Below are 57,671 nucleotides of genomic sequence, written 5' to 3' on the forward strand. Positions count from 1 at the left end.
ACCCGGAAGCTAAGCTCTCCAGCGCCGATGGTACTGCACTCGAAGGGGTGTGGGAGAGTAGGACGCCGCCGGAATCTACGTGTGAAAGGCCCGCCTCCCTTTTCGGGGGGCGGGCCTTTTGCGTTTTTCGAGTGCGGCGGTATGGTCGTGCGCATGCCTGACAACGAGATGGATCCCGCAGCCAGCACTCAGATGTTCCGGGCTTTCGTCAACGAGGACCGCCCCGCGGCCCCCGGCGAACCGGCCCGACGCAGCACCCCGCCGGTGTTGTTGATCGCCGGTGTCGTGGTCGCGATCATCGTGGTCGCGATTGCCGTGCTCATTGCCGTGAGCTGACATACCGACGGGCGGGCCCCAATTGTTCGGGGTCCCGCCCGAGGTACGCGGTATGCGGTGAATCGATATTCATCGCATTGATGTTCACCGCCCGAAATGGCGCGTCAATGCGTCAAGGGGTCACGCCGAGGGCCAGAGTGCGACGACGCAACCGTCGTCCTCGCGCAGGCGAAGACCCTCGTCCACGTCGCGCAGGTAGTCGAACAGCGATGGCGGAGTACGCCAATCCTCGGCGAGGCGTGGGGCGAGCCCGGCCGTCGGTTGACCGAGAGCTTCGGCGAAGCCGCCGGTCATCATGACCAGGACGTCGGTCGGACGCCAGGTGGTCCGGCAGATGCGCAGCTGATCGTCGCCCGCCTGGTCGGGGATGGCGGCCGGGGCGGTCTCCGCCGTCGTGTCCCGGATTCCCAGCGGCGCGCGCCAGCCCCCCTGGGCCAGGCGGAGCACGGTGCTGTCGCCGAGGACGGCCATGTCGACCCGGTCGTCCTCCAGGGGATCCGCGGCGGTGACCAATATCGCCAGGCGCGTCGCGGGTTCGGAGCGGCCCAGCTCGTGCGCCCGATCCGCAGTGGCGGCGAGTCGGGTGCGCAGGTCGTCCTCGACCTCGGCCTGCACGCCGGCCCAGTCCCAGTTCTCGTGTCGCTCGCGGGCGACCATCCTGGCGACGGTGCGGTAGGCGCTGCGGACCGCGATCTGGGCGGCGAGTTCGGACGCGTGCGCGTTGTCGACCCCGTCGCAGACGATCGCGATGGTCCAGCGCGCGCCGGGGTCCGGGCCGACCGCGAAGCAGTTCTGCCGCGGCAGGCCCTGTTGCTGGTGCAGTTCGCCGCGGACGCCGGCGGCGCGGACGTTCAACCGGCCGAGCCGGCCACCGTCGACGACCATGCCGCCGCCGTCGGCGAGGGCGGGTGGGGGCAACATGCGCAGCATCCTTCGCGGTACTTCGTCCCCGGCACTCTCGGCCGCCGACCCGGGGCGGTAGGGGACGCGGGGGGCATCGGGCACCGGGATGAACGAGGTTCCCGGCTCGGCGTCGTCGTCGTCCGATTCCGGTGCGGTCGCGGAGTCGAGCCGTCGAACATCGTCGGCGTCACCGCGGGGCGGCACCTTGTCGAGGGTGGTCGGCCGGTCGGACTCGGCCGCCGGGGCCGGCCTGTGCTTGGGGATCGGCGGGTAGGCCGGGCGGCGTTCGGACGACGGGCTCGGTCCCGGGTCGAGCGGATCGACCGGGTCCATCGGATCCGCGGGGGCGATGTCGTCTTCGGCGTCGGGCTGCCACCGGGGCGTCGGGTCCTCGCGGCGTCCCGGACGGGTGCTTCCGCGTGACGGCGGGAGTACGCCCTGCGGCCCGCGGTGCAGTCGGTCCGGTGGCATCGTGTCGCCGGGAATGGTGTCCGACATCGGCGTGCCGGGTGACGGCGACGAGCCGAGCATCACGTCTTCCCAGTGCGAGGAGCCGGTCCGCCGCCGAGTGCGTCCCGACGTCGGGGGCGGCGCCGAGTCATAGTCGGTGTCGTAGTCCGGGCCCTGGTCGTACACCCCGGCATCGGCCTCGTACGGATCGCGCCGCCCGAAGCCGGGCCGGCGGTCGTACGGATCCGGCTCGTCCTCCTCGGCCGGTGCGCCGAAGCCGAACCAGTTCGCGACCCGCCGCGCGCGGCCGGATCGGCGGCCGGGCTGATCCGGCGCCGAGTCCGGGTAACCGATCGGGCCCTCGGGCGAGGCCCCGTTGCGGTCGTACTCCGAGTCGGGGCGGCGGTCGTACTCCGAGTCGGGGCGGCGGTCGTAGTCCGGGTCGACCCGGCGGTCGTAGTCCGGATCCGGTCGGCGATCGTAGTCGGGATCGGGACGTTCGCGACCGACCGGTGCGGGACGTCGTGGACCCTGTGCTCGCGGGATGGGCTCGGCCGGCGAACCATCGCCGGGGGTGTGGCGCTTGCTGGTACCGTCCGGCACGGCTTCCTCCTTCGCCTCGGGCCGGCCGGCGAGCCGGTCCCGTCGTGTCGCCGGTGGGCGTGCGTCCTCCCACCCGTGCGACAAGTATCAACAGGTATAGCGTGCACGGCCCGTGCCCGTGTGCCCACGCGCGCGCATTGGTCCCCACTTTGCCCCAGGGTCGTCCCGACCACCGTGCGGACGGCGGGCTCCTACCCGGAATCCCGGTGCTCGGTACCTATTTGACGGCGTATCAGGGAAACTCCCGAGCACCGTGTCGGCGTTCCCCGTCCTGGCCGCGGATGTCCCGGATGCGGCGGTTGCGTCGGCCGCGTCACCAAGTGGGCGGGAAATACGGTCGGTTGGAGATCCCCGTGGCCGCCGGCAGCGACGAGCCGGCGGTGCCGGCGATGATGCGTTCGTCTCTCCATACGCCACCGTCTGGAGTGGGTGACCCGTCCTCACTACAGTGGTGCCCGGCGCGCGGTAGCAACGACCGGTTGTTTTCCAGGTGGTTCCCGCGCGCTTACGAGCACTTCCTCTTCGGGAGCACAACCGCATGCGCATACGCACCACCCGCCTCGCGACCATCGCCGTCACGGCGGCTCTCACGCTCGGCGGCTCCGTCGCGGTCACCTCGGCCCAGGCCTCGGCCGGCACGGGCGACAGCGATGCCAACGTCTCGGCCCGAGGCGGCCTCGGCATCGTCACGAGTGCGTCGGCCACGGCCAACGCGGACGGTACGTACACGGTCACCTGGACCGACCGCCGGCCCGGCCCGATGCACGTGTACGCGTCCACCGACGTGGACCGCTTCACCTCGCTCGTCGGGACCACCAACGGCAACTCGTTGACCGTGTCCGGCCTGGACCCGGCCAAGCGCTGGTACTTCAACATCACCCCGACCGGCCCGTTCGTCGGCATGGTCACCGCACCGCGCTCGCTCGGCCTGCAGAGCGCGCCGAACGCCCGCGACATCGGCGGCTACCGCACGAGCCGGGGCCTGACCGTCAAGTACGGCCAGGTCTTCCGCACCGACGCGCTCGGCAAGGCGACCGACGCGGACGTGGCCCGCCTCGCGAGCCTGGGCCTGGACGTGTCCGCGGACTTCCGTACGGACACCGAGATCGCCGCCAACGGCGTGAACAAGCTGCCCGCAGGCACCGTGGTCGAGAACCTGCCGATCGCCGACGGCAACCTGACCAACATCACCAACGCCGCGGTGGGCAGCCGGGATCCGATCAAGCAGCAGGAACTGTTGGGCAACGGCAAGGCCGCGGCCGCGCTGGAGAACATCTATCGGGGCTTCGTCGACGACCCGGCCCAGCGCGCGCAGTTCGCCACCGTGCTCCGGGACATCGCGGACGGAAAGTCGGTGATTTACAACTGCACGGCGGGCAAGGACCGCACCGGCTGGATGACCGCGGTCGTCCTGAAGGCGCTGGGTGTCGACGACGCCACCGTCTACGGCGACTACCTGGCCAGCAACGACAACCTCCGGGCCCGCAACGAGGGTACGAAGGCAGGTCTGAAGGCCGCCGGTCTGATGCAGGACCCGACCCTGATGGACCCGCTCCTGTACGTGCAGAAGTCGTACCTGGACACGGCATTCGGCCAGGTGCGGAAGAAGTACGGCTCGTTCGACAACTACCTGCGCAAGGGTCTGAACATCGACCCGATCACGGAATACAAGCTCCGGGCCCGGCTCCTCGCCCTCTGAGCGACGCGACGCGACGCCCGGGCGGGTCCGAGCCCCCGGCCTCCGGGCTCGAGCCGGCGCCCGGCAAGGCCGCTGACGGATCGTCAGTGGCCTTGCCGGGCATCGGTCGAGGCGCGGGTCGAGGTCGGGACCGCTCAGGCGGACAGATCGGCGCGCAGGCGCGCCAGCGCGCGGGCCAGCAGGCGGGAGACGTGCATCTGCGAGATGCCGAGCCGCTCGCCGATCTGTGACTGCGTCATGTTGCCGAAGAAGCGCAGCATGATGATCTGCCGGTCGCGCGGACTCATCCGGGCGAGCAGCGGTCGCAGCGCCTCGCGGTACTCGACGCCGTCGAGCGCCTCGTCCTCCTGGCCGAGCCGGGCGATCAGCGCGTTGTCGCGATCGTCGTCGAGGTCGTGTGCGTCCAGCGACGCGGGGGAGTAGGCGTTCGCCGCCTCCATGCCCTCGAGGATCTCCTCGACCGTCAGGTTCAGGTGCTTGGCCAGCTCGACCACCGTCGGGGCACGGTCGTACTTGTGGTTGAACTGCTCGGTGGCCTCGGCCAGGGCCAGGCGCAGCTCCTGGAGCCGGCGGGGCACCCGCACGCTCCACGAGGTGTCCCGGAAGAAGCGCTTGATCTCGCCGATGATGGTCGGCACGGCGTAGGTGGGGAACTCGACGCCGCGATGCGGGTCGAAGCGGTCTATCGCCTTGATCAGCCCGATGGTGCCCACCTGGAGCACGTCCTCGTACTGGTCCGTGCGACTACGGAAGCGGTTGGCCGCGAAGCGCACCAGGGGCAGGTTCAGCTCGACCAGGGTGCTGCGCACGTAGGCGTGCTCGGCCGATCCCTCGACGACATCGGTGAGGCGGAGCAGGAGGGTTCGGGACAGCGTGCGCGTGTCCTGAGGGGTGTCGGTGCCGGAACCCCTGACCGCGCGGGCGCGGGGGATGCCGGTACGGGGAAGGCGCGCGGGCGCGGCGCGGTCGGCGGTCGAGCCGGCCGTGCCCTCGTGGGAAGCATCTCGCAGCAGCACTGGAGAGCCCACCTCCTCGTCGGTCCTGGAGCGGAACCTGGCCGCTGCCGGCCATGGTGGAACGGCAGCCGTCGTTCGGTAGCCCCTTACCGGCGAGGGGAACCGCCCCAAACCCCTTGCGACATCCCCGATTTGTCAGGTGATGCGGGTGTATCTAGCGGCATGTCGACAGTACGAAAGCCGCGAATCACCGCAAAGAAAATTCGAGGTTTTACCAGCCGTTTCGCGTTACTCGCCGGTTCTGCCGATTAGTCGACACCGGGATCGACACCGGGACCGAACAGCTGATCGCACACTTTGAGGTAGACCGCGTCGGGTCGGGGGACGAACCCGACCTCCTTGAGAGGTTGATCCTGCCCGGCCGACTCCATCACGAACGTCCCGTGCCCGAGTATTCGGCCGCCCGGTGTGCGCCGGTAGCTCATGTCGGTCACCTTGGTCAGCGGCATCATGTTGACCTTCTTGGCGATCAGCCCGGTGGTCAGGATGATCCGCTTGTCGGTCACGATGAAGTAGTCGTTGCGCCAGGTGAGCACGTGTACCGAGCACCACAGCAGGAGCCCGGCCCCGATCGGCCACACGCCGTAGTGCACGGCCAGGTTCTCGGCCGGGAAGTACACGAGCAGCGCGATGAGCAGGATCAGTCCGAGCGCGGTGGTCGCCAGCGGGCGCAGGATGATCGCCCAGTGCCGGCGCACGGCTATCGCGCAGATCTCGGTCGGCAGCAGGTAGCGACGTATCGCGTGCGGGTCGATGGTGGAGCCGGTGACCGGCCCCGCCCCCACCTCTCGACGTGCGCGCCTCAGCTCGCCCAGCCGCTGATCGTGTCGCCGCACCACTTGGCGGCGGACGACATCGCCTGGAACCACTGCGCGACGAGGTCGGAGGCCTTTTCCGGCGTGGCGATGATCGTGTAGATGACGAAAACGATCAGGAGCAGCGTCAGGATCCTCTTGGTCTGCGCCTGCATGTCCTCGCCTCCCCGATTGAGGTATCGGGGAGAAACAATAGGGGAGAGGGAGCGGCCGCGGGGGGACCGGCCACTCTCTCTCCCCTGTGGGACCCCCGCCGGAGCAAAGGTGGGTCGTACCTTCGCAGCATCGGCAAACAGTCCCGGGGTGCCTGCGGGGCTCCTGCCCAGCCCCGGGCACACCTCCAGCATGCGCCGAGGCATGCCGCCGCGCATCCGGCGTTCGGCCTGACGGGGAAGGGCCTTGCTCCCGTGCGGGAACCGCGAGCGGGATCGACCTCGGACGGCGGTATGCCGGGCCGGTGCCGCTCTAGCCGGCGGTGCCGTACAGCCGGTCGCCGGCGTCGCCGAGGCCCGGCACGATGTAGCCGTGCTCGTTGAGGCGTTCGTCGATCGAGGCGGTCACGACGGTGACGTTGGCCTGCGTGTCCTGGAACGCCTCCTGCATCACCTTGACCCCCTCGGGGGCGGCGAGCAGGCAGATCGCGGTCACGTCGTGCGCGCCGCGCTCCAGGAGGAGCTTGGTGGCCGCGATCAGCGTGCCGCCGGTGGCCAGCATCGGGTCCAGTACGTACGCCTGCCGGCCGCTGAGGTCGTCGGGCATCCGGGTGGCGTAGGTCGACGGTTCGAGGGTGTCCTCATTGCGGATCATGCCGAGGAAACCGACCTCGGCGGTGGGCAGCAGCCGCACCATGCCGTCGAGCATGCCCAAGCCGGCCCGCAGGATCGGCACCACCAGGGGCCGCGGGTAGGAGAGCTTGACGCCGGTGGTCTCGCTGACCGGCGTGCTGATCGCCACCGGATCGACGCGTACCCCGCGGGTCGCCTCGTAGGCGAGCAGCGTGACCAGTTCGTCGGCGAGCCTCCGGAAGGTCGGCGAGTCGGTGCGCCGGTCGCGCAGGGTGGAGAGCTTGTGGGCCACCAGAGGATGGTCGACGACGTGAATCCGCATGCTGCGACATTAGCCGTTTGGCCTGCCCGGCGGCCCTGCGGGGTTGTCGGATTCGGGCTGTCTTCGGCGGCATTCGTCGGCCGTGCGGACGGTCCGACTCGGGTGCATGCGGGAATGTCGGGCGAATTATGATTGTTACACCCATTTGTGAATGCCCTTCCGGTGTGGTCTGCCGGAGGGATGACTGAGCCGGCGTGTCCCGGGAACTACAGCCACGTCGGTTTCGGCGGCCTTTCGAGTCCTGGGGCGTGGTGATGGAGAGTCGGGAACCTCGAACGACGGCGGCCCAGCGTCGCGAGGAGGAGGCGGCCCGGCGGCGCCGCCGCACGCTTTTCCTGCGCGAACTGGCCGAGGCGCGCGAGTTGCGAGCCCGCATCCAGCCGCGACGCGCGCGCAACGAGCGGCTACGACAGATGATGCGGATGCGTACGTTCCGTTACTGAATGCGAGCGATCCTCGATCGTCTCGGCGACCTTGTTCGGCAACGTGCGCCAATTCCCGTCGTCGTGGTCCGGTATCTGCCACGATGCGAGGGACAACGCCGAAGCGAACGATCTTGGAGAGTCCCGTGGCGTACTTCGCCGCAGTGCTCGTACGTACAGACGAGCAGTGGGAGGCCCGTGAAGCCGACCTCGACGATGTCGAGGACTCGGCGGGGATGACCGCGCTGGCACGGTCGGCGGCGGTGGACGACGAACCGGTGCTTCTGTTCGTCGAACAGGAGGACACCTGGTTCGCGGTCGTCCGAGTGGACGGTGAGGAGGACCCGCGTATCTACGTCTCCGACGTGGCCGCGGTCTCCCGCAGCGCCTACGCGGACGCGTTGCTGACGGCCGATGTGCTGGACGGCCTGGAGGAGGACGACGAGGCCGTGCTGCCGCCCGGCCCCGCGGGCGACGAGACGGTGCTCGTGGACCTGGGGGTGTCGGCCCAGTTGCTGGCCGACCTCGCGGGCGAGGCGGGTCTGCCGGCGGACGCGATCGCGGTGATAGCGGAACGTCTGGGCTGCGCGGACGAGTTGGAGACGGTCCGCTGAGCACGATGCCCCTGCCGGTGCCCGAGCCCCCGTTCGACCCCGCGCTTCGTCGGTACGAGCCCGCCATGCGGCTGGCCCTGGCCGAGGCGGCCCTGGCGATCGACACCGGGGATGTGCCGGTGGGGTGCGTGGTGCTCGGCCCGGACGGCGCGGTGCTCGGCCGCGGCCGCAACGAACGCGAGGCGCACGGCGACCCGACAGCGCACGCGGAGATCCTCGCCCTGCGCGAGGCCGCCAAGGCCGTCGGGGAATGGCGCCTGTCCGGCTGCACCCTGGTGGTCACCCTGGAGCCCTGCACGATGTGCGCGGGCGCGATCGTGCTGGCCCGGGTGGACCGGGTGGTCTTCGGCGCCTGGGACCCCAAGGCCGGCGCCGCGGGCTCGCTGTGGGACGTGCTGCGCGACCGGGGCCTGAACCACCGCCCCGAGGTGGTCGGCGGCGTCGCGGCGGCGGACTGCACCGCCGTCCTGCGCGACTTCTTCACCCACACCCGCTCCCCGGAATCCGGTGACGAAGCACAGCCCGGCATCCGGTAAGCTCTCTCTCGGTAGCGTGTCCGAGTGGCCTAAGGAGCACGCCTCGAAAGCGTGTGATGGTGCAAGCTATCCGTGGGTTCAAATCCCACCGCTACCGCTCTTGAGCAGGACATACGAAGGACCCGACCGCGTGCGGTCGGGTCCTTCGTCGTTCGTGGTCCCGGGTTTGGGCTCGGTTCGTCCTCGTGGGCCTGCGGTCAGGCGGGGACGGACTCCAGGTCGGTGCCGTCGAAGGGTGGGTAGTTCTCGTCGCCCGTTCGCTCGGCCGCGTCGATGTAGGCGGCGAGCGCGTCGCGGGACTGGGCGAGTCGGTCCATCTGATCCTCCAGGCGCCGCAGCCGGGACCGCATCGCGGTCAGCAGTTCCATACACCCGGGCAGCTCCGGGGCCTCGCCGACCGCGCAGGGCAGCAGGTACGCGATGTCCTCGGAGGACAGACCGGCGCCGAGCAGGTGGCGGATCTGCTTCACCCGCAGCAGGGCGTTCTCGTCGTACTCGCGGTAGCCGTTCGCGCGGCGGTCCGCTTCCAGCAGGCCCTGGGCCTCGTAGTAGCGCAACTGATGGGCGTGGACGCCTGTGCGGCGACTCAGTTCTCCGATCCGCATGAACACCTCACTTGACCTTCACACCGGTATCAACGTTGACGATGCTGCCATGAACAACGAAACCGCTGCCCCCGTGACCGTCATCGGACTCGGCCTGATGGGCCGGGCACTCGCCGGCGCGTTCCTGAAGGCCGGCCATCCCACCACCGTGTGGAACCGTACGACCGCCAAGGCCGAGACGTTGGTCGCCGAGGGTGCCCGCCTGGCGCCGACCGTCGGCGACGCGCTCGGGGCGAGCCCCCTGACGATCGTCTGCGTCACCGACTACCCGGCCATGTACGAACTGCTCGGCGCGAACGAGGCCGCGTTGCGCGGCACGATGTTGATCAACCTCACCTCGGGCGACTCGGCCCAGGCCCGGGAGGCCGCCCGGTGGGCCGAGTCGCGTGGCGCCCGATACCTGGACGGCGCCATCATGGCCATCCCGTCGGGGATCGGGACCGCCGAGGCGATGATCTTGCACAGCGGGCCGCAGGCGGACTTCGAGGCGCACGAGACGACGCTCGGGGCGCTCGGCACGGTCACCCACCTGGGCGCGGACCACGGGTTGGCGTCCCTGTACGACGTGGCCGGCCTGGCCATGATGTGGAGTGTCCTGAACGCCTGGCTCCAGGGCACCGCGATGCTCAGGACGGCCGGTGTCGACGCCGCGACGTACGCGCCGTTCGCGCGGCAGATAGCCGCCGGGGTGGCCGAATGGTTGCCCGGGTACGCCGAGCAGATCGACCGCGGCTCCTTCCCGGCCGAGGTGTCGGCCCTGGAGACCGACGCGCGGGCGATGACCCACCTGATCGAGGAGAGCGAGGCGCTGGGCGTCAACGCCGAGCTGCCGAAGTTGTTCAAGGCGATGGCAGACCGCTCGATCGCCGCCGGACACGGCGGGGAGCAGTATCCCGTGCTGATCGAAGAGTTCGGCAAGCCCGGCAACGGCTGACCGACGCCGGCCCCGGCGCGCCGCTGCCGCCCTCGTCGGGTGCGGGGCGGCAGCGGGTGAGGCCCTCGGACGGGGCCTTCGGGTGTCGTCGGGTGGTCAGCAGCCCGGCGGGGCGCTCGCGGGCGGTGGGGGCGGCGGGGCCAGGATCGCGGCGGCCTGCTCCGGGGTGGCCAGGTCGGTCCACCCGTCACCGATCACCAGGTCGACCGAGCCGTCGGTGCGCTGGTCCTCCTTGTCGGTGCTCGCCGCCACCTGGGCCGCGACCACCTTCGCCGGGGTGGCGCCGGGGAAGCCGTGGCGGATCTCGGCGGTCGCGGCGATCGGCTGGTTCAGCGGATCGTTGGTCACCTTGCCGATGGTGAAGCCGCGTACCTTGAGCGCGTCGGAGACGGTCTTGGCCAGGCCCGTGCGCTTGGTCGCGTTGTAGACGTTCACCGTGATCGTCTTGGGCTCGGGCAGCGCCTCGGGCGGGGCGGTCGGCGGGGCCGAAGCCGTCGGGGACGGGCAGGCGGCAGCCTTGGTGTCCTTGTCGTCGGACGTGAAGTGGTACACGCCCCAGCCGGCCGTGGCCAGTACGACCAGCCCGACCACGATCGCGATGACGACGGGCATGCGTCGCCTGCGCCGCGTCATGCGCGGATACAGCTTGCCAGTGATCTTGTACTGGCCTCCCATGCCGCGGGGAGTGAGCATGCTCATCGATGTGCCCCCGTCCTCCTCCTGCACGGCATGGCCGTGATCCCGGTCGCCATGGAGTCGAGGTTAGCGCCGACCTGGCGCCTTGCGTATCGGGGCAGGGCCGTACGCGCGACGACCACCTGATCGGGCCGCCGAGGTTGCGCGCTCAGCCGAGTTCGAGCACGCGCGCGTGCAGCACCTGGCGCTGTTGTAGGGCGGCACGGACCGCGCGATGGAGTCCGTCCTCCAGGTACAGGTCGCCCTCCCATTTCACGACGTGCGCGAAGAGATCGCCGTAGAAGGTCGAGTCCTCGGCGAGCAGCGTGTCGAGGTCGAGTTGCCGCTTCGTCGTGATGAGTTGGTCCAGACGCACGGGCCGCGGGGCGATGTCGGCCCATTGCCGGGCACCCGACCTCCCGTGGTCCGGGTACGGTTTGCCGTCACCGATCCGCTTGAAGATCACAGGCTCAGCCTACCGGGATCGAGGTCCCCGAACCCCCACCCGGCGCCGATGAGAGGGAGGGAGGGTGCGGATCGGGCCGGCTCGGATGGCCGATCGGCAGGGGCAATCGGGATATTTCTTGTCCTATCGGTGTATTCGCCTTCCGCATCTCGGCGAGCGGAGGAGCGGATGAGCGAGCAGGACGACACGATCGCGACCATCGCGGCGGGGTACACCTTCACCGGACCCGCGCTGGAACTGGGCGCGGCCGTCGTCGAGGGCGTCGCGCACGCGCAGGCTCCGGTGCGCGTCCCGCTCGCGGTGCTCAATCGGCACGGCCTGGTCGCGGGCGCGACCGGCACCGGCAAGACCAAGACGCTGCAACTGATCGCGGAGCAACTGTCCGCACAGGGCGTGCCGGTCTTCCTCGCCGACATCAAGGGCGACCTCTCCGGCATCTCCGCGCCGGGCGAGCCGAGCGACCGGACCGCCGCGCGCGCGGCCGAGGTCGGCCAGGACTGGCAACCCGCCGGATGCCCGGCCGAGTTCTACGCGCTCGGCGGGATCGGACCGGGAGTGCCGATCCGGGCCACCATCACCGACTTCGGGCCGACCCTGCTGGCCAAGGTGCTGGACCTGAACGAGACGCAGGAGTCCTCGCTCGGCCTGATCTTCCACTTCGCCGATCAGCGGGGGCTGGAACTGGTCGACCTCAAGGACCTGCGCGCGGTGATCCAGTACCTGACGGACGATCAGGGCAAGGCCGAGCTCAAGGCGATCGGTGGGCTGTCCGCCGCCACCGCCGGGGTGATCCTGCGCGCGCTGATCACGTTGGACAACAACGGCGGCGGGGCGTTCTTCGGCGAACCGGACTTCGACACGGCCGATCTGCTGCGCACCACCCCCGACGGGCGCGGTCTGGTCTCGGTGCTCGAACTCGCCGCGGTGCAGGACAAGCCGCAGTTGTTCTCCACGTTCCTGATGTGGCTGCTCGCCGACTTGTTCCACGATCTGCCGGAGGTCGGCGACCCGGATCGGCCGCGCCTGGTGTTCTTCTTCGACGAGGCGCACCTGCTGTTCACCGGTGCCTCGAAGGCGTTCCTGACCGCGATCACCCAGACCGTACGGCTGATCCGGTCCAAGGGGGTGGGCATCTTCTTCGTCACCCAGACGCCGCGGGACGTGCCCGGCGACGTGTTGTCCCAGTTGGGCAACCGGGTACAACACGCGCTGCGCGCGTTCACTCCCGAGGACGCCAAGGCGCTCAAGGCCACCGTGTCCACGTTCCCGCGCTCGGGCTACGACCTGGACGCGGTGCTGACCCAGGCGGGCACCGGCGAGGCCGTGGTCACCGTGCTCGGCGAGAAGGGCGCGCCGACGCCGGTGGCCTGGACCCGGCTGCGGGCCCCGGTGTCCTTGATGGCCCCGATCCCGGCGGAGGCCCTGCGGGCGGTCGTCGACAAATCGCCGCTGTTCGCCAAGTACGGTACGGCGGTCGATCGGGAGTCGGCGTACGAGAAGTTGACGGCAGCTCAGGCGCCGCCGGCCGAACCGGAGTCGGCGGCGGTGCCCGAACGGGCGGCCGAGTCCGAGCCGGAGGGCCGGCGCGGGCGCGGGGAGAAGCCCAAGTCCGGGATGGTCGAGCAGGTGATGGGCAACTCGGCGGTGAAGTCCGTGCTGCGCTCGATGGGCACGCAGATCGGCCGGGAAATCACCCGCAGCCTGTTCGGCACCGCCCGCCGCAAGCGCTGACGGGCGGGCCGGGGCTCGGCCGATCCCGCTTCTCGGGACCGCTTTTCAGGGACCGGATCTCCGAGACCGCTTTTCCCGGGTCTACTTCCTCGGCATCTTCGCGAACGCCTCGATCCAGAACCGCTGCTTGTCCACGGACTGGCCGACCAGGTAGCTCGAGCGCAGCTTGGGCGGCAGGCCGGCCAGCAACTGCGCCACGGTGTCCAGGTGTTCGCGGAGCTGGCTCAACTCGGCGTTGGCCAGTACCTGGTGCACGATGTCGGTGTCGTCGGTGCCCTCGCCCGACTCCTCGTTGGCCGCCTCCAACCGCCGCACCCACTCGGCCAGATTGGCCGAGATGTCACCCAGGCCGGTGGCCGGGTTCTCCGCGAAGCGGGCCTCCAGGGCGTTCAGCGGCACCGGCGCGTACTCGCCGTCGCCGAGGTAGACCTTGGCCATCTCCAACGGCAGATCGCGCTTGTGCAGCTTGATCAACCGCTCCAGGGTGCGCTTGGTGATCCAGTCCCGGCCCTCGTCGTCGATGTCGTTCTTCCACCACTCCAGGACCGTCTCGGCGACCGGACCGTAGGTGCTGATCAACCACTCGTTGGCCGGGATGTCCTCGGGACGGATGGTCAGCGACGCGGTGAACCGGGTCGCCTGCGCGATGTTGTTGCGCGAGACGAGCATCTTGCGGCCGAGGTGGTACGGCGGGTTCTGCAACGCGATCTGGGCGCGCAGGCCGGGGATCGGGCGGCCCGCGATGGACCACTCCTGGGTCACCTCCATCAGCTTGGCGAAGGTCGACTTGTCCTTGGGCCGGTTGTACTCGTCCCAGACGATCACCTTGGCGCCGGGATCGGTGAACTTGGCCGCGAGCAGGTTCTCCAGCGAGCCGTCCGGGGTGGGCACCGGCGCGCACAGGTCCTCGACGTTGGTCACCGGCAGGGAGAAGTAGAGCGGGTCGTGGCCGAGTTCGGCGCGCACCACGTCGCGCACCACCTCGGTCTTGCCGCACCCGGGCGGGCCCTGGATCAGCACCGACCAGCGGCGGTGGATCGCCTCGCGGACGATCCGGCGCACCGCGTCCGGTGTCTGGTCGGGGTTGCGCACGTTCAGGCCCGCGGCGATCCGGTCGAGCACCTCGTCGGTGCGGTCCGGGCCGGGCGAGCCGTCCTTCTTGGTCTCGGTCAGCGCGAGCCGGTCGCCGTTGACCAACGGCAGCCCCCACACCAGCGGGAAGCCGGCCAGCGCGCAGTCGATCACGTGCTCCAGGGTGCGCGGGGACACCAGTTGGCGCAGTGCCGGGGACAGGCTCGTCCAGACCTGGAACACCGGGGTCAGGTCGGTGCCGGCGAAGCGCTCGGCGAGTTTGAACCGCCACGCGGTGTCGGTCGCGGTGATCTTGACCGTGACCATCCGGTCCAGGATGGCCAGGTCGGTGCGCCGGGTCGCGGTCTCGGCCAGCGACTCGTTGTCGGTGAGGAAGACGCCCACGCAGCCCAGTTCGCGCAGGTCGTGTTCGCCGAGCGTCCAGTTGCAGGCTATTTGCATCAGTTGCGACTGGATCGTCTCGCCCGCCTGCAACGCGTCGTCGATCAGCAGCACGAACCGCTTACCGGGCCGCAGTTGACGCATGATCAACTGACGCAGCACCAGTTCCCCGGTGCGCTCGTCCCGGACGGGCGCGTTGATCAGCAGATCGTCGGGGGTCAGGTTGGCGGCGGGTACGAAGACCAGGACCGTGTCGTCGTGCCGGTCGGGGATGTGGCTGAAGAACGTCGCCGTCTTGCCGATTCCGTGCTCGCCGAAGATCTGGCCGGTCTGGCCGAGGTCGATCATCGCGTCGATGAACTCCTCCAGCTTGGACACGCCCTTCCAGCCCTTGGGGCGTTCGGGGTAGGTGGCGGTGGCCTTCCACTTGGGCTCGGCCGCGGGGCGTCCGGCGCGCGTGGTGTCGGCGGTGATCGTCATGGTTCCTTCCGGGTGCTGCGCACGGCGTGCTGCGGAGGGCTCTTCGGCGAGGCGCGTCGGCATCGACGGACCCCGGATCAGTGGTCGCCGGTGACGACGCGATGACAGTCCATGGGCGGGTGGTGCCGCTCCGGCCAGTCGTCCCCGCCCTCGGTGATCAACCAGATCCATTTGTCCGGGTCGGCGGGGGTGATCGGCGGCGCGTAACCGTCGGTGAGCATCACCACCGCGTCGACCGATTCCTCGAAGCGGCCCGATCCCTCGATCGCCAGTCGGCCCTCGACGTAGTCGGCCACGTTCTGGAAGTTGGTGCCGCCGCCGCCCAGCACCCGCTCGCCCGGCTTGAACGGCATCACCGTGCCGTCGAAGCTGAGCCAGTGCGTCTCGACGCCTTCGGCCTTGCCGACCAGCTCGGTCAGCCAGCTCACCACCTGGTCGGGCATCGAACCCGAGGTGTCGTAGGCGATCACCACGACCTTGGTGCGCTCCAGGCCGCGCCGGGCGAGCATCGGGTCGTGGCCGAGGGCGGCGAGCAGGGCGCCGCGCTTCTTCGGATAGACCAGGCGCTCGCCCTCACGCAGCTTGGACGCCAGTACGTCCACCAGCCACTGCTGCCACCACTCGACCCGGCGGGTGCGCTGGGTCTCGCCGCGCAGGAAGCCCGCGCCCAAATCGCCCCACAGCTTGGAGGCCCGGTCGGTGGCGCCGTCGGTGCGCGCGAGCAGGTCGAGCAACTCCTGTCGGGCCAGCCGCTCGCCTCGACGGGCGGCGAGCAGGACGCTGCGCAGCACCTCCGAGGCCACCCGGCCGACCGTCTCGCCGTCCATGCCGTCGCCGTTTCCGGTGCCCTCGCCCAGGATCACGTGCACACACAGCGGGGGCGGCACCGGCGGGTGCTTCATCCGCTTGAGCTCGGCGTAGACCGTCGCGTCGGTGTCCACGAAGTCGTCGTAGGACAGCGCCTCCAGGCCCTGGTCGGTGAGGTCCTCGACGTACGAGCGGTGGACCTTGCGCGGGTCGACGCCGGTGGGGTCCTCGATCGAGGCGCCGGTGTCCGGGTCGGTCCGGCGCAGGATCGGCAGCGTGCTGCGGCCCAGACGGGTCATCGCGACGTGGTTGATGGTCACCTCGGCCGCGAGAGTGAACACCGGGTCGGCACGCAGCTCGGACTCGGCGAACAGGTGTCGCTGGATCAGGTGCCGGGCCTCGTGGAAGAGCACGAACTTCACGCCGTCCAGGCCCAGATCGCAGAAGAACTGGGGGTTGTACAGGAGTAGGCAGGTGCCGTCGCCGGAGGCCATCACGGCCGCGGTGTCGATCGCGGTGGTCGGGATGTGGTGGTGGCACTTGGTGTACAACCACGAGGCGATGACCGACAGTTCCATGCCGAAGTCGAGCAGCGCCTCTTCCTTGAGCTTGCGGGCCCGCGCGATCACCTCGTCGTCGGCCGGTCGCCAGGCCTCCAGCGCCCGGCGGTCGGTCAGGCTCACGATCGGCGCCTGCGGGGCGCGTTCGCCGTACGCCACGTTCGTCACCTCCCCTCGGTGTCGTTCGATGATCCCAGTGCCGACCGACAGCCGCTCGGCCGGTCCGGGGCGCCGCCGGCGGCCGCAGACGAGGTCGCGGCCAGTTCGATCAGGGTCGGCTCCACGTCGCCCCGGGCCAAATGTGCGGCCACCACCCACGCCCGGGTGTCGGTGCCCAGGTGTTCGCGCAGGTGCCTGGCCACCACCCGGGCCAGCCGCGGCCAACCGGGCGCGGCGTCGAGCACCTCGACGGCGGGTGTCTCGGCGAGCAGGCGCTCGACGGTCAGCGCGCCGCTGTCGAGTAGTGCGATCACGTGCGGCCGGTACGGGTGGGTCCGACCGGGCGCGCCGGCGGGCACGTCGTGGTGTGGCGAAAGGTGACGTCCGGTCGGGTCCCGCTCGGCCACGGCCCGGGCGAACGGCTCGCTCACGTCGGGGCGTCGGCCGAGCGCCCCGCGGATCCACGCGCACAACCGGCCGGCCCGCACGGCTTCGGTCAAGGCCGGCCAGTCCGGGGCCGGATCGATCAGGGCGGCGGTGAGCTCCGACTTGGGCAGCCGGCTGTGCTGTTCCCACTCCCGGACCGACTCCAGCGCGCGCAGGCTCGTCTGGGCCGACTCGGCGAGCGCGGCGCGCAGCGGATCCGTGCGTCCGGTGCGCAACGCGTCGGTGATCTCCGGATTCTCGGGCAGCGACGCGAGCGCCGGCACGCCCGAGGTCTCGGCCAGGCGCAGCGCCGCGTACAGGCGCAGCACCCGGCCGGCGAGCGTGCGCGCGTCCTGGGTGCGGATGTTCGTGCGGTCGAGGGGTGGGTCGTCGCGCAGCGCGAGCGCGCGCAACAGCCCCGGATCGTGAGCCGCGAGCAGGGTGCGCAGCAGGACCGGATCGTCGGTGGACAGCAGTTCCCGACGCAGTGTCGGGTCCAACTCCGGCGCGGCGAGCACGAGTCGGCGCTGCGCGTCGGTCGCGCGTGAGTTGCGGTACACGGCGGCCGTGATCGCCGGGTCGGCGTGGCCGGCGAGTCGGTCCAGGATGGCGCGCGGGGTGTGCGGGTTGCCCGCGAGCACGCGCAGGGTGATCGGGCCGCCGATCCCGGCGAGCCGCTCGGCGAGGAACGCGGGCAGCGTCCCGGTGCCGGCGAGCGGGGCGAGGTGGGCGTCGTCGAGGAAGGCGGTGGCGTCGTCGGCGGTGCCGGCCAGGTCGATCAGGACGGTGTAGGCCCAGGCGGCTTGGCGTCCGGGGCGGGGGAGGGGCGTGGGGGTGGGTGCGGCGGCTGCCGTTGCTGCCTTTCGTGTTTTCGCTTCTGCTTTCGTCTCCGCCGTCGCCGTCGCTGTTGCTTCGGCTTCGGCGAACAGCTCGTGGATCGGCGCGTTCAGGGTGGGCAGTGCGGTGTACAGGGCAGGCCACAGCGCCGGTCCGGTGCGGTCCAGGTGCGCGCGCAGCGTCCGGCCGAGCACGTACGCGAGTTCGGCCTGGGTCGCGACGGCCGACACCGGGCCCTGGTCGAGCGCGGTGAGCAACAGCCGGGCCGGGCGTACCGCGAGCAGTTCGCCGAGGTCGGCGGTGCTCGTCGCGAGCCGGCGCAGCAGCACGGTCTTGGTCCGGCTGTCACTGCCCTCGGCGACGCACCCGGCCAGCAGTTCGGCCGGCGGCACCGGGATCACCTCGATCGTCTGCGGGTACTTCCCGGTGAACTCCATGAGCAGTTCCGGGGGGCAGCGCGGGTGCTCGGCGAACGCGGCCACGGCGTGCCACGGCAGCGGTTCGGCCCGATGCGCGGCGGCGACCGCGGACCAGTCCGGGACCGGCACGCCGGCCACCACGCTCCGGGCCCGACCGACGGTGGTGGTGCCGCGTGCCCGGCGTACCAGCGTTTCGGGGGAGAGTTGCTTCGCCAGGTACTTCGGGAGGTCCCGGAGCATGTGCGCGCCGCCGAGTTCGCGCCGCAGCGCGGGAGACAGGTCTGCCGGCAGCGGGTGTCGGGTCAGTCGGGACACGGTGCGCAGCCGGGCGGTCTGGCCGGCCTTCAGGAGGGTGATCCTGGCCGCGAGCGCGGCGAGCGGTTCGGGGTTCGGGTGGGCGAGCAGGGCCCACAGGGCGAGGTCGGGGTCGCGTGCCCACAGGGCGGGTTCGAGGTGGGCGTAGTGGGTGGTGGTGGTCAGCTCGGTACGCAGCGTGGGATCCAGCGGGACCAGCGCGTCGGCGGGGGCGCCGGGGCGGTGCGCCCGTTGGCTCAGGATCGCGCGGCGCAGGCCGGCCCACTCGCTCTCCCGGTACAGGGTCGCGTTGAGCTCGGGATCGTCGCGTTCGAGCAGCCGCAGCAGCAGTTCGGGGTTGCCGGGTGTGCCGGGTCGACGGCCCTTCCCGTGTCGTCCGACCAGGCCGGCCGCGACGCCGTGGCGCAGCCGGTACGCGATCAGCGGCGGAGGTGTCGCACCTTGGGCCCGAGGCCCGGTGTCGGGTGATTCGGGCGCCGGGGCCCCGAGCCGGTCGATCAGCTCGGCGCCGACCTCGGGACCGGTATGCCACAGCAGATCGTGCACCGCGTCGCCCATGTCGTCACCCCCGTCGCCCGGTCGGTCCGGGTTTCACATTGTGGGTCGCGACAGGCTGCGGGGTCTGCGGGTTTTCCCGCGATCGGCCCGGCGACGAGGCGTTCGCGGGTGGATCGGGTCGGCGTCCGGCCGCGCGGGTGGCCCCGACCGGGTGGTCGACCGAAGCGGACCACCCGGCTCGGCGGGAGCGGACTCGGATGCCGCGCGGAGCGGGCTCGAATACCTCACCGGGCGGGATCGGACGTCTCGCGGGGCGGGCTCGGACGCCTCACCGGGCGGGCCCGGACGCCTCACGCGGCGGAGACGAAGTCGCGCACGTGCGCGACGAACTCCTCCTGCTTCTCGAACATCACCACGTGCCCCGAGTCGATCTCGACGTAGGCGCTGTGCGCGATCGCGGTGTGCAGCGCCCGGCTGTGCTCCACCGGCACGGCGAGGGTGTGATCAGCGGGCCAGCAGCGCGTTCAGGTCGCCGTAGGGGATCGTGTCGGTGAGCGAGCTGTACGTGCCGGTCTCGAACAGTTCGCGGGCCGAGCGGCGGACCACGGCGTAGGCGGCCTCGGCGATGGCCGAGCCGAGGCTGACCCGGGCCACGCCGAGTTTGCCGAGTTCGGCCACGGAGGGTGCGCCGGGGCCGACCAGCACGTTCAGCGGGGCGGGCAGGGTCTCGGCGAGGGTGGCCACGGTGGCCGGGTCGGTGACGCCGGGGACGAAGATGCCGTCGGCGCCGGCCGCGAGATAGGCGGTCGCCCGATCGAGCGTCTCGCGCAGTCGCTCGGCCGGGCCGTCGCCGACGCCGCGGAGGTAGGTGTCCAGCCGGGCATTGATGAACAGTGGTACGCCCGCCGCGTCCGCGGCGGCCCGCGCGGCGGCGATCCGCTCGGCCTGGTCGACCGGCGTCCGCAGCGGTACGGAACCGGTGTGCAGCGCGTCCTCCAGGTTGACCCCGACGGCGCCCGCGGCCAGCACCCCGCGAATGGTCTCGGCGACGCCTTCCGGGTCCTCGCCGAAGCCGCTCTCGATGTCGGCGGTGACCGGGACGTCGACCGCGGCCACCACGCGTGCGATCAGTTCGAGGGCCCGTTCGCGGCCGAGCCGATCGCCGTCGGCCGCGCCCAGGCCCCAGGCGACCCCGGCGCTGGTGGTGGCGACCGCGCTCGCTCCGGCGTCGGCCACGAGTCGGGCGCCGGCCGCGTCCCAGACGTTGGCGAGGGCAAGGGGCGCGGCACTGGTGTGCAGAGCGCGGAAGGTCAAGGCGGTGTCACGCAGACTCGTCATGGCCCTACTCCATCACCCGCCCACCGATCGGGCCGGCGGTTTTGCGCCGGCATCACCGGCCGATCGGCGACGGCCCCGGCGCGGTGCGAAATTGCGCCGCCGTGCGCTCGGCGAGAGGCTGGATGGGTAAGCCCTGCGGCGTTCGGCCGGCCTGCAGGCCACAGCGACGCCGGGGTAGTGGCGCACGATTGCTTACCGAGGGTCGGCCAGGGCGAGGCCGGGCGGGTTTGCGGTCCGCGTCCCGTCAGGGAGATGCTCATGGACGGCAACACCCTCGAAGACATGCGCGGCGCGCTGCGCGGCCCGGTCATCGATCCACAGGACCCCGACTACGACCCGGCACGCCGGATCTACAACGCGATGATCGATCGGCGCCCGGCCGCCATCGTGCGGTGCGCGGACGCGGGGGATGTGATGGCCGCGGTCGACTTCGTCCGCGAGCACGACCTCGAACTCGCGGTCCGCGGCGGCGGGCACAGCGGTGGTGGCCTGTGCGTGGTCGACGACGCGGTGACCCTGGATCTGACGCCGATGCGCTGGGTACGTGTGGACCCCGTGGCCCGGACGGCCCGGGTCGGCGGCGGCAGTCTGCTCGCCGACCTCGACCACGCCACGCACGCCTTCGGATTGGGCGTACCCGCCGGAATCATGTCCACGACCGGCGTCGGGGGCCTGACCCTCGGCGGCGGGCACGGCCACCTCACCCGCAAGTACGGCTTGACGATGGACAGTCTGGTGGCCGCGGACGTGGTGCTGGCGGACGGCAGCTTCCTGACCGCGAGCGAGTCCGAGCACCCGGACCTGTTCTGGGCCCTGCGCGGCGGTGGCGGCAACTTCGGCGTCGTCACCTCGTTCCGCTTCCGCCTGCACCCGGTGGACACCGTGGTCGTCGGGGTCACCCTGTGGCCGGTCGAGCGCACAGGCGAAGTGCTGCGCTGGTACCGCGAGTTCCTGCCACAGGCGGCCGATGACCTGAACGGGTTCTTCGCGGCGCTCACGGTCCCGCCGGGTCCTCCGTTCCCGGAGGAGATCCACGGCCGCAAGATGTGCGGCGTCGTGTGGTGCTGGACCGGGGATCCGGAGGCCGCCGAGAAGGCCCTCGCACCGGTCCACGAACCGGGCCCGCCCGCCTTCCACTTCACCGCGCCGATGCCCTACCCCGCGTTGCAGAGCATGTTCGACGAACTGATGCCCGCCGGTCTGCAGTGGTACTGGCGCGGCGACTTCTTCGACGCGATCTCGGACGACGCGATCGACGTACACGCCAAGCACGCGGAGAACCTGCCCACCGCGCTGTCCACGATGCACCTCTACCCGGTCGACGGGGCCGCCCATCGGGTCGACGCCGAGGACACCGCGTGGGGTTACCGGGACGCCCGGTGGTCCGGCGTGATCGCCGGCATCGATCCGGACCCGGCCAACGCCGAGACCGTCCGGCGGTGGTGCGTCGACTACTGGCAGGACCTGCACCCGCACTCGATGGGCGGTGCGTACGTCAACTTCATCGGCGCGGACGAGAGCCGTGACCGGGTGGAGGCGACGTATCGCGACCACTACGAGCGGCTGGGCGGGATCAAGCACAGGTACGACCCGCACAACCTGTTCCACGCCAACCAGAACATCAAGCCGGCGGGCTGAGGCGACGAGCCGACCGGCCGAGGTATCGCGCCGACTCGTCGAGCCACACCGTTCGGAGGCCGGTCCCGCGCCTCGTGCGTCGGCGTGGCCGGTCGCGTGTGGGGGTGTGCCCTACCCTCGGCGTCGGGAATACCGGGTGGGCGCGGTCGTCCGGGGTGGGCAGGATGGGCTCATGATCGAGTCGACCGCATCCTTCGAGCCGACGGCCACTCCGGCGGTGGCCGGCCCGGTGACGCCCGCTCCGACCGCGGCCGGCCGCGGTGCCGGGCGGTTCGGCCGGCAACTGGGCTTTGTACTCTCCGGGTTGCCGATCGGACTGGCGGCGTTCGTCGTCCTACTGGCCGGATTCGCGGCGGGAGCGGTGACCTTCGTGGTCCTGCTCGGCGTACCGATCCTGGTCGCGACGCTCGCGGCGGCACGGCACTTCGCCGAGATCGAGCGCCGGCGGGTGGCGGCGGTCACCGGACGGGTGTTGCCGCCGCACGCATACCGGGAACCGGCGGGCGAGGGGTTCAAGGCCGGACTGCGCGCGCTGCGCGACCCGCAGTCCTGGCGGGACCTGGCACACGCACTGGTGTCGTTCCCGCTGCGCGTGGTGAGTTTCTGTCTCGCGGTGACCTGGACGGTGGGCGGCCTCGGCGAACTGCTCTACGTCGTGTGGTCGTGGTCGATTCCGCGCGACCCGGACACCACGGGACTCCTGGACCTGATGTTCGGCATCTCCTCGCGGGCGGCCGACATCGCCTTCAACACCGGGATCGGCGTGTTGTTGCTCGCCTCGGCGGTGCCGCTGGTGCGCGCGCTCGTGGCGGTCCAGGCCGGGCTCGCGCGCGGGCTGTTGACCGACGAGACGGCCGCCTTGCAGGTTCGGACCGAACAACTCGCGCTCGGACGCCGCAGCGCGGTCGCGGCCGAGGCACAGACGCTGCGCCGGCTGGAACGGGACCTGCACGACGGCCCGCAGCAGCGCCTGGTGCGGCTCACCATGGACCTGGAGACGGTGGCGCGTCGGCTGGACGACGATCCGGATCGGGCCAGGCCGTTGGTGGCCGAGATGATCTCGCAGAGCCACGAGGCGTTGTCCGAACTGCGTGCCCTCTCCCGCGGGATCGCGCCGCCGATCCTGGCCGACCGGGGCCTGGCCCCGGCGCTGACCGCGGCGGCGGCGCGTTGTCCGGTGCCGGTCGAGCTGACCACCGAGTTGCCCCGGGGACGACGGTTCGCCGCGGCGGTGGAGAACACCGCGTACTTCGTGGTCACCGAGGCCCTGACCAACGTCGCCAAGCACGCCCGGGCCGACCACTGCGAGGTGACGGTGACGGTGGACGAACGAGCCCTGTTCATCAGCGTCCGCGACGACGGGTGTGGCGGGGCACACCCCGGCAAGGGGCACGGCCTGGCCGGCCTGATCGACCGGCTGGCCGCGGTCGAGGGCCGACTGGACGTACACAGCCCGCCGGGCGGACCGACCACGCTCACCGCCGAGGTCCCCCTGAGCGGAGTCGGGGAACACTGACCGGGGAGCCTCGACACGAGTGGTCGCGACCGGGGATCGGGCGGTCGGGCCGGTTGATCCTCGGCACGGCCGGGGCCTTGTCGAGTGGAGTCCGGGAACGTTGATCAGGGAGCATCGGCGCGAGTGGTCGCGACCGATGATCGGGCGGTCGGGCGGGTCGACCCCGGCACAACCGGGGTCTTGGCGAGTGGAGCGGGGGAGTATTGATGCGGGTGGTGTTGGCCGAGGACTCGATGTTGTTGCGGGAGGGCCTGGTCCGGCTGCTCGAGGAGATCGGCGCCGAGGTGGTCGCGGCGGTCGGCGACGGTCCCGCGCTGGTCGAGGCGGTCACCGCGCATCGCCCGGATGTCGCCGTGGTCGACGTGCGGATGCCGCCGACCTTCACCGACGAGGGCCTGCGCGCGGCCCTGCGGATCCGCCGCGAAGTACCCGGCACCGCCATCCTGGTCCTGTCCCAGTACGTCGAGGAGTCCTACGCCGAGGACCTGCTCGCCGACGGCGGCGGTGTCGGCTATCTGCTCAAGGACCGCGTCTCCCGCCTCGACGATCTCTCCGACGCCCTGACCCGCGTCGCGGCCGGCGGCACCGTCCTCGACTCCGAGGTCGTCTCCGCCCTCTTCACCCGCCGCCACCGCCGCGACCCGCTGGCCGCCCTCACCCCCCGCGAACGCGAAGTCCTCGCCCTCATGGCCGAAGGCCATCGCAACAGCGCCATCGGGCAAACCCTGTCCCTCACCCCCGGCACCGTCGAGAAACACATCACCGCCATCTTCGACAAGCTCGGCCTCCCCCCATCCCCCACCAACCACCGCCGAGTCCTGGCAGTCCTGACCTGGCTCCGTACGACGAACACCTGAGCCACGCAAGCGGGTACGACGGACCGAGTGAGGGGATCCCGGCGGACCGTGGGGGTGCGGTGCGATGAAATGATCGCCTGCCGGGGGTGCTTCGGTTTCCTTGGAGCCCTGGATCCCCTGGCAGACTGCGCGCGTCGCCGACGGGCGGGAACGCTGGAGCCTATGGGGGAACGGGCATGTGGGGTTCGGGCACGGTGCTGGGCGGCCGGTACGCACTCGCCGAGTTGCTGGGCGGCGGGGCCATGGGCGAGGTGTGGCGGGCCGAGGACCGCGTGCTCGAACGGTCGGTCGCGGTGAAGATCCTGCTTGCCCTCGCTGTTGGCCGATGCCAAGTTCGCCGAGCGGTTTCGGCGTGAGGCGAAGGTTCTGGCCGCGCTCGACCACCCCGGCATCGTCGATGTGCACGACTATGGGGAGAGCGGGTCGGATCCGCGCGTCGCGTACATCGTCATGGAACTCGTCGGTGGTCGCCCGCTGGACGTGGTCCTGGCCGACAGCGATGCCGAGGAGATGCCCGTCGATCGGGTGCTCGGCATCGCCGCCCAGGCATTGGACGCACTGCACGCGGCACATCTGCGCGACATCGTGCACCGGGACGTCAAGCCGTCCAACCTGATGATCGGCGCCGACGACCGGGTGACCGTCACCGATTTCGGGATCGCGCAGTCCACGGCCGACACCAGGCTCACCGCGTCGCACTCGGTGCTCGGCACGGCTCGGTACATAGCTCCCGAGCAGGCCCGGGGGAGCGGCGCGGTACCGGCGTCCGACCAGTATGCGATCGGCGTCGTCTGCTACGAACTCATCGCCAGGAAAGCGCTGTTCACCGGGGACGCGGTGTTCGAGGTGGTGCTCAAGCACATCAGGGACCCGGCGCCGGAGTTGTCGGAGGAGTTCCCCGAGGCGGTCCGCGCTTTCGTCGCGAAGGCGTTGGCCAAGGATCCGCAGGATCGATACGCCGACGCGGCGGCGATGGCGGTGGCGGCTCGCGCGGCGATGACGGGTGGGTCGGCGGCCGCGGTGGTGGCCGCCGGTGCCGCGGCGGTCAGTGGGGCGGCTGGGAGCGGGGCGCTCGGGAGCGGAGCACTCGGGAGCGGAGCGGTCGGCGGTGGAAGTGCCGGTGCCGGTGCCGCGAGCAAGGCTCTCGAGGTCGACCCGACTCGGAGTGACGAGGCGACCGACGAGGCGACCGACGAGGGGGACGCGGAGAGCAGTTCGGCGGAGCAGGTCACGCCGGTGAAACAGGTCCCGCCCACGGCCGAGCCCTCGACACCCGACGCGGTTCCCGACGCCGTTCCGGAGACCGCTCCCGACGCCGTTCCCGACGCGGTTCCCGATGCCGTCGCCATCGACGCGAATCCTCCGACACCCCCGCCGTCGGCCACCGACACCCCCGACGCGACAGCGACCCCCGCGAACGGCGGGTCCTGGAAGCGGCACGGTATAGCCGCCGCGCTCCTGGTCCTGGGTGTCATAGCCGGCGTCGTCGCCACCGTCCTGTACGTCAAGCCCTTCGGCGGCGGGTCCGACCCGAGCCACGACACCCCGAACGCGAAACCGGTCGTATCCGGAGTCCAGGTCCCGGCCGGAGCGCAGGGCGATCCGGGCGCAACGTCGGTGCCGCCCACAGGCGCCGCCACCGGCATCCCGAGTACGAACACCGCCGGCACCCAGACGCCGGGCACCGCACAGGGCGGGACCGGCGCATCCCAGGGCACCGCCGGCACGGGCGGCGCCGTGCCGCCCCCCGGGCCCGGCAACGGTGGCGCCAACGGCTCCGCGTCCGGTGGCGCCGGATCGCCCGGCGGCGGAGGCAACAGCGGCGGCAACCAACAGAAGCCGCCCGCGTCCACTCCGCCCCCGGCCCAGAGCGTCCCCCAGGGTTGCGGCGGCGACCGCTGGGGCGCCATCACCAGCGTCGCCGACGGCCAACGGATCGGCCTCGTCGCCGACGGCCCGGGCGGCGGCAAGGAGGTGGTCATGGGCGGCCACCCGCAGTACGGCTGGGTGCACACGGTCTCCACCTGGGACACCTTCAGCACCTGCAACCTCGACGGCCCCGCCCTCGGCCAGCCGTACGGCAACGCCGAACGTCCCGAACTCGCCGTCGGCTTCGGCTACTCCACCAACTGGCGCCTCGCCGGGGCCCCCACCGCGGGCGCGGTCTACATCAAGGACTACATGGGCCAGAACTGCCTGACCAACAACGGCGCGGGCAAGGCCCTCTCGGTCGTCGCCTGCACTCCCGGCAACAAATACCAACAGTGGCGAATCCCGTAACGAGCCCGGTCCACCGCGCAATACGTCAAACCGTCGGCACCACCAGAGGCGTCCCCGTCACGGGATCCGGCACGACAAGGCTGGGCAGGCCGAACACGTCCGCCATCAGTGCGGCGTCCACGATGTCGGCGGGCGACCCCTCGGCGCGGACCCGGCCGTCCTTCATCGCCACGATGTGATCCGCGAACCGGCAGGCCTGGTTGATGTCGTGGAGCACCGCGACGATGGTTCGGCCGTCGTCGCGGAGCGCGGCCAGCAGGCGGAGCAACTGGTACTGGTGGGCCAGGTCGAGGAAGGTCGTCGGTTCGTCCAGGAGCACGTAGGGCGTCTGTTGCGCGAGCACCATCGCGACCCAGACCCGTTGGCGCTGTCCGCCGGAGAGCCGTGCGACCTGCCGGTCCGCGAGGTCGCCCACGCCGGCGGCGGCCATCGCCTCCTCGACCGCCCGCGTGTCGGCCGCGGTGCGCACCGAGAGCAGCGAGCGGTGCGGGAAGCGTCCGCGGTCCACCAGTTGGCGGACCATGATGTTCTCCGGGGCGGCCAAATCCTGTGGCAGAAAAGCGATTTCCTGCGCGATGTCCCTGGGGCGGTAGCCGTGGACGTCGCGTCCGTCGAGCAGGACCGTTCCGGCGGACGGCCGCAACAGCCGCACGAACGCCCGCAATAGCGTCGACTTCCCCGAGGCGTTGGCGCCGATGATCGCGGTGAAGGCACCGTCGGGTATGTCGAGGCTGAGGTTCGCCGACACCGTGCGGTCGCCGTACGTGAGGGTGATGTCCTGCGCGGTCAGGCGTGCGGTCACGGTCGTTTGACTTCCTTGAGGAGCAACAGCAGGAGATACGCGCCGCCGATCGCCGTGGTCACCACGCCGACCGGTAGCGTCACCGGCGCGAGCAGGCTCTGCGCGATCAGGTCGGCGCTCAGGAGCAGTACGGAGCCGGTGAGCGCGGCGGGGACGAAGTGGATGCCCGGGGACCGGGTGGCCGCACGGCCCAGGTGCGGAGCGGCGAGCGCAACGAACGCGATCGGTCCCGTGATCGCGGTGACCGTGGCCGTGCAGCCGGCTCCGGCCACGACCGCCAGCAGACGGTGTTGCCGCAGACGGACGCCCGACGTCACGGCGATCGCGTCACCGAGCGCGGCCTGCTGTGTCGCCCGCGAATTCAGGACGAGCAACACCGCGAGTATCGCGGCGGCGACGAACGCCACGTTCAGGTCGGCCCAGTCCACGCCGTTGAGCGAACCGACGTTCCACATCTCGGCGGCGATCGCCACGTCCAGGTCGGCACGCAGGATGATCCACGAATTGACCGCGGTGAGCATCGCGTTCACGGCGATGCCGATGACGATGAGCCGATGGCCGCCGAATCCGGATCGGGTGGAGAGGGTGAGTACCACCACGGCGGTCAGCAGCCCGCCGACGACGGATCCGAGGGCGGTGGGGGTGGTCGTTCCGCCGATGACGACCATCACGATGAGCGCGCCCGTGTACGAACCGACATCGAGGCCGATCACGTCCGGGCTGCCCAGTTCGTTGCGGGTCAGGTTCTGGAACACCGCGCCGGCGCAACCCAGCAGCGCACCGAACAGGACTGCCGCGACGACGCGCGGCAGGCGCCACTCGCGTACGACGACGGAGAGATCGCCGTGCCCGGCGAGGCCGTCGGCCGCCGCCTGTGGGCTGCTCCAGGTGTCGCCCCGGCACAGGCCCGCCCCCGCGAACAGCAGAAGCAGCAGGAGCAGTACGGCGTTGCCGGCCACGGCACGCGGCTCCAGGCCGAGAGCACGACGGGTCCGGTCAAGGGCATGACAGGCGCGGCCGAAGGCGGTTCGCCGGGACGACGGCTCCGCTCTCGGCGCCGACGGGACGGTGCCGGTGGTCGGCGGGCGGGTCCTCGTCGTCTCGGACACGAGGTGGTCCCCTGTCACCGGGCTGCCCCCGTCACCGGACCGGCCCCCGTCACAACGTGATCCATCGTCACAACGTGGTCCCTTCGTAGCGCCGCACGGCCCAGATGAGCACCGGCGCACCGAAGAAGGCGGTGACGACCGCCACCGGGACCTCGCCGGTGGGCAGCAGCAGTCGACCCGTGATGTCGGAGGCCAGCAGCAGGATCGGCCCCAGCAGCGCGCTGTACGCCAGGAGCCAAGGCACCGAACAGCCCGCCGCGCGCCGCACGATGTGCGGAACCATCAGGCCCAGAAAGGCGATCGGTCCCGCGACGGCGGTCGCGGTGCCGGCCAGCAGCGTGACGACGGCCAGCACCGCGACGCGGGTTCGGTTCACCCGGGCGCCGAGGCCGTGCGCCACGTCCTCCCCCAGGGCCAGCGTGTTCAGCGCTCCGGTCAGCGCCGACGCGCCGACCAGGGCAAGCAGGATCAGCAGCACCGGCAGCAGGAGCGGGGCCTGTTCGCGGCCCGCGAGGGAGCCGACGCTCCAGAACCGGTAGTGGTCGAACGCGTCCGGATCCAGGATGCGCAGCGACATGGACACACCCGTGAGCACGGAGGCCAGCGCGACACCGGCCAACACCAGGCGCAGGGGCGACGTACGGCCGACCGCGTACACCAGGACGCCGGCGATCAGCGCGCCGACGAGGGCGAGGGACACCTGTACGCCCTGGTTTCCGGTCAGCCCGGTCGTGGTGCCCACGGTGACGGCGAACCCGGCGCCCGACGTGATCCCCAGCAGGCCCGGTTCGGCCAATGGGTTGCGGGTCAGCGTCTGGGTCAGCGCGCCGGCCGTCGCGAGCGCCGCACCCACGCAGATCGCCAGGATCGTGCGGGGGACCCGGATCTCTCGGATCGTCAGGTCGGTATCGGCGCCGGAGGGGTCGGTGAGGGCCCGCCAGACGTCGCCGGGTGGGATCGCCCTGGCCCCGAGGGCCAGGCTCAGGCCGCAGACCAGGGCGAGCAGGGCGACCGCCCCGACGAGCAGCAGGACCTGGGGCGCGGCAGGCTTCGAGACCGGAGACTCGGTCTTCGAGACCGGAGACTCGGTCTTCGAGACCGGCGACTCAGTCTTCGAGACCGGCGACACCGCGCCTCCAGTAACCGGTGAACAGGGCGTCGAGGCGACCTTTGGCCCACGCGCGGAGCGGCTTGATGTCGTCGGCCTCGCCGGCGGCGAACAGGAAGGTCCGTCCGGCGGGAAGCGGCAAGGCGCGTACGGTCTCGGCGAGCCGGGACGCACCGCCCCCCTGCGCCAGCCACGTCACCCGTACGCCGTCGCGCGCGGCGAGCGGATAGCGGTGCTCGTCGGCGTGCGCCGTTTCGACGACCAGGTGCGCCGAGACGTCCCGCGGCGACTCCTCCAGCCAGCGCGCCGCCGCCGGCAGCGCGGTCGTGTCGACCGCGAAGACGTAGTGGTCGTAGTTGTGCGGGAACGACTTCGCCCCGGGTGGCCCGGCGATCACGACATCCGCGCCCGGTGCGGCGGCGACCGCCCAGTCCGAGGCCACGCCACCCGGGTGGATGACCAGGTCGATGTCGAGTTCGCGCGCCTGGGCGTCGTAGCGTCGCGCGGTGTAGCGGCGGCTGGTCGGCGACGGGCGCGGCCAGGTCAGCGACTGTTCGTCGTCGGGGACGGGCAGCCGCATCGTGCCGTCGGCGTCCGGGAAGACGATCTTGAAGTGGTCGTCGGCCTGGTAGGTGTGGAAGCCGTCCAGGCCCGGGCCGCCGACCGTCAGGCGCAGCACCGACGTGGTCACGTAGTGCTTGCGCAGCAGCGTGACGGTGCGGATGGCGATCGGGTAGCCGATCTTGGCGATGCCTTCGCCGTTCGCGTGGTGGGCGGCGACGCGCGGGGCGGGGTTGTCTCGTTCGATGCGCACGGGGTTCCGATCACTGGGCCGGGAGGGACGCGGGGGTTCCGATCACCGGGCCGAGGGGGTTTTCGATCACCGGTCCACGAGGGGCGAGGGTTCCGTCACCGGGCCAGGAGCGGGGCGAGCGCCTGGTCGACGGCGTCGAGTGTGCGCTGGGCCTGTGCGTACGTCACCGCCGCCGTGTAGCGGATCGGGAAGGCCTTCCCGGCCTTGACCGCGGGCAGGTTCTTCCACAGGGGCGAGTCGAGGACGTACTGCACGCCCGCGCTCGGGGTGCCGTCGTCCTGGACGGTGTAGGTGATCACGTCGGCCTCGCCCAGGCTCGCCGGCAGTTCCTCGATGGACGGCGTCTCCGAGACGTCGGAGGAGCCGCCGCTCTTCTTCTTGACCGTGCCGTAGTAGTCGAGGCCGATGTCCTGCGCGATGTTCGTGCCCCACGAGCCGGCGAATTCGCGCTGGAAGGTGCCCTGGGAGTTCTCGTTGTACGCGCCGAGGTGGCCGACCCTGAGGCCGCCGACGGCAGCCGCGTACTTGGCCTTCAGCTCGTCGGCCCGCTTCCGGTACGTGTTCCGGGTCTCCTCGGTGTGGCCCGCACGGCCCGCGGCGTCGGCCTGGCGTGCCGACAACTCGCGCCACGCGGATGGCAGGCTGGGGCCGATGGCGACCACGGGCGCGATCGATCCCAGCCGCTTGAGGTCCAACTCGCCGAGCACCGGCCTGGGTACGCCGATGATGATGATGTCGGGCTTCGCGGCGGCGATGGCCTCGTAGTTGGTCTCCTTGGCGGTCGCGCCGCCGATCTTGTGCAGCTTGTCGTACGTCGTGCGCTCGGGCCCGGTCATCAGGCCCAGACCGCGCGGCCAGGTGGATATGCCGACCAGGGGAGCGTTCGCCTCGATCAGCACCGGCACCGCGTAACCGGTCGCGACGACGCGCTTGGGGCTCACGGGGACGGTGATCTGTCCGTTGTCGGCGGCGATCACCCTCGTGGCGCCGCTCTTTCCACCCGTGCCGCTGTCGGAATCGGAGCCGCAGCCCGCCAGGAGGGCGGTCGCGGTCACGGCCGCCAGGCCGGCCGAGACGAGGCGGAGTAGCGGACGAACGGACATAAGCATTCCTTCGGGTCGAACAGGTCTTGGCGCCCCAATCGGTCGGCGCGGCGAACTTAGGCTAGCCTCACCTGAGTCTTGATGGTTGTCCGGAAAGGTCACCCGATGTCGATCAGAGGACAGGATGTGGGCGGAGACCCGATCGCCTGCGACGCGTTCGGGTATGGGCTCGGGCAACCCGCGGGCATCCTCGTCCTGCACTACCGCACGGCCGGTCCCCTGGGGTTCGGGGCCGTCCGCAACGACCTCGTGCACCAGCTCTACTGGTCACCGGACGGCATGCTCTCGGCCGTACACGGGGGCCGGTCCTGGTTCACGGCGCCCGGCGAGGGCTTCTGGGCCGAACAGGCGGTGAGCCACGAGGTACGCGCCGCCGACCGGCAGACCGTCTACCGGATCTGCCTGCGCGAAGTGCCCGAATCCCTGGCCGGGTTGCGCACCGGCCACGTCGCGATCGGCCCGGAGGCGGAGCGCCTCGTCCAGGAGATCGCCACTCCCGGCTACGACGAGCGCCGAGCGTTGGAGGCCCGCACCCGCATCCTGCGCGACCTGGCCCCGCTCACCGCGGACATCGCCGACGAGTGCGCGAACGGCAAGGGCTTCGCCCGGGCCGTCGCCCGCGCGATGTCCCACAACCCCGCGGACCCGACGCGCCTCGACGAGTGGGCGGCACGCCTGCACATCAGCCCCAAGACCCTCCAGCGGGACTTCGTACGCGAGTTCGGCATGTCCTTCACCCGACGCCGCACGCTGCTCCGTCTCGGCGTCGCCCGCGCCCTGCTCGTCGCCGAACCGGTCTCCGTGGTGGCCCGCCGGGTCGGCTACTCCAGCGTCTCCGCCTTCGTCCTCGCCTTCGCCAAGGAATACGGCTGCCCACCCGGCCAATACGCCCGCACCCGGTTGGCCACGCTTGCCTGACCGACCCCGTCGTGCTCCGGGCGGACGCGGCCGTACGGTGATGCCGGCCACGCGCGGCTGCGCGATTGTGGCGAGGCACCTCGCCGGAGGGGAGCCGGCTCCGCCGTCGAGCGAGACCGCGACCCGATCGGTGAGGCTCCGCCGGTCGCCGGTCGCCGGTCGCCGGTCGCCGGTCGCCGGTCGCCGGTCGCCGGTCGCCGGTCGCCGGTCGGCGGTCGCCGGTCGGCGGTCGGCGGTCGCCGGTCGTCGGCCTGCCGGACGACACACGATCGGCGCGGTGCCGGCATACCGTCCGGGCGCGGGTCAGGCGTCCGGATCGGGTGTGGGGGTGCCGCGGGGGCGACGACGTCGGATGAGCAGAGCCGCGGCCACCAGTAGTGCTCCGACCACGCCCACCACGATGGGCAGGATGGTACCGACGAGCATGATGGCGTCGTGGCCGTCATCGGCGTCGTCCGCGGCGTCCTTCACGGACTCGGGGGTTTGCTGGTAGAAGACGTCGGAGACCGGCAGCAGCGGGAGGAAGGCGCCGTTGCTCGGGGCGATGACGCCGGCCACGCGCTGCTGGGACCGCCGCGTATCGATCACACTGCCGGTCTCGGGTTCGATCCAGAACGTGTCGGCGCTCGCCAGCGTGTAGGAGAGCGGCACCGGGTCGCTCAACGTCGGTAGCAGTGCGGCGAGTTGCTCCTTGGCCGCGGCAGAGAGAGTACCGAGTTGGGCGACCAGCGCCAGGGTCGTCCGCGGGACGGCCGGCGGCAGACCGGCGAGCGCCTGGGGGTCGGTGATCCGGGTGGGCGGCAGGTTCGCTTCGTACACGTATGTACTGAGGCTTGACCTGTTCTCCGTACGCGCGTACGTCAGCGGCGTCGTGGTCCCGGTCTCCGGCCGCCAGCCGGTGTACGTCTTCTTCTTCGCGCCGAGCGGCCAACTGACCGTCAGGCCCTGGGCGTCGACCACCGTCCAGCCGGCGGGATGGCTGCCGGACGGCTCGAGCGTCTTGCGGTTGACGGCGTACTTCCAGTCCGTCTTCTCGACCGGGTTGCCCGCGGCGGTCGTCGTCCGGCTGTCGCTGACCAGGGCCGTGTTGCCCGAGGTCTCCTCGACCTTCACGGTCCGTTCGACGGCGAGGGGGACGTTCCGCTTGACGGCCGTCGCAAGGCTGCCCTTCGCCACCTCCTGGGCGTCGAGCAGGGTCCTGAAGGTACCGGTATAGGAGCGCTTGGCATCGGTGTCGTCGGGCAGCCGGACCACATAGTTCGGCGTGATGACGTACGCGAGCACGAAGGCGCAGGCGATCAGGACCAGACCCACCACGACGCCGACGCTGCGGAGCACCATGTTCGTCCGCATGATCCGCTCTCCCACTGAACTAGACCCGAGATCACGCTCCGTCTGAGCCAAGTGTTCCCGAGACACCCCGCCACCGCGCCCGCCGACGACCATCCGTGTGACGACACCCCATCCCAGACAGGGTTCGAGCAATCCGGCCCTGCCGCGGCACGTCACACGCCGCCGCGCCCCGGATCCACGGTCGACACCCGCAGGCCACCATCACCTCCCGGCCGACACCTGGACATGGGTCGGGTCTCGGGCCCACCAGGACTGACGGACGACGACGAACGCCCCGACCGCATGGCGATCGGGGCGTTCGTTTGCCTGTTCAGGCTGGCGGAGGATACGAGATTCGAACTCGTGAGGGTGTGAACCCAACACGCTTTCCAAGGGGTCGTCTGCTGGTTCGGTGACGCTCGCCAATGTCCTGACGTGCGGTGGAGTACGCGGCTGTCAGGCTCGCGAATGCAGCTGTACGCCGGTGAATGCAACCAGAACTGCAACCAGGGTGGTGGCTCTTGATTGCAAGCTGATCAGGCTGACAACCTCTCCTCTGCCCTTGGGGTTCTCGGGGCCGCGCCCTGCGCGACTCAGTGATGCTGCGGGCGGTCTGCTTGAGGAGTGGCGCCCTCAGGTGGCGATCCTCATTGTCGGAAGCCAGAGATCGGGCCCGAGTCGTCTCAGACGGTCGCGACGGGCGTCGCAGTCGGGCACGGCCCGCCGAATCGTTCGCCAGAATCGTTCGCTGTGATCGGGTACATGTACGTGGGCGAGCTCGTGCACGAGCACATAGTCGATCAGATCGGGCGGTAGCTGCATGGTCGCCCAATGGATGTTGAGGCGGCCATGAGAGCAGGACCCCCAGCGGTAGCCCAGGGGACGGACCCGGAGCTCACCGGAAGCCACATCCAACTGCGCGGCCCACGGCCGGAGCCGACCGGGCAACCACTTCGCACCACGCCGGGTGTACCAGGCGATCAGGGCCGTGGACGCATCGTGGAGTACGTCCTGTCGGATCTCCAGCCGGCCTCGCAGCAGCCGCACGTCGGCCGGACCTGACTCGACGACCAGCAGCCGGTGGCTGCGTCCCAGATAGGGGAAGCCCTCTCCGGAGACGTACTCACGTGGGGGTCTGCCCTTGCTCAGTGACGCGCGTTCGGCGAGCTTGCCGTAAAGCCAGCGTCGCCGGCTTTTGATCAGCTTGATCAGTTCGGCTTGCCCGGTCCCCGGGGGGACGGTGACGCTGACGGTCGAGTCACGCTCGACGGTCAGCCTGACCTGCCGCCGCCGCTCGCTGACCCGCACCCGTACGTCGAGGTCGTCGACTCGTAGGACCTCGACGGCCGCTGAACCGTTCATCGCCACAGCATTGCACTCGTTGCCGACATTCCCCGCCAAGTCAGGTGGTCAGGGGCGTGGGATCTCCGTACGACGATGTCCGATCACCTCCGCCAGCTGGTTGGCCAGCGAGTCGACCTTGTCGAGCGCCGCCGCATCCTTGGTAATCAGCCACTGGACAATCTGGCGCCGGAAGTCCTCCTGATCGACCAGGCTCCGCCAGAAATCGCGCCGATGGGTCACCTTCTGGGCGATGGTGTAGACGCCGGTGCTGATGTCGCACAACCACTTGTCGGTCTCCGGGGCGACTACTCCATCCCGCGCCGTTTCCTCCAACAGGACGCCGTACATGGCCCGTTCGACCGGGCTGAGTGGATCATCCTGAGCGGGGCGCTCCGCTCGCAATTCGGCGATCAAGTCGGCCAAGAGTGCGGCCTGCTGTTCCCAGTTTTCGGCGTAGTCGCGCAGAATTTCTTCGAGGCGCTGGCTGAGCAGCTTGTAGTACCGCGGGTCCCTGCCCCGGTTTATCTCGATGTGGTCCCGTACGGCGTGCTCCATCTCCGAGGCGCGGGTTCGCGCACTGGGCAGTGCCGCAACCTTCTCTTCGAAGTCGTCCGCAGTCAGTGACACCGGCGGCAGCTTCTGTTCGATGCCGAGCGACAGCAGGTGATCGTCGAGTAGTTGTCGGACCTTCGCGCCGTACTGGGCAGGGTCGAACTCGCCACCGTCGACTCGGAATCTGCGCTTGGCCCGCAGCGCGATCTCCGCGTATAGGGTGGCGTCCTTGAGGTAGGGGCGCACGGTCGGCTCGGGCAGGATTACATCGATGGTGGTGAGGAACCGCTTGAGCTCGGCCTCGAACCTGTCGAAGCGGGCCCCGTCGGCCAACAGCAGGACACAGTCCTCCAGGGTGGTCCCGGACGGGGTCACGCCCGGATCGGTGAACACCGCGCGGAGGCGGCGGCGCATCGCATCCAGTCTGGCGGCTTCCTCGCGGAGGTCGACCAGAACGCCGTCGACATCGTCGGCGGCGTAGGCCTTGAGCGCCTCGGTCAGGTGGTTGGCGACCCCGAAGTAGTCGACGACATAACCGCACTTCTTATCCTTGGCCGGCCGGTTGACGCGGGCCACCGCCTGCAGCAGCTCGGCCTGCTTGAGCGAGCGGTCGATGTAAAGCACCTGCTCGATCGGAGCGTCGAAGCCGGTCAGCAGCATCGACTTGACGATCAGGAACGCGACCGGGTGGTCATCCGGTCCGAGCTCCGCCGGAAACGGCTTGGTGAAGTCGTCGATCCTGCGGTCCTGCGGCTTCTGCGCGGTCCACTCGGCGAAGCGCTCTTCGTTTTCATCGGTGCCCGGTGAGATGATGGGCACGAAGTCCATGGCACGGAGCAGATCGAGCTTCCGATGTGCGTTGACCTGCGCGGCCTGACGGGTGGTCAGCTGGTCCGGCGGAGTGTCGAGCAACCGCGCCGAGACCGTCTCGGCCTGGCGGACCAGCTCGTCCCTCGCGGCGAGCAGGGCCGCCCGGTAGCGCAGTGTCGCCTCCCGACTGTTCGCCACCAGCTGGGCCTTGAATCCGCCGGGCAGTACCGTCGTGACGTAGTGCCTGAGCATGTGCCTGGCCTTGGCCGCGATCAGCTCTTCCGATTCGAGCACGTCGCCTTTGGTGGCGTACCGGCGCTGCAGGGCCTCGCGGTTCTCGTCGCTCTGCTCGGCGAACAGGTCCTCGAAGACCTCGTCGAGGTCGCGTCCGTCCTTGACCGCGCCCTTGACGGTGTTGCCCTCGTAGAAGATCCGTACGACCGCGCCGTCGGCCTCGGCGTCGGCCAGCCGGTAGGTGTCGATGACGCTGCCGAAGATCCGGGAGGTCTTCTTCTGCTTGCCCATGATGATCGGGGTTCCGGTGAAGCCGATCCGGGCGCAGTTGGGCAACGCCTCGAGCAGGTTCATATGCAGGGTGGAGCCGTGCGACCGGTGTGCCTCGTCGATCAGGACCACGATCGCGGTGTCGTCGTTGAGCTCCCCGAGCGAGGGGACCTTCTCACTCAGCTCGCCATCGGCGGACCGTGCCGCCACGTCCTGCTGCTTCTGGATCATCACGGCGACGATGCCCGGGCCGTCGGCAGCCAACAGCCGCTTGGCCTGCTTGACCCGCTTGGCCTCCTCAACTTCTTCGCCGGTGAGCCGGAGCGTCTGGGACAACTGCGTTTGTAGCTGGGTTCGGTCGGTGACCAGCACGACCTTGACCGCGGACAGTTCCGGGATTGACCGCATGCGGCGGACGAGGAACGTCATGGTGAGGCTCTTGCCGGATCCCTGGGTGTGCCAGATGATCCCGCCCCGCCGGTCTTGGTCGCCGTCCTCCTCGCGCGTGGCGCCTGTCAGCAGGCGGTCCAGGGTCTTCTCGACCGCGCGGTACTGCTGGTAGCGCGGCGCGGCCTTGATGCGGATGCCGTTGTCCAGCGTCATGAACGTGACGTAGTCGTGAATGATCCGCAACAGCCGCTCAGGGTGCAGCACCACCGCGGTGAGCCGGTTCTGCTCGGTGACCGACCGCTCGTCGCACCCGAGCCCGGCTGCGATGGTCGCGTCGGTCAGCGGGTACGGGTCACGCCATGGCGCGTAATGCTCGGCGTCGGCCGTGAACGTGCCCAGGCGGGCCCGCTCCCCACAGGTCGCCACGGTCAGCTGGACGGTGTGGAAGAGCTTCGGATTTCCGGTGGGGAGCTTGGTCCGACCGTGGCCGGCGTACCGCTTCAGCTGCCTGACGGCCTGGGCGATCGCGTCGCCCTTGCCGGGCTTCTTGCACTCCACCACGACAAGGGGGATGCCGTTTACCAGCAGCACCTCGTCGGGCGCGATGTGCTTCAGCCCGCTCGTGCCCGGCACGTCGACTCGGAACTGGGACACGACCACGAACTCGTTGCGCTGCCAGTGCTTCCAGTCGATGAAGTGGACGCGCTGGTCCCGACCACCGTCCCAGTCCGGCAGACCCGGCACGGTGACGCCCTTGATCAGCAACTCGGACGTCAGTTCGTTGGCCTCCAGCAGACCCCTGGCCGTGATCCGGGTCAGCTCGCCGAGCACCTGGCTGGTTCGCGCTTCGTCCAGCCAAGGTTCCCCGTCCGGACCCAGGTTGATGTCACGCAGCGCCTCCCGTAGCCGCGACTCCATGAGCACCTCGGCGAACGACTCCCGGCCCGATGCCGTCGGATCCTCAGGCTTGAACGCGCCCTCCCCTTGGCCTGGCAGGTGCTCCCAGCCCATCTCCGACAACTGCCGGAGCAGCGGAGCTTCAACCTGTACGTACTCGGGCCCGAACACGAGTGTCCCCCCGCCTCACGTAAGCATGTGATTGCAGAGCCTCAATCATTGCCTGTGGGGACCACAGCACGCCACGCAGAATTGCCAAACCGGTCGGGAAGTTCCAACCCTAGAACCTGGCTCGCCGCGCTGTACCCGCTCCAGCAGCCCGACGACTACCGCCTAAACTCAAGCCGCCTGTCGCCGGTGTGCTTGGAGTCTCGGACACCGAAACACCATTTACAGTATGCCCTGGTGATGGTGGGGTGGGCGGCGGTGATTGCGGAGAGCAGGTGGATGCCGCAGGCGTTGTCGGACACGCTCGCCGCGGTGACCCATACGCGAGCAGGAGGCCGACGGTGTCGACGTCGACGTGGCGTTTCCTACCCACGATTTTCTTGCCAGCGTCGATGCCCTGGCCTGCGGTGGGGACGTTGGCGGAGGTCTTGACGCTCTGCGTGTCCAACACGCACGCGCTCGGTTCCGCGTCGCGGCCCTCCCGTTCGCGGACCAGGCGCCGCAGGACTCCGTTGAGCTTCTCGAGGATGCCGTCCTTCTGCCGGTGGGCGAAGTGGCCGTAAGTGGTCTCCCAGGGTGGGAAGTCGTGAGGGAGGTAGCGCCGGAGGATCCCGGTGCGGTCGACGTAGAAGATGGCTTCCATGATGGGACGCAGGTCGTGTTCGGGCGGGCGCCCGAATTCCAACCCGTTGCCCTGGCGTTCGGCTCGCCGGGCCGACAGAGTTGGTTCAAGCAGTTTCCAACGGGCGTCGGACAGATCACTGGGATGGCGCCGATGTCCGGTCATACCTCGTGGGTAGCGCCCGGCGGCCCGTCCGCCCAAGGCGTGAATGGGAGCGGACGACCTCGTCCACGCCTGCATGATCGTGATTAGTGAGTTCGTCAGCACTGCGGACGCCGCCGCCCGAGGCCAAGGCCATGAAGCGCAACTCCGTTGCGCCATCCATCTCGACGCCGCGCTCTTGGAGGGCTGTGGACCCCCTCTCCCTCTGCACTCTCCGCTGCTCGCCCAATCCCGACACCACCGAAAGCGGCCGAGGTCTCACCCTCATCACGGCCTACGCTCGAGAATCGGGCAGCCGTCACTCAGCCACCGGCCACAGCAAAGTCGTCTGAGCGCTCATGCCCATCTGACCTCAAACTCGCACCCGCCCGGTCAGCAGATCTTCGATCAGCCCAGTTCGAAGCGCTTCAATTTTCGAAAGCTCTGCGCGTTCTGACCGGATGCGCTCTTCCATCGATTCAACGACCTTAACGATTCGCCGCTGCTCTGTGGGATTCGGAACTGCCACGATCATAGGGTGTACAGCGTTTCGATTGAGCGTGGGTACCGAAGTTGCAGCATCCAATCTCTCCAGCCGAAGCATCGACAGCAGCAGGGCTACAAATTTCGGTTCATTGCTACCGAATTCTTTCACCCAGAGAGATGTGTCGTGAGGCCAGAACGATTCCTCCAAGTAGTAGACGTGCCCCAGCTTTCCCTTTCTTCCTGTCACCACGCCCGGGCCTGCGACAATTGCAGTGTCATGATAGCTAGTGGTTCCCGACGATGATACAACCGGGATATCGCCATCTCGCTGCTCTGCCACGGTGATATCAAACCCCCTTTGGAGACGAATGAATTCCCCAAGGGGCGCGACTTTCCAGTCCTTGGGTGCATGGTCAGGCTGCGGGTCGGCCAGATCGATTTTAATCCCCTGTAGCAGCAATTGAAGTCGAAGAATGACGTCGCGCGTCCTTTCGACCTGCTTATCGATTGCATCAAGGATTTCCAAAATCCGCCGTTGCTCGACGATCGAAGGAAGTGTGAGGGGCGTCCGAAGAAGAGTCGAGTTCGTGAAGTTGACCTGGGATTCGGCCATCCCAGATGTCCGTTCATTCAGAAAATCTTGAGGATCCTTCAAAGCCAAGGCAGAGGCTAGAATCCTCGGCAGTACGAGCTGATTCCGAGGTCGAAGCAGAACCATCTTTCCAGAAACGATCAGATGGGGTGGGGGATTATCATTAACGTGAACAACCACGCCTACCCGATGGCGGGGCCCCGCCTTTGTGACCAGCACATCGTCATTGTGGACCTCGAGCGCAAGTTGATTCCAGTAGTGCGGAGGCAATGTTTTGTGTGCGGTAGCATCCCATCCCGACCAAGTAATTGCTGTGGTCTTTAGCAGCCCCCACTCTTGGTCGCGAATCTGCCTCTCGTCGCAGGTTGGACTTGGGCCTGAGGCATGATAGGAAATCAGGTCATTGACGCAATATTGTTTCCATCCCGAGGGAATTGAGTCAGGCATATCCGAGCTCCCGCAGCATTTCGTTGACCACGGTGACCGCAGCCGTGCGCTGGGCCTCAAGTTCGGGGAGGGTGACCGCGTACTTGGCGGCCCATGTGCCGTATCGCTCGACCAAGGCTCTGCGGCCGGTCGCAAGGCAACTGTCGAGGCGGCCGCCGAGGTCGGCTTTGAGGACGCGCAAGACCATGTCGGGTTCAGTCTCGGCATTGTGGATTTGATGGACGCCCGAACCGAGTTGGTCAATGAAGGCTGCTTCCAGTTTGCGGACCTTGGACTTGGCCGCGGCGAGCTGGGTGCGCAGACGCTTCAGGATGACGGGGTCGACCTCTTCGACCTCGTCAGTATCGTCATCGGAGGTCGTGGTAAGGGCCTTGATCCTGGCATCGAGTTCGGCCCGCAAGTTCTCGGCCGCTTCCAGCTCGTTGAGGTAGTCGGCGAGGACGTATGGGACCAGCGGGTGTTCCCGGGCCTTGCGTTTGGCGGCTGCCTGGCGCTGAGCGTTCAGTACCGCCGCGCCGTCATCCGCGAAAGCGGTCTGGATCGTCGTGAGCCAGCCTTGAACGACACCGCTGAACTCGTGGTAAGCCAGCGTGCGGATGTCGTATTGAACGCTGCCCCACCAAGAGGCGGCTGCACCGGAGAGCTGGAACCGGTCGAGCGTGCCGAGGGGTTCCAGCTCCGCGACGAAGGACTCCAGCAGCTCGGCGCGGGTGTCCATGACATTGTGAGTGTCGGGCAACTCGCACAGCCGTTTGCTGTGACGACTCCACCATTCATCGAACGCGTCCCGCACGAGCGCTTCGGTGTGCGCGGCCAGCTCCGGGATCCGGTCGGCGGCCGACCGCCATCCCTCTGCCGGGAAGTTGTAGTAGTCGGCGTCCCGTTCGACGAACAGCGTGTGCACGTCCACGCCGTACGCCCGGAAAGCGGCCTCGTACTCGCGAACTTCGGACTTCGGCATGCCGCCGTGCAGATGCGCCCGAACGTCTTGGGGCTCCGGCGGTGGGGTGTTGTCCACGTACCGCCGGATGTTGAGGTTGAACTGGTTGTCCTGGAGTTCCTCGAGCGACACCACGCGGGCGAACTCGGGGATGTCGTGAGCGGGATCGGCCAGATAGGCCCGATACGCGGTGACGATCTTCTCGGCATGTTCGGGTTCGAGGTAGTTCTGTGCGCGACCGGACAGGTACTCGCGGTCGGCGTTGATGAACAGCACCTTGCCCCGGTGCGAGGCCGGGCGAGGGCCGGGACCGCGCAGGATCAGGATGCACGCCGGGATCCCGGTGCCGTAGAACAGGTTCGAGGCGAGGCCGATGACGGCCTCCAGCCGGTCGGCCTCGATGACCTTCCTCCGGATCGCCTGTTCCTCGCCGCCACGGAACAGCACGCCGTGCGGCATGACCGTGGCGCCGATGCCGTCGGGCCGGAGCACCGCGAGCACATGCTGGGCGAACATCCAGTCGGCCTTCTTGCCTGTCTCCGGAGTCCAGCCGTATTCGAAGCGGTCGGTGTGCTTCATGCCAGCGCTCACGTAGCTCTGCGAGAACGGCGGATTCGTGAGTACCCGGTCGAAGAGCGTCAGCGTCGAACCATCCGGCTCGATGTGTAGCGGATTGGCGAGGGTGTCGTCGTTCTCGAGGTCGGCGTTGACGATGCCGTGCAGGATCATGTTCATCTTGGAGATGGCCCAGGTGCCGCCGTTGGCCTCCTGGCCGTACAGGCGCAGGTCCTCGGCGTCCTCGCCAGCCTCCGCGACGTATTCCTTCGACATGATCAGCATGCCGCCGGAGCCCGCGCATGGGTCGTACACCCGCATCCCCGAGCGCGGATTGACCAGGCGCGTCATCATCCGGACGACGCCACGCGGGGTGTAGAACTCCCCGCCCTTCTTGCCCGCCGAGTCGGCGAACTCGCCGATGAGGTACTCGTACGCGGCGCCCAGCAGGTCGGGGAACTCGAAGTCCTCGTTGCGGAGCCGGTACCGGGCGAAGTGCTTGATTAGGGCCCGCAGTTTTTGGTCCGACAGCGACGTCTTGCCGACCTTGCGGTTGAAGTCGATGTGCCCGACCACGCCCTGCAGGGCGGTGGAGTTGGCGGTCTCCAGCGCGGCCAAGGCCTTGTTGAGCAGGTCAGCAACGCCGTTCTCAGCCGACTTGTCAACAAGGTGCTTCCATCGGGCCGCCGTCGGCACGAAGAAGTCGCCGCCTTGGTAGAACGCCCGGTGGTCGGCGAGTTCTTCGGCCTGCGTCTTCGTTCGGCCCGCCGCGATCTGCTCGGTGATGATCCGGCTCCGGATCGTGTCGAACTGGTCGGAGCAGCGCTTGAGGAACAACATCCCGAAGATGTATTCCTTGAACTCCGAGGCGTCCATCTTGCCGCGCAAGATGTCGGCCGCGCCGAACAGATGTGCTTCCAGCTGCGGCAACGTCAGCTTCGCCACAAGCGGAGCCCCCAGTCGTCGGTCGAGGTGGGTCAGAGACCCCCGTACGTTACCGCCCGGCGCAGATGATCAACGCCTACCATGACAGTCGCCCGCCCCCCTCGGAGGAGTGTGACCGTGCCGCAGTTGGCGATCGCCAAGGAGTTCCTCTCCGAGTACGCCAAGCTGGAGAAGCCGGTCCAGAAGGCCGTGCAGGCCGCGCTCGACAAGTTTGCCCACGCCACCCATGCGGGACTGCACCTGGAAAAGCTCAGTCGGGCGGAAGACCCTCGGATCAGGACGATCCGGATCAACCAGTTCTATCGCGGCGTCGTCCTGGCGCCGGAGGCCGGCGACCTCTACTGCCTGCTTCGGGTCCTTCCGCACGACGACGCGATCGCCTGGGCCATGACCAGACTGTTCACCGTCAACCAGGTCCTTGGCGTGCTGGAGATGCGGGACGAGACACAGCTGCAGAGCATGACCGGCACGCTGCGCCTGGCCGCCGAAAGTACGCCGGCGCGGCTCTTCGACCATGTCAAGGACACGGACTTCCGCACGCTCGGCATCGACGACCACGTACTGCCCATCGTCCGGTTGCTGACCCAAGAAGCGCACCTGGACGCCCTGCAACACATGCTGCCGTCACTGCAGTACGACGTCCTCGTGGCGCTGGCCTCGGGTATGTCCGTCGAGGAGACCTGGGGTGAGGTCAGCAAGCATCTCGTCAACGCTGCCAAGCCTGACCGGGTGGAGCCGGACGACCTGTCCGCAGCTATCGAGCGGACCCCCGGTCAGGTCGCGCTCGTTAGCGGTCCCGAAGAGCTCGAGAAGCTGTTGCGCCCCCCGTTCGCGCTGTGGCGGATCTTCCTCCATCCGATGCAGCGCCGCATCGCCTATCACGATCCCTATCCGGGCTCGGTGATGATCACCGGCGGCGCGGGCACCGGCAAGACGGTGACCGCGCTGCACCGGGCCGCGCATCTCGCTGGGCCCTACGACAGCGGCGCGCCGATCCTGCTGACCACCTACAGCCGCCCGCTCACCGCCGAGCTGGCCAGCCAGCTGGACCAGCTTGTCGAGAACCCCCAGGACCGCGACCGGATCGAGGTGATCACCACCGGTCAGCTCGCCTCCTGGGTGGTCAACGACCGGCGCGGGGATCGCCCGGTGGTGCTGCCACAGCGTGACCTGATCGGCCTGGCCGGCACCGTGGACCCTTATTACACCGGGGAGTTCCTGGTCGACGAGTGGGAACAAGTGCTGCTTGCCCAGGACATCACCACACCGGAGGCATATCTGGCCGCCGCCCGTACCGGCCGCAGCCAGGGCCTGCCCCGCTCGGAGCGGCGGGCGGTGTGGGATGCCGTCGAGGCGTTGCGCACCCGGCTGAGCGACCTCGGGCGGTGGTCATTCCTGCAAGTGGCCGATGAGGCGGCACGCATCCTGCGGCTGGAGGAGGGGCCGGCCGTCTACCGGCACATCGTCGTCGACGAGGCCCAAGACCTGCATCCCGCGCAGTGGCGGCTGCTCCGCGCGGCCGTCCGCCCGGCCGAAGACGACCTGTTCCTCGTCGCGGACCCGCATCAGCGGATCTGGCAGCACCGGGTCCCGATGAGGAATACCGGGATCAACATCGTCGGCCGGACACAGCGGCTCACCGTCAGCTACCGCACCACTCAGGAAATTCTCACGTGGGCCGTCCGGGTTTTGGGGATCGTGTCCGAGGAGGACCTCGACGGTTGGCCCGACAGCCGGGAGGGCTACGAGTCGCCGATGCACGGTCGCCGCCCGATCGTCCGGCGGTTCACGGAGTGGTCCGAGGAGCGCACCGCGGTGGTCTCCCAAGTTCGGGCCTGGCTGGCGGACGGTGTCGAACCGGGTGCGATCGCCGTTGCGGCCAGGGTCAACGCTACGTCCGACGACGTGGCGAACGCGCTTCGCTCTGCGGGTATCGAGTCGGAGCCCCCGGGCCCGTCCGGCGGCCGGGTCCAGGTTGGCACGATGCACAGCATGAAGGGCCTGGAGTTCCAGTGCGTCGCGGTCGTCGGAGTCCAAGACAAGGTGGTGCCGCACGAGCTGGCGATCGTTCCGTTGGAGATCGACAGGGCCGCCCACCTGGAGAGTGTGCAGAGGGAACGGTGCGTGCTCTACGTCGCGTGCACTCGCGCCCGTGACCGGCTGTATGTGTCGTATTCCGGGGCGCCCAGCCCGTTCCTCCCCCGCTGACCTTCGAGGAGCCTCTCCATGCGCCCCCTACGCGTGGCCGTCCGGAACGTTCGCGGTGCCCTCGACGTCGAACTGCACCTGCGACCGTTCGGTGCGCTGATCGGCCCGAACAACGCGGGAAAGTCCACCCTGCTGGATGCCGTCCTACTGTTCTACGGCGCACTGGACTGGGACCAAGCCCGAGACCGTCCCTGGCAGGCGGAGCCCGACGGAGAATCCTGGGTGGAGATCGACTACAGCGTCGACGCCGCCGAGGCCAAGCAGATCGGCGTCGACCTGGTCGACGGCGACTGCCTTCGGATCCGGCGCTGGTTCACCAAGAGCACCGACCATCTTGCCGGGTCCTATTATCTGATTCCCCAGGACGGCGGCGAACCACAGCCGACCGGCTGGACCAGTGCCGCCAAACTCGGTCAGTGTGTCCACATCCCGGCGATCACCAACATGGCCGACCACACGTCGCTTTCCGGTCCCTCGCCGTTGCGGGACGTACTGCTCCTTGCCTTTTCGGAGCGGCACATCGAGACCATGCTCATGACCGCCAGGGCGGCCCTCGGAACGCTGAGCAGTGCCCTGCAGGAAGGGCCCATCACCGACCTCGAAAGCGATCTGGACGAGGCGCTGACGCCTTGGGGCCTGTTCGCGAGGGTCAACGTCGGAGAGCTGTCCAACGAGCTGATCATGCGTCACCTCATCGAACTGCGACTGCACCACGAGGACACTCACCGCCCGCTGGAGACCCAGGGATCCGGAGTCCAGCGAGCCATGGTCGCCGCCCTGATTCAGGCGGCGGCACGGCTACGGTCCAAGGCCAAGGAGGGCGCGTTCCGCTGGATCCTCTTCGAGGAACCCGAGGCTTTCCTCCACCCTTCCCAGGTGACACGGCTCGCTCACGACCTGCACAAGCTCGTTGCCACGGGCAACACGGCGGTGACGATCACCACGCACAACGCGTCCGTGCTCGCGGCAGCCGAAACGTCCCCTGAAACGATCACCCGGGTGCGTCATTCGCCTCACGGGATCGAGGTGACGTCACCCTCTCCCGCTCTGGTGCGCAAGGTTCTCGTGGACATCCACACCCGCTCGGACTACGCCATGGGCTCTCGCTCCTGCTTCAAGAAGGCCCGTCTGACTGCGGCCGACGAGGAACACAATCGGGTTCTCTACGACCTGGACGTGCAGCGGGCCGCCGCATTCTTCGCCGACCGGGTGATCGTCGTCGAAGGACCCAGCGATGTGTTGTTCTTCGAATGGCTGGCTCGTCGGGGTCACCTGGCCGAACTCGGCCCCAACGTCGGCGTACTGAGCGCCTTCGGCAAGTACGAGCTGCATCGCGCGGCAAGCACGCTGTCTCTGTTCGGCATCCCGCACGTCGTCCTCTGGGACGAGGACGCGGTCATGGCCAAAGACCAGAACGCTCTGAAGAAGCGGCTGTGTGAGGACGGATCCGCGCTCACCGCGCTGGCGGCGTCCGCCAACGATCCCGGATCATCCTTCGTCGGCGCGGTTCGTCTCACTGGCACCATCGAACGCTGGCTCGGCATCACCGAGGAGCAGGACAACCCCTGGAAGGCAACCAACATCGGCGCGTCCCTCGGTCAGGCCTACACGAACCCCTCTTCTCCGCTGCCCGCACGGGTCAACAACCTGCTCAACGTGCTCGCAGACCTGTTCGTCGGCCGGGACGTCGCTTCCTACCGGCAGCTGCCGGACTTTCAGGACGCGCTGATCTCGCCGACCCTGCCTCCACCGGCCGTCGATCTGCCACTCGCGGTCGCGACCTTCCCGCGCAGCACGTGCAGTTGTCCCGCACCGGCGTGGCCATGAGTCTTGTGATACTTCACCGTAGATCGTGATCTCATGCCTGACTCACGGCTCGGCGTGCGTAGTCCGGGAAGAAGCCATGGCCCTCGACGCTGTACCCTCTTGCCCCGCAGACGTGATTCTCAACCTGGTGCCCGATGGCTGGCCCGCAGGGCGAGTGCGGGGATGCGGGCGATCTTCTCCGGTGTGAGGTGATCCCAGAGGATGCCTGACGGGCGATGCGTTTCGGTCGTTCTGATGACTTCGTCGGGGGTGATGATCAGGTCAACGGTGACGTCGTGTTCGGTGGACGGGATCGGTTCGTCGATTACTTGGAGTGTGTGGACCGTGGTGACGATGAGGGTGGCGGGGCTGATGAGGCCGGCCTCAGTGAGCAGGGCAAACTCGATGTCGGAGTAGCCGGCGCCTTTGCCGATGCGGACTCCGGTTCGGTTTACTGCGACGCTACCGAGGACGACGATGTCGATTGGTTGGAGGGTGTCGACGTCGGCGGTCGGGGCGATGGTTGCCGCGATGTGACTGGCTGCTGCCTGCTCGGGCGAGGCGGTGAGTGTCGCGGGGTCGAGGACGTAGAACGGCTTCGGCGTGGCAAGTTTGGGGACTGCCATGTACACGATCTTGCCCTCGGTCAAGGCTTGCACGCGGACGGGTAGCTGGGCCTTGTCCGGCACGGATTTGATGACGTCGGCGGTCTTCCACCGGGCGAGCGCGGCGAGGCGTTCGGCGGCCTGCTCCTTGCCGTGGAAGTCCGGGATTCTGCCGTGGCTGGTCGCGTCGTGGACGGCGTCCGCGGCGTCGAGGGCGTTCCATACTCGTTCGCGGACACGTTGTTTGGCCTGGTCGTGCTCGGTGGGCACCGCACGCTCCTTGGTGTTCAGGTGACGGTCATCAGCGTGAAGAGGCGGTCTTGTACGTCTTGTACGTCGACTCTGCGATGCCAGGGGCGTAGTTCGCGGCCGGCGGCGAAGATGACGTTCATGCCCCCACCTCCTCGGGTTTGTTCCAGCTCGTCGATGGCCTGGCCAAGTACGGATACGGCGTTGTCGAGCTCTCCTTGCCTGATGAGGGCGAGTGTCAGGTTTCCGAGGACGATGGTGCGCGACTTCCGCCTGGCGGGCAATTGCTCGGCGGTCGACTGCAGTTGCTGCAGGGCACGTTGGTTCTGTCCGAGGTTCAGGTAACACGATCCGGCCAGGCGTCCGAACTGGGTGGGGGAGACGAGGTCGGCTGCGGCGTCGACGGAGGTGACTCGGTCGAGATGGCGTTCGGCCTGGGCGAGGGCTCGTTCGCAATCGGTGGCGTGCCCGAGCATCGCGTGTGCTTCTCCGGCGTGGAGGAGGGCGACGGCCAGCAGCGCGGGGCTGGTGGTCTTGGCGGCCTCGGCTGCCCGCAGCGAGTAGTCGAGGCCCTGTTGTGGTTGGCAGGTGCCGTAGAGCGCGAGGTATCCGGTGCGTAGGAGGGCTCGCCCTTCCAGGGTGCGGTCGTGCAGGTGGCGGGCGAGATCGATGCCCTGTGCGTAGTAGGTGTGGGCTGTGGTGTGGTCCGAGCGTTGCGAGGCGTCCCAGACGAGTTGGCCCATCAGGGTCGCCGCCTCGGCCTGCAGGCTGTGGAGTTCGCGTTGGGCTCGCCCGGCGCGGGCCTGGTTGGCGGCCATGGTTACGCGAGTCAGGAGCTGGCCCGCGTCGGCGAGTAGCCCTGCGGAAGGCGAGTTGTCGTAGCGCTCGGCGACATCCAAAAGGTCCGCGCGCAATGCGGCTCCTGTGGCTGGGTCACCATGGCCCAGGCCTCCGACCACCGGCGACCGATCGCAATCGCCGACATCGCGCAGCAGCGTGTCGAGCTCCTCCTGGGACAGACTCAGCGCTCTCGCCAGATTCGGACGCATCCACGGCTGCGGGCCTTTCCCATTCTCCCAGCGGGCGATGGTGGTGCGGTCAACGCCGAGCCGCTCGGCGAGTGATTCCTGGGTGAATCCCCGGGACTCGCGGCGTTGCACGAGTCGATGGCGTTTGAACGTCATGGCGTGGCCTCCCGATTGCCATGGTCCGCCGATTCCCCAGGTCATCACCCACAGTGCCGCATGGATGCAGCATGTGTGCGGCTTTGGCGCCCTGTTCTCCAGCCGCGCGACGCGGTTCGGTGGGTCTACGCGAACGGACCGGGACGTGAAGTCCCGCTCACCGCGACGCGTCGGGGGCGGCGGCAGTCCGCCCTCGCAACCGAAAGGGAGGAATGCCATGCCCGAGATCGTGCCCACCATGGCCAAGGCGGAGGACGGCCTGCTGGTCGCCCGTCGCCGTATCGTGGCCGCCCGCTCGCGCGCCGAGCAGCCGTCCGACGGCGGCTCGACCGGCGTCAGCGACACGAACGACTGACGGCCCGACATGACGACCGCCGATACCTCGGTGGTCGCGCGCCTGGGTGGGGAGACCTTCCTCGCCCGGGTGTTCGGCCGAGAGTTCCGTATCGCACGCGGCGACGCCACCACCGTCGCCGGCCTGCTGGGCTGGGAGGACGTGAACGCCATCCTGGCCCGGCACCGCCTCGAACCTCCCCGCCTTCGCCTGTGCTCGGGCGGCGAGATGCTGCCGCAGCATCTGTACACGCGACCGGTGACCACCCGCCGCAACACCGTGTGGAACCGCATCCAACCGGCTGCCCTGCACGAGCGGTTGGCGGCCGGCGCCACCCTCGTCCTGGACGCCGCCGACGAACTCCACGCCCGCATCGGCGACCTCGCTGCCCAGTTGGAACGCGACTTCCGCACCGCGGTACAGGCCAACCTGTACGCGTCGTGGACCGCGAACGAAGGCTTCGGGACCCACTGGGACGACCACGACGTCGTTGTCGTCCAGGTCGACGGCACCAAGCGGTGGCGCCTGTACGGTCCTACCCGCGTCGCTCCGATGCACCGCGACGTCGAAGCCCCCGAGCCTCCGCCCGAGGACCCGATCGCGGACTTCGTGCTCACCCCGGGCGACACGCTGTACGTGCCGCGCGGCTGGTGGCACGCCGTCGCCGCCGAGAACGGCGGGCGGTCCCTGCACCTGACCTTCGGCCTGCAGAGCACGACCGGTGCCGACCTGATCGGCTGGCTCGCCGACACCCTGCGCACCCACCGGGCGGTGCGCGCCGACGTGCCGCGGCTCGGAACGGCACAGCAGAAGCGGGACTTCGCCGAGACCTTGCTCGAGCTCGTCACGGTCGAGCTCGAAGCCGAGGGCGTGGTCGATCGATACGCCGAGTTCCGGGATGCGACCGAGCAGCCTCGGCAGGCCCCTTCGCTGCCCTATGTCGATGGTGTGCCCGCATCGACCGGGCTGCCGGTGAGACTGCTCGTCTCACGGGCCTCGGTGACCCGTGACCCGGACGACCGGGTCGTACTTATGGCAGGAAGCCAGGAGTGGATCTTCGCCCCGCAGGTACACGCGATGCTCACCCTTCTCCTGGACTGCCGTTCCCACCGGCTCGGCGAACTCGCCCAGGCGTCGGGGGTGCGGGTCGAACAGGCCGCCGCCGTGGTCACCGAGCTGGTGGCCGGCCAGGTCGCGCACGTCGGGACGATGACCACGTGATGGCCACGCTCGCCTTGGGCACCTATCGCTGCTCTGATGTGGCATGCGCGGCGACGGTCGCGGTCGCCGCCGGGGTCGAGTGGATCGACACCGCGCCGAACTACGGCGCCGGGACGGCCGAGCGCGCTCTGGCACCGATCCTCGCGGCACACCCTCGAATCCGGGTATCCACGAAAGTCGGCTTCATGACCCGTGAGACCGCCGCCGACGCACTCACCGCAGGGGTACTCCACCGACGCGAAGCGGGTATCCGGCACAGCCTGGCGCCCGAGTTCGTACGTTGGCAGATCCACCGAAGCCGCACCGACCTCGGGCGACGACCCGACGTCGTCTTCCTGCACAACCCCGAACACGCCCCCGAAGGCAGCCGCGAGGCCCAAGCCGCGCGACTGCTGTCGGCGATCGCAGCCCTCGAAGAAGCGGCGGCCGAGGGCACGATCGGCGGCTACGGCATCTCGACCTGGACCGGCTTCTCCGCCAGCCGGTTCGACGTCGGGACGCTGCTGTCCATGGCGCGGACCGTCGCCGGTGAGGGGCACCACCTACGGGCAGTGCAACTCCCCGTTTCCCTGGTCCACCTCGAACCGCTCGTCGCCGCGATGGCGGGCGGCGGCGTGCTTCGAGACGCCCTCACCGCGGGCGTCGAGGTCTTCGCATCGGCCCCACTGCACGGCGGCGAGCTGCCCGCGATGCTCACCCCCGAAGCCGTCGAACTCGTCGGCGACGGACTGACGGCCGCGCAGGCCGCCCTGATCGTGCCGGCATCCGCACCGGGAGTGTGTCGTGTCCTGCTCTCCAGCAGCGACCCGCAACACTGGAGCGACGCCATGAGAGCCTGTGCGCGTCCGCCGCTCGACCCGAGTCGACTTCGAAGGATCAGCGATGTTTTCGCCGCCTGACGACCCGCGCGAAGTCGCCTTGATGCGCCACGCCTACCGGCGTTCCGCAACCGCTCTCACGGTCCTTCCCGACGACGGCACCGAAGTGTGGGGATGGCGCGGCAGGACCCTGAGCGGGCCTGTCACCGGTGACCACGGCCTCGGGTGGCTGCGACTCGTCCGCGCACCCGCCGACAAGGCCGGCGGCCGGTTGTGGCTCGGGCCGGAGGACGCCGAGAAGGCGATCCCGGACTCCGTGCCGAGGCCCCGGTTGCGCGGCGTCGAGGACTGGGTCAACGGCGACCACGCCTTCCGAGCCGAACTCCACGACCGCGTCACAGCGCGTCCGATCACCGCCGTCGGCCCCGTACTCCGCGAGGACCCCGGACTCGACGACACGTGGTGGCACGACCTGCGCCGGGCACTCGACGACATTGCCTCCGTGACCACCGACCGCGTCGCCCTGCGCCAGGCGTACGTCGACCGCGCCATGCCCGAGTACCTCGGCCGCCCGGTCGACACGACGGTGCCCGCCTGGACCACGGCCCACGGCGACCTGCACTGGGCCAACCTGACCGCACCCCGGCTCGCCATCCTCGACTGGGAGGGCTGGGGCACCGCCCCGGCCGGCTACGACGCCGCGATGCTCCACACCTACAGCCTCCTCGTCCCGGACGTCGCAGCCCGAATCCGAAGCGAACTCGCGCACGTCCTGAACACCCCCGCAGGCCGATTCTCCGAACTCGCCGTCATCACCCAGCTCCTTCAGACCACCACACGCGGCGACAACCTCGACCTGGAACAACCCCTGCGCGCCCGAGCAAGCCGAATTCTCGGCACCTGACCCTTCGCTTCCTCCCGGGAGCCAAGCCGACGGGATCGGCTTTGGATGTGGGCGGCGGCGCGTGGGCTCCGTACCCGGAGAACCCCTGAACGGGGCTCCGCCCGTTCCGCAGCTCTCAGCCCGAAACTCCGCCCTACAGCGGACCACGGTTCGCGTACCGGTGTCGCGATTCCGACCTGGGTTGATCGCGCGCTCGCTCATGCGCATACACGAATGGTTTTCACCACGAATCCCGAGAAGTCTGAGGACTACTGTGCCCAGCGATATTCTCGAACTTCCCTCCGTCCTGCGGTTGCGAGGTCCTCGACCTGTACGCATCGCGCGTGAGCACGCCGCAGCCAAGGCACGAGTCGCCGGCGCCCACGAGGACGACGTCGCCGAGGTAGTCAGCGAACTGACCACCAACGTCTTCGTCCACGGCCACCCGACGAGCGCCGTCTTGGTGACGACCCACACGGCCGACGGCCTGTTCTGGGTAACGGTGCTGGCCCGCCAACGTGCGGTGACCCTGCCGCAACCCGTCGAGGAACCGGACGCCGAATCCGGACGGGGACTGCTCCTGGCCCACGCCCTGACGACCGCCTTCCGATGCGAGCGTCGACAGAACGGCTACCAGGCGTTCATCGCCGGATTCGCGGTGCACCCGTGATCGGCCGATTCGTCCAACGGGCGGACGTCAGGGTCTCCCAGGGTGTCGAGCAGGACATCGACAACGTTCCGCACCCACCGCGGCCCTCCACCTTTGAGCGGGTCCGCGCCGGTTGCTGGGCTGCCATGGAGTGGTGGGACGTGAACGTGCGTTACCGCGAGCTGCACCGCCGGCTCGACGCCGCGCGGGCGGACCTGGTTGACCTGGGCATCGACGCCCGCGGCTTTGCCACCTACGCGGACGCGCTGCGAACGCGCATCCTCGACGCGCGGCTCGCAGACGAGGCGGTGCGTGCGATGAGCGAAATGCCCGATGAGGAACGGTGCGACGACGATGCGGCCTTCGACGGCTTCGCCCGGGAGTACGCGGCGTTCCGCCGGTTCCGCCGTGACGTCAAGGCCGCCGGAGAGGAGGGGGCGATGCAGGGTTCGGTCAGACGTGTGGGCACCTACAACCTCTTGAACGGCGGGGGTGATCGTTTCCCGTCGCAGATGGCGGTCCTACGGGCGATGGACCTGGATCTTGTCGCCCTGCAGGAGGTGCAGCACGGCACTCGGGACGATCACGCGCTGGAATGCTCGATCGCGAACGAGTTGGGCCTTCAGACGATGTTGGCCCCGTCCGCGAGCCATGGCTGCCACCTCGTGCTCGCATGGAACCCCGCCAGGCTCCGGTGCGTCGGCTACACCCCGGATGCCGCCGAGGGGAAGTTCCATCACACGCTCCAGCGCGCGAAGTTCGCCGTCCCCGACACCGGCGGGCTGCTCACGGTCCTGCATACGCATCTGGATCCGTTCTCGGGCGACGATCGCGAGAGTGAGGCCCGGTGGCTCACGGAGTACGCGGCGCCCGGTCGGCGCACGCTGCTGCTGGGTGACCTGAACACGATCGGGGCGTTCGACCCCGAACCCGACTGGTCGGCCCTGCCCGTCCACCTCCACTCGCGTCACCGGCTGTGCCGCGAGGACGGGACTCTCGGCCTGACCGACCGGCGGGCGATCCGCCTGCTCGACACGGCGGGGTTCGTCGACCCCTTCGCGAACCGGCGATCGGGGCGCGAGACGGTCGGTCACTGGGACGAGAAGGAGGACGGCATCCGCCGCCGGAGCGATCACATCCTCGGCAGCGGAGTCACGTTCCGCACCGCGGGCGTCATCGACGACCCGGCCGTGCGCCAGCTCTCGGACCACCTGCCCGTCTACGCGGTCGTTGAGGTCTGAAACCCGCGCCTTCAGGGCCTGTTCCGGTCGCGTGGGTCGTCCGTGACCGGAACAGCCAGTGTTCGGCGCGGATCGCGTCGAGCTCCAGCGCCCCGCCCTCGCGCGTACACCCCCGGCGCGAGGGCGGGGTTCCCGCGAGACGGCTCCGGCGACCGGCGCCATCGGTTCCGTGTGTGGCCGTCGGTCATTCCATGAGAAGGACCCGGTGACGTGACGTACCTCTGTGCTGCCGTTCCGGCCTGGGTTGGCCGGCTGCTGTTCGGACCGCCGGACGGTAGCCACGTCCGCCGGCACGAGCCGACGGCCCACCGCTTACCTCCTGCCGCCAGCCCTCGGAGGCCAGCCGCAGGCGGGCGGATGCCAGCCCACATGCGCGAGTGCGGGTCGGCAACAGGCCACCCAGAAGGCAAGGGGCTCAAGATCTTCCCCTCGGACCATGAGGCTCCGACAGTGCGCCCGTATCTCCGGGAGGCGGAGCGTCGCCGACGAGCACACCCGACTGCGGCACCGCATGTGCTCACGGGCGACTGCGATCTGCGGGTTGCGACGGTGTGCCCGTGAAGCCCACCGACGGAGCGAGCCCGGAACCCGAACGCCGGCCGGATCTGCGGGAGCTGTCCGCGTTGCTGGAGCGGTGGCGGATGGAACCCTGGGCGGAGATCGCCGAGGCGGCCCGCATCGCCGGAACGCTCATGCGGGATCGCCTGGTCGCGAGCGGACGGTGGGAGGCGCTCCCCGCAGGCGAACAGGCTGCCGTGCACTGGGCGATGGCCACCGGCCACGTGCTCGTGACCACGCCGATCCGCCATCGGAACCCGGACGAGGACGGCGCTCGTCTGCGTCGACTCGCCGAGACCGCCCGCTACGTCGCCGACCTGTGCGACGGCTGGACACACGGAAAACGTGCGTGTGACGCGCGCCGTGCCGAGGACCTCGGCCGCCGCCTGGCGGCGCTGCCGCACGGGTGGCGCGGGGAGGCCATGCGCCGGGTGACGGACGGCGAGGACCCGTCGGCGGTGTTCGCCGAGGCACACATCGCCCTGAACATCCTGCGCAACGTGTACGGCATCGACGCCCGCACACCTTGACCGACGACGTCGAGCTCGCCGGCCCACGAACCGGCAGCGGTGCCGGGCGGGAACGCCGCCCGGCGCCGCTCATGCGGATCAGACGTACGTACCGGCGAGCAGCCCGTCGAAGCCCAGACTGACGAGGGCTTCGGTGTAGGAGGGCCAGTAACGGTCCGGTGGTCCGGCGGCGAGAGCGTCGAAGTCATCCGCGCCGAGGTCGGGTTCGTGCCATTGGTGTGCGCAGCGGCAGCGGATGAAGGTGTGGCCCCTGTGGTGGACGAGGAGCCAGTCGCGGCCGGCGCCGCAGGCCGGACAGCGCACCGGGATGCCGGTGACACGGAGTTCATTCGGGTACTCGGTGCACGTCACCAGGGCGGCCTGGTCGTAAGTCCCGGGTTCGGGCATGGGGTGCAGGTTCGGAACGGGCGGGAGCACGGGTCGGTCGTCGGGGTGGGGTTCGGGCATGGTGTCCTCTCCGGACGGGGACGACACACCATGCCCCCGATCGGCTCTACAAGTCCATCGTGTTCGGCGACCTCCTTTGGGCCGCGTTCGCGCAGGTCACAGAGGTCCTGGCGGGTTCTGTGGTCAGCGTCTGTGGCGATGCTCCTCCGTGATGGGGTGGATCGGGGTCGGGGCGACGGGTCGGGTGGGTGTGGTGGCCGGGCGCGTGGTGCTGCGGGTGGTGGCGGCTCGTGATTGGGCGGTGGGTTGGTGGAGTCGGCGCCGGACGCGCCAGGTGAGGACTTCGGCGAGTGAGGCGGCGGTGTCGAGTTCGCGCTGTCCTACGGCTTCGAGCAGGACGGTGGTCGGTGCATTTCCGGTGCGGGCGGTTTGGGCGAGCGCGGTGTTGAGGGCGGGCCAAGCGGGGTCGGCCAGGATGCGGTCGGCGTGCTCGGGCAGCACCTGCCGCAAGGCGTCGAGGAGCTCGGGCTGCGCCGGTGGCATCTCCTGACGGCGTGCTTCGGTCGAGATGCCTGGTCGAGTCGGGCGGGTGGCCGTGGGTCGCGGGGCGGTGGTGTGGTTGTAGGCGGCCCGGAGGTGTTGGAGTGCCTGGTGGGCTGCGGCTGCCTGCTGGTGGTGGTTGCGGGCCCGGTGCCAGTGGGAGGCGGCGATCGCGGCCAGGACGAGGGTGCACAGGATCATGGCGGTTGCTCCGCCGTCCTGTTCGCTGCGGCCGGCCCACAGGAGGTCGCGGGCCGCCGAACGCATTGCGTCTCCGGCGCGTTGGTCGGCCTTGATACGCGAGCGGGTGGCGCGTTCGAACGCGATCGAGGCTCGGCGGATCTCCATGCGGGTGGGGCCGGTGGTGACGACGACCATGGCGGAGAACGCCTCGCCCAGCGCGGAGAGTTGGCCTGCCGCCGCTTCGTCCTCGTTGTGGCGAAGGTGCCCGGGGACGGCGTCGAGGGTGGTGGCTGCCCGGTACCAGGGCTCCGTGGCGGGGGTGCCGCGGTCGGTGTCGGGGTGGAAGCGGGCGCGGATCTTGGGCAGGGACAAGTCAGGGGCGAGTCTGGTGCCGCTGAACCAGATGGGTTCGCCGTGGGCGTTGGTGTCCTCGGGGAGTGCGACGTTGTAGCCGCCGACGTCGCCGGAGGGCAGGACTCGTTTCCTGACCCGGACCCCGAGCCGGTCCAGAGCGGCGAAGAACTCCGTCTCGTTCGAGGCCGCCGCGACCGCGGTGCGGACCTTGTCCCGCAGCTGTTCGCGCGGGGTGGTGGTTCGCCCTCGGCGTTCGGCCTTGCGGCGTTCCGCGTCGGTGGGTCGTCGGGCGGCGGTGCGGTCGGGGCGATCGACCCGGACCAGGCCCCATTCCTCCTCCATGCGGGCGCATTCGGCGCCGGCGCGGAAGACGTCCCGGTAGTTGTCGGGGCGACGCAGGTCGGCCTGGACGAGGGTGGCGAGGATGTGGATGTGGTCGTCGGCGTGGCGGACCGCGATCCAGCGGCACCCGTTGGGGTCGTCCTCGGCGGCGATCCCGGCGGCGGCGACCACTCGGCGGGCGGCCTGGGCCCATTGCTCGTCGGTGAGGATCGGGTCGTCGGGGTGGTTGCGCAGCGAGCAGTGCCATACGTGCTTGTCGGGGGCGTTGGCTCCGGCCTGGTCCACGCGCACGTCCAACAGGCGCGCGAGCCGGGTCAGGGCGGCGGTGTACTCGGGGGTTTCGGGGGCGAGGTGTCCGGGGTCGGGGAGGAAGCCCTCCCACGCGGCGACGATGTGCTGATCGGTGTGTGGGCTGCTGCTCTTGCCGGGGCCGAACAGGTAGTGCAGTGTCCCTCGGGTCCTGGTCCGGTTGACGATCTTGACGA

49 protein-coding genes, 1 tRNA gene and 1 pseudogene (1 of these 51 running past the window's edge) are annotated in these 57,671 nt (G+C 69.5%); 23 read left to right on the forward strand and 28 right to left on the reverse strand.

The window, feature by feature from the left end; genetic code table 11:
• Positions 1-153 precede the first annotated feature (153 nt).
• Positions 154-336 (forward strand): hypothetical protein, encoded by a 183-nt coding sequence (locus ACIRL2_RS23430; RefSeq protein WP_395866537.1) that lies wholly within the window; start codon positions 154-156, stop codon positions 334-336.
• Positions 337-456: 120 nt separating this feature from the next.
• Here the strand turns inward: ACIRL2_RS23430 and ACIRL2_RS23435 are convergent, their stop codons facing one another.
• A complete protein-coding gene (locus tag ACIRL2_RS23435; RefSeq protein WP_402234326.1) occupies positions 457-2,292 on the reverse strand; it encodes a protein phosphatase 2C domain-containing protein in 1,836 nt (611 codons plus the stop codon).
• A 538-nt stretch (positions 2,293-2,830) separates the two neighbouring features.
• On the opposite strand from ACIRL2_RS23435, the gene ACIRL2_RS23440 reads away from it, so the two are divergent.
• Positions 2,831-3,991, forward strand: coding sequence for a tyrosine-protein phosphatase (locus ACIRL2_RS23440; RefSeq protein WP_395866541.1), 1,161 nt, complete (start codon positions 2,831-2,833; stop codon positions 3,989-3,991).
• 134 nt (positions 3,992-4,125) lie between these two features.
• On the opposite strand, the gene ACIRL2_RS23445 is transcribed toward ACIRL2_RS23440, so the two are convergent.
• The 4 genes from ACIRL2_RS23445 to upp all read right to left on the reverse strand — a co-directional run bounded on the left by ACIRL2_RS23445 (position 4,126) and on the right by upp (position 6,929).
• On the reverse strand, positions 4,126-5,007 hold the full coding sequence (locus tag ACIRL2_RS23445; RefSeq protein ID WP_161362103.1) for a SigB/SigF/SigG family RNA polymerase sigma factor: 882 nt from the start codon (positions 5,005-5,007) through the stop codon (positions 4,126-4,128).
• Between the two features lie 248 nt (positions 5,008-5,255).
• Entirely contained in the window at positions 5,256-5,792 is a 537-nt protein-coding gene (locus ACIRL2_RS23450) for a PH domain-containing protein (RefSeq protein WP_395866543.1), read from the reverse strand.
• 17 nt (positions 5,793-5,809) lie between these two features.
• Complete coding sequence (locus ACIRL2_RS23455) at positions 5,810-5,977, reverse strand: hypothetical protein (protein WP_395866545.1); 168 nt, start codon at positions 5,975-5,977, stop codon at positions 5,810-5,812.
• Positions 5,978-6,287: 310 nt separating this feature from the next.
• Positions 6,288-6,929 (reverse strand): uracil phosphoribosyltransferase, encoded by a 642-nt coding sequence (gene upp / locus ACIRL2_RS23460; RefSeq protein ID WP_395866547.1) that lies wholly within the window; start codon positions 6,927-6,929, stop codon positions 6,288-6,290.
• Between the two features lie 254 nt (positions 6,930-7,183).
• Between upp and ACIRL2_RS23465 the strand changes: the two genes are divergently transcribed.
• The 4 genes from ACIRL2_RS23465 (at position 7,184) to ACIRL2_RS23480 (ending at position 8,598) form a co-directional block, all read left to right on the forward strand.
• Positions 7,184-7,372, forward strand: a complete 189-nt coding sequence (locus ACIRL2_RS23465; protein ID WP_395866549.1) for a hypothetical protein — start codon at positions 7,184-7,186, stop codon at positions 7,370-7,372.
• 125 nt (positions 7,373-7,497) lie between these two features.
• Positions 7,498-7,965 carry a tRNA adenosine deaminase-associated protein gene (locus ACIRL2_RS23470; protein ID WP_355534957.1) on the forward strand — a complete coding sequence of 156 codons (468 nt, stop codon included), beginning with the start codon at positions 7,498-7,500 and terminating at the stop codon, positions 7,963-7,965.
• 5 nt (positions 7,966-7,970) lie between these two features.
• On the forward strand, positions 7,971-8,501 hold the full coding sequence (gene tadA / locus ACIRL2_RS23475; protein ID WP_402234329.1) for a tRNA adenosine(34) deaminase TadA: 531 nt from the start codon (positions 7,971-7,973) through the stop codon (positions 8,499-8,501).
• Positions 8,502-8,511: 10 nt separating this feature from the next.
• Positions 8,512-8,598, forward strand: a tRNA-Ser gene (locus tag ACIRL2_RS23480).
• A 100-nt stretch (positions 8,599-8,698) separates the two neighbouring features.
• On the opposite strand, the gene ACIRL2_RS23485 is transcribed toward ACIRL2_RS23480, so the two are convergent.
• The gene (locus ACIRL2_RS23485; RefSeq protein WP_395866553.1) at positions 8,699-9,106 is read right to left on the reverse strand and encodes a MerR family transcriptional regulator; all 408 of its coding nucleotides are present in this window, start codon (positions 9,104-9,106) and stop codon (positions 8,699-8,701) included.
• 49 nt (positions 9,107-9,155) lie between these two features.
• Between ACIRL2_RS23485 and ACIRL2_RS23490 the strand changes: the two genes are divergently transcribed.
• A complete protein-coding gene (locus ACIRL2_RS23490) occupies positions 9,156-10,040 on the forward strand; it encodes an NAD(P)-dependent oxidoreductase (protein WP_395866555.1) in 885 nt (294 codons plus the stop codon).
• A 96-nt stretch (positions 10,041-10,136) separates the two neighbouring features.
• Here the strand turns inward: ACIRL2_RS23490 and ACIRL2_RS23495 are convergent, their stop codons facing one another.
• Complete coding sequence (locus ACIRL2_RS23495) at positions 10,137-10,739, reverse strand: LytR C-terminal domain-containing protein (RefSeq protein ID WP_395866556.1); 603 nt, start codon at positions 10,737-10,739, stop codon at positions 10,137-10,139.
• Between the two features lie 145 nt (positions 10,740-10,884).
• Complete coding sequence (locus ACIRL2_RS23500) at positions 10,885-11,181, reverse strand: type II toxin-antitoxin system VapB family antitoxin (RefSeq protein WP_395866557.1); 297 nt, start codon at positions 11,179-11,181, stop codon at positions 10,885-10,887.
• 168 nt (positions 11,182-11,349) lie between these two features.
• On the opposite strand from ACIRL2_RS23500, the gene ACIRL2_RS23505 reads away from it, so the two are divergent.
• On the forward strand, positions 11,350-12,912 hold the full coding sequence (locus ACIRL2_RS23505) for a helicase HerA-like domain-containing protein (protein ID WP_402234332.1): 1,563 nt from the start codon (positions 11,350-11,352) through the stop codon (positions 12,910-12,912).
• Between the two features lie 81 nt (positions 12,913-12,993).
• Here the strand turns inward: ACIRL2_RS23505 and ACIRL2_RS23510 are convergent, their stop codons facing one another.
• The 5 genes from ACIRL2_RS23510 to ACIRL2_RS23530 all read right to left on the reverse strand — a co-directional run bounded on the left by ACIRL2_RS23510 (position 12,994) and on the right by ACIRL2_RS23530 (position 20,224).
• On the reverse strand, positions 12,994-14,865 hold the full coding sequence (locus ACIRL2_RS23510) for an AAA family ATPase (protein WP_395866560.1): 1,872 nt from the start codon (positions 14,863-14,865) through the stop codon (positions 12,994-12,996).
• 77 nt (positions 14,866-14,942) lie between these two features.
• The gene (locus ACIRL2_RS23515) at positions 14,943-16,391 is read right to left on the reverse strand and encodes a DUF2201 family putative metallopeptidase (protein WP_395867024.1); all 1,449 of its coding nucleotides are present in this window, start codon (positions 16,389-16,391) and stop codon (positions 14,943-14,945) included.
• A gap of 5 nt (positions 16,392-16,396) precedes the next feature.
• Positions 16,397-18,946, reverse strand: a complete 2,550-nt coding sequence (locus tag ACIRL2_RS23520) for a hypothetical protein (RefSeq protein WP_402234335.1) — start codon at positions 18,944-18,946, stop codon at positions 16,397-16,399.
• A gap of 290 nt (positions 18,947-19,236) precedes the next feature.
• Entirely contained in the window at positions 19,237-19,377 is a 141-nt protein-coding gene (locus ACIRL2_RS23525; protein ID WP_402234336.1) for an alpha/beta fold hydrolase, read from the reverse strand.
• Positions 19,378-19,390: 13 nt separating this feature from the next.
• Positions 19,391-20,224, reverse strand: coding sequence for an isocitrate lyase/phosphoenolpyruvate mutase family protein (locus ACIRL2_RS23530; protein WP_395866566.1), 834 nt, complete (start codon positions 20,222-20,224; stop codon positions 19,391-19,393).
• 258 nt (positions 20,225-20,482) lie between these two features.
• Here ACIRL2_RS23530 and ACIRL2_RS23535 point away from each other — a divergent pair, with 258 nt between their 5' ends.
• From ACIRL2_RS23535 to ACIRL2_RS23555, 5 genes are all read left to right on the forward strand, one after another.
• Complete coding sequence (locus ACIRL2_RS23535; protein ID WP_402234337.1) at positions 20,483-21,862, forward strand: FAD-binding oxidoreductase; 1,380 nt, start codon at positions 20,483-20,485, stop codon at positions 21,860-21,862.
• Positions 21,863-22,034: 172 nt separating this feature from the next.
• Positions 22,035-23,378, forward strand: a complete 1,344-nt coding sequence (locus tag ACIRL2_RS23540; RefSeq protein WP_402234339.1) for a sensor histidine kinase — start codon at positions 22,035-22,037, stop codon at positions 23,376-23,378.
• A gap of 206 nt (positions 23,379-23,584) precedes the next feature.
• Positions 23,585-24,235 (forward strand): response regulator, encoded by a 651-nt coding sequence (locus ACIRL2_RS23545; RefSeq protein WP_395866571.1) that lies wholly within the window; start codon positions 23,585-23,587, stop codon positions 24,233-24,235.
• Between the two features lie 176 nt (positions 24,236-24,411).
• On the forward strand, positions 24,412-24,591 hold the full coding sequence (locus ACIRL2_RS23550) for a hypothetical protein (protein WP_402234340.1): 180 nt from the start codon (positions 24,412-24,414) through the stop codon (positions 24,589-24,591).
• Positions 24,542-26,515: a serine/threonine protein kinase gene (locus ACIRL2_RS23555; protein WP_402234342.1), complete on the forward strand. Its 1,974-nt coding sequence runs from the start codon at positions 24,542-24,544 to the stop codon at positions 26,513-26,515. Before ACIRL2_RS23550 ends, ACIRL2_RS23555 begins: the two co-directional genes overlap by 50 nt.
• A gap of 25 nt (positions 26,516-26,540) precedes the next feature.
• Here the strand turns inward: ACIRL2_RS23555 and ACIRL2_RS23560 are convergent, their stop codons facing one another.
• The 5 genes from ACIRL2_RS23560 to ACIRL2_RS23580 form a co-directional block, all read right to left on the reverse strand.
• Positions 26,541-27,317, reverse strand: a complete 777-nt coding sequence (locus tag ACIRL2_RS23560) for an ABC transporter ATP-binding protein (RefSeq protein ID WP_395866574.1) — start codon at positions 27,315-27,317, stop codon at positions 26,541-26,543.
• Entirely contained in the window at positions 27,314-28,276 is a 963-nt protein-coding gene (locus ACIRL2_RS23565) for a FecCD family ABC transporter permease (protein ID WP_402234344.1), read from the reverse strand. The genes ACIRL2_RS23560 and ACIRL2_RS23565 overlap by 4 nt, the downstream gene beginning before the upstream one ends.
• A 217-nt stretch (positions 28,277-28,493) precedes the next feature.
• Entirely contained in the window at positions 28,494-29,456 is a 963-nt protein-coding gene (locus ACIRL2_RS23570) for a FecCD family ABC transporter permease (protein WP_402234609.1), read from the reverse strand.
• 76 nt (positions 29,457-29,532) lie between these two features.
• Positions 29,533-30,348 (reverse strand): siderophore-interacting protein, encoded by an 816-nt coding sequence (locus ACIRL2_RS23575; RefSeq protein ID WP_395866580.1) that lies wholly within the window; start codon positions 30,346-30,348, stop codon positions 29,533-29,535.
• Between the two features lie 95 nt (positions 30,349-30,443).
• Positions 30,444-31,451 (reverse strand): ABC transporter substrate-binding protein, encoded by a 1,008-nt coding sequence (locus tag ACIRL2_RS23580; protein WP_395866582.1) that lies wholly within the window; start codon positions 31,449-31,451, stop codon positions 30,444-30,446.
• Between the two features lie 105 nt (positions 31,452-31,556).
• Between ACIRL2_RS23580 and ACIRL2_RS23585 the strand changes: the two genes are divergently transcribed.
• Positions 31,557-32,369 (forward strand): helix-turn-helix domain-containing protein, encoded by an 813-nt coding sequence (locus tag ACIRL2_RS23585; RefSeq protein WP_402234346.1) that lies wholly within the window; start codon positions 31,557-31,559, stop codon positions 32,367-32,369.
• A 303-nt stretch (positions 32,370-32,672) separates the two neighbouring features.
• Here the strand turns inward: ACIRL2_RS23585 and ACIRL2_RS23590 are convergent, their stop codons facing one another.
• The 6 genes and pseudogenes from ACIRL2_RS23590 to ACIRL2_RS23615 form a co-directional block, all read right to left on the reverse strand.
• Positions 32,673-33,722 carry a porin PorA family protein gene (locus ACIRL2_RS23590; RefSeq protein WP_402234347.1) on the reverse strand — a complete coding sequence of 350 codons (1,050 nt, stop codon included), beginning with the start codon at positions 33,720-33,722 and terminating at the stop codon, positions 32,673-32,675.
• A gap of 612 nt (positions 33,723-34,334) precedes the next feature.
• Positions 34,335-35,063, reverse strand: a complete 729-nt coding sequence (locus ACIRL2_RS23595; protein WP_402234349.1) for a M48 family metallopeptidase — start codon at positions 35,061-35,063, stop codon at positions 34,335-34,337.
• A 48-nt stretch (positions 35,064-35,111) separates the two neighbouring features.
• Complete coding sequence (locus tag ACIRL2_RS23600; RefSeq protein WP_402234351.1) at positions 35,112-38,369, reverse strand: type I restriction endonuclease subunit R; 3,258 nt, start codon at positions 38,367-38,369, stop codon at positions 35,112-35,114.
• Between the two features lie 224 nt (positions 38,370-38,593).
• Positions 38,594-39,153, reverse strand: a pseudogene (locus tag ACIRL2_RS23605) (transposase); the annotation flags it as partial.
• 349 nt (positions 39,154-39,502) lie between these two features.
• Positions 39,503-40,654 carry a restriction endonuclease subunit S gene (locus ACIRL2_RS23610; RefSeq protein ID WP_402234353.1) on the reverse strand — a complete coding sequence of 384 codons (1,152 nt, stop codon included), beginning with the start codon at positions 40,652-40,654 and terminating at the stop codon, positions 39,503-39,505.
• Positions 40,647-43,094 carry an N-6 DNA methylase gene (locus ACIRL2_RS23615; protein WP_402234354.1) on the reverse strand — a complete coding sequence of 816 codons (2,448 nt, stop codon included), beginning with the start codon at positions 43,092-43,094 and terminating at the stop codon, positions 40,647-40,649. The genes ACIRL2_RS23610 and ACIRL2_RS23615 overlap by 8 nt, the downstream gene beginning before the upstream one ends.
• Positions 43,095-43,211: 117 nt before the next feature.
• On the opposite strand from ACIRL2_RS23615, the gene ACIRL2_RS23620 reads away from it, so the two are divergent.
• Together ACIRL2_RS23620 and ACIRL2_RS23625 are read left to right on the forward strand one after the other, a co-directional pair.
• Positions 43,212-45,302, forward strand: a complete 2,091-nt coding sequence (locus ACIRL2_RS23620; RefSeq protein ID WP_402234355.1) for a 3'-5' exonuclease — start codon at positions 43,212-43,214, stop codon at positions 45,300-45,302.
• 18 nt (positions 45,303-45,320) lie between these two features.
• Complete coding sequence (locus tag ACIRL2_RS23625; RefSeq protein WP_402234357.1) at positions 45,321-47,129, forward strand: ATP-dependent nuclease; 1,809 nt, start codon at positions 45,321-45,323, stop codon at positions 47,127-47,129.
• A gap of 119 nt (positions 47,130-47,248) precedes the next feature.
• On the opposite strand, the gene ACIRL2_RS23630 is transcribed toward ACIRL2_RS23625, so the two are convergent.
• Positions 47,249-47,983, reverse strand: a complete 735-nt coding sequence (locus ACIRL2_RS23630; protein ID WP_402234359.1) for a 5-formyltetrahydrofolate cyclo-ligase — start codon at positions 47,981-47,983, stop codon at positions 47,249-47,251.
• A 17-nt stretch (positions 47,984-48,000) separates the two neighbouring features.
• Complete coding sequence (locus tag ACIRL2_RS23635) at positions 48,001-49,146, reverse strand: helix-turn-helix transcriptional regulator (protein ID WP_402234361.1); 1,146 nt, start codon at positions 49,144-49,146, stop codon at positions 48,001-48,003.
• 217 nt (positions 49,147-49,363) lie between these two features.
• On the opposite strand from ACIRL2_RS23635, the gene ACIRL2_RS23640 reads away from it, so the two are divergent.
• From ACIRL2_RS23640 to ACIRL2_RS23670, 7 genes are all read left to right on the forward strand, one after another.
• On the forward strand, positions 49,364-49,501 hold the full coding sequence (locus tag ACIRL2_RS23640; protein ID WP_402234363.1) for a hypothetical protein: 138 nt from the start codon (positions 49,364-49,366) through the stop codon (positions 49,499-49,501).
• Between the two features lie 9 nt (positions 49,502-49,510).
• A complete protein-coding gene (locus tag ACIRL2_RS23645) occupies positions 49,511-50,701 on the forward strand; it encodes a JmjC domain-containing protein (protein WP_402234364.1) in 1,191 nt (396 codons plus the stop codon).
• Positions 50,701-51,600 carry an aldo/keto reductase gene (locus ACIRL2_RS23650; RefSeq protein WP_402234366.1) on the forward strand — a complete coding sequence of 300 codons (900 nt, stop codon included), beginning with the start codon at positions 50,701-50,703 and terminating at the stop codon, positions 51,598-51,600. The genes ACIRL2_RS23645 and ACIRL2_RS23650 overlap by 1 nt, the downstream gene beginning before the upstream one ends.
• On the forward strand, positions 51,584-52,423 hold the full coding sequence (locus ACIRL2_RS23655; RefSeq protein ID WP_402234367.1) for a hypothetical protein: 840 nt from the start codon (positions 51,584-51,586) through the stop codon (positions 52,421-52,423). Before ACIRL2_RS23650 ends, ACIRL2_RS23655 begins: the two co-directional genes overlap by 17 nt.
• A gap of 253 nt (positions 52,424-52,676) precedes the next feature.
• On the forward strand, positions 52,677-53,072 hold the full coding sequence (locus ACIRL2_RS23660; protein ID WP_355534878.1) for an ATP-binding protein: 396 nt from the start codon (positions 52,677-52,679) through the stop codon (positions 53,070-53,072).
• A gap of 140 nt (positions 53,073-53,212) precedes the next feature.
• Positions 53,213-54,292: an endonuclease/exonuclease/phosphatase family protein gene (locus ACIRL2_RS23665; protein WP_402234368.1), complete on the forward strand. Its 1,080-nt coding sequence runs from the start codon at positions 53,213-53,215 to the stop codon at positions 54,290-54,292.
• Between the two features lie 557 nt (positions 54,293-54,849).
• Positions 54,850-55,380: a hypothetical protein gene (locus ACIRL2_RS23670; protein ID WP_402234370.1), complete on the forward strand. Its 531-nt coding sequence runs from the start codon at positions 54,850-54,852 to the stop codon at positions 55,378-55,380.
• Between the two features lie 78 nt (positions 55,381-55,458).
• Here the strand turns inward: ACIRL2_RS23670 and ACIRL2_RS23675 are convergent, their stop codons facing one another.
• Both ACIRL2_RS23675 and ACIRL2_RS23680 read right to left on the reverse strand, forming a co-directional pair.
• Complete coding sequence (locus tag ACIRL2_RS23675) at positions 55,459-55,767, reverse strand: hypothetical protein (RefSeq protein ID WP_402234372.1); 309 nt, start codon at positions 55,765-55,767, stop codon at positions 55,459-55,461.
• A gap of 183 nt (positions 55,768-55,950) precedes the next feature.
• Positions 55,951-57,671, reverse strand: the 3' portion of a protein-coding gene (locus ACIRL2_RS23680; RefSeq protein ID WP_402234373.1) for a mobilization protein. 4 nt of this gene lie beyond the right edge of the window; 1,721 of the gene's 1,725 nt are visible here — the last part of the coding sequence; the start codon falls outside the window, past its right edge; the stop codon is at positions 55,951-55,953.

Origin of the sequence: Embleya sp. NPDC127516 (assembly GCF_044765325.1) — a bacterium.
Classification (GTDB): domain Bacteria; phylum Actinomycetota; class Actinomycetes; order Streptomycetales; family Streptomycetaceae; genus Embleya.

What these genes read in the sequence shown, in the direction of transcription:
- ACIRL2_RS23590 (WP_402234347.1), bottom strand. Translation starts at nt 33,722, where the DNA reads ATGCGGACGAACATGGTGCTCCGCAGCGTCGGCGTCGTGGTGGGTCTG.
- ACIRL2_RS23530 (WP_395866566.1), bottom strand. Translation starts at nt 20,224, where the DNA reads ATGACGAGTCTGCGTGACACCGCCTTGACCTTCCGCGCTCTGCACACC.
- ACIRL2_RS23465 (WP_395866549.1), top strand. Translation starts at nt 7,184, where the DNA reads ATGGAGAGTCGGGAACCTCGAACGACGGCGGCCCAGCGTCGCGAGGAG.
- upp (WP_395866547.1), bottom strand. Translation starts at nt 6,929, where the DNA reads ATGCGGATTCACGTCGTCGACCATCCTCTGGTGGCCCACAAGCTCTCC.
- tadA (WP_402234329.1), top strand. Translation starts at nt 7,971, where the DNA reads ATGCCCCTGCCGGTGCCCGAGCCCCCGTTCGACCCCGCGCTTCGTCGG.
- ACIRL2_RS23580 (WP_395866582.1), bottom strand. Translation starts at nt 31,451, where the DNA reads ATGTCCGTTCGTCCGCTACTCCGCCTCGTCTCGGCCGGCCTGGCGGCC.
- ACIRL2_RS23520 (WP_402234335.1), bottom strand. Translation starts at nt 18,946, where the DNA reads ATGGGCGACGCGGTGCACGATCTGCTGTGGCATACCGGTCCCGAGGTC.
- ACIRL2_RS23655 (WP_402234367.1), top strand. Translation starts at nt 51,584, where the DNA reads ATGTTTTCGCCGCCTGACGACCCGCGCGAAGTCGCCTTGATGCGCCAC.
- ACIRL2_RS23550 (WP_402234340.1), top strand. Translation starts at nt 24,412, where the DNA reads ATGTGGGGTTCGGGCACGGTGCTGGGCGGCCGGTACGCACTCGCCGAG.
- ACIRL2_RS23645 (WP_402234364.1), top strand. Translation starts at nt 49,511, where the DNA reads ATGACGACCGCCGATACCTCGGTGGTCGCGCGCCTGGGTGGGGAGACC.
- ACIRL2_RS23485 (WP_395866553.1), bottom strand. Translation starts at nt 9,106, where the DNA reads ATGCGGATCGGAGAACTGAGTCGCCGCACAGGCGTCCACGCCCATCAG.
- ACIRL2_RS23540 (WP_402234339.1), top strand. Translation starts at nt 22,035, where the DNA reads ATGATCGAGTCGACCGCATCCTTCGAGCCGACGGCCACTCCGGCGGTG.
- ACIRL2_RS23510 (WP_395866560.1), bottom strand. Translation starts at nt 14,865, where the DNA reads ATGACGATCACCGCCGACACCACGCGCGCCGGACGCCCCGCGGCCGAG.
- ACIRL2_RS23495 (WP_395866556.1), bottom strand. Translation starts at nt 10,739, where the DNA reads ATGAGCATGCTCACTCCCCGCGGCATGGGAGGCCAGTACAAGATCACT.
- ACIRL2_RS23585 (WP_402234346.1), top strand. Translation starts at nt 31,557, where the DNA reads ATGTCGATCAGAGGACAGGATGTGGGCGGAGACCCGATCGCCTGCGAC.
- ACIRL2_RS23535 (WP_402234337.1), top strand. Translation starts at nt 20,483, where the DNA reads ATGGACGGCAACACCCTCGAAGACATGCGCGGCGCGCTGCGCGGCCCG.
- ACIRL2_RS23430 (WP_395866537.1), top strand. Translation starts at nt 154, where the DNA reads ATGCCTGACAACGAGATGGATCCCGCAGCCAGCACTCAGATGTTCCGG.
- ACIRL2_RS23595 (WP_402234349.1), bottom strand. Translation starts at nt 35,063, where the DNA reads ATGAACGGTTCAGCGGCCGTCGAGGTCCTACGAGTCGACGACCTCGAC.
- ACIRL2_RS23505 (WP_402234332.1), top strand. Translation starts at nt 11,350, where the DNA reads ATGAGCGAGCAGGACGACACGATCGCGACCATCGCGGCGGGGTACACC.
- ACIRL2_RS23455 (WP_395866545.1), bottom strand. Translation starts at nt 5,977, where the DNA reads ATGCAGGCGCAGACCAAGAGGATCCTGACGCTGCTCCTGATCGTTTTC.
- ACIRL2_RS23610 (WP_402234353.1), bottom strand. Translation starts at nt 40,654, where the DNA reads ATGCCTGACTCAATTCCCTCGGGATGGAAACAATATTGCGTCAATGAC.
- ACIRL2_RS23545 (WP_395866571.1), top strand. Translation starts at nt 23,585, where the DNA reads ATGCGGGTGGTGTTGGCCGAGGACTCGATGTTGTTGCGGGAGGGCCTG.
- ACIRL2_RS23675 (WP_402234372.1), bottom strand. Translation starts at nt 55,767, where the DNA reads ATGCCCGAACCCGGGACTTACGACCAGGCCGCCCTGGTGACGTGCACC.
- ACIRL2_RS23650 (WP_402234366.1), top strand. Translation starts at nt 50,701, where the DNA reads ATGGCCACGCTCGCCTTGGGCACCTATCGCTGCTCTGATGTGGCATGC.
- ACIRL2_RS23490 (WP_395866555.1), top strand. Translation starts at nt 9,156, where the DNA reads ATGAACAACGAAACCGCTGCCCCCGTGACCGTCATCGGACTCGGCCTG.
- ACIRL2_RS23635 (WP_402234361.1), bottom strand. Translation starts at nt 49,146, where the DNA reads ATGACGTTCAAACGCCATCGACTCGTGCAACGCCGCGAGTCCCGGGGA.
- ACIRL2_RS23625 (WP_402234357.1), top strand. Translation starts at nt 45,321, where the DNA reads ATGCGCCCCCTACGCGTGGCCGTCCGGAACGTTCGCGGTGCCCTCGAC.
- ACIRL2_RS23440 (WP_395866541.1), top strand. Translation starts at nt 2,831, where the DNA reads ATGCGCATACGCACCACCCGCCTCGCGACCATCGCCGTCACGGCGGCT.
- ACIRL2_RS23640 (WP_402234363.1), top strand. Translation starts at nt 49,364, where the DNA reads ATGCCCGAGATCGTGCCCACCATGGCCAAGGCGGAGGACGGCCTGCTG.